At 69.5% G+C, this 57671-nt stretch carries 38 protein-coding genes and 15 pseudogenes (2 of these 53 cut by a window edge); 28 read left to right on the top strand and 25 right to left on the bottom strand.

Translation table 11 applies throughout. The features are described 5' to 3' along the window. From K6K41_RS18855 to K6K41_RS18835, 5 genes and pseudogenes are all read left to right on the top strand, one after another. On the top strand, window positions 1-1222 hold the 3' portion of the coding sequence (locus K6K41_RS18855) for a TonB-dependent receptor domain-containing protein (RefSeq protein WP_346433458.1). It extends 2 nt beyond the left edge of the window; 1222 of the gene's 1224 nt are visible here — the last part of the coding sequence; only part of the start codon is in view: it crosses the left edge, with 1 base visible at window position 1; its stop codon occupies window positions 1220-1222. Beyond that, entirely contained in the window at window positions 1219-2154 is a 936-nt protein-coding gene (locus tag K6K41_RS18850; RefSeq protein WP_428978607.1) for an iron-siderophore ABC transporter substrate-binding protein, read from the top strand. The genes K6K41_RS18855 and K6K41_RS18850 overlap by 4 nt, the downstream gene beginning before the upstream one ends. Continuing rightward, window positions 2147-3304: an iron chelate uptake ABC transporter family permease subunit gene (locus K6K41_RS18845; protein ID WP_261401774.1), complete on the top strand. Its 1158-nt coding sequence runs from the start codon at window positions 2147-2149 to the stop codon at window positions 3302-3304. Before K6K41_RS18850 ends, K6K41_RS18845 begins: the two co-directional genes overlap by 8 nt. Then, a complete protein-coding gene (locus tag K6K41_RS18840) occupies window positions 3247-4086 on the top strand; it encodes an iron chelate uptake ABC transporter family permease subunit (RefSeq protein ID WP_261401773.1) in 840 nt (279 codons plus the stop codon). The genes K6K41_RS18845 and K6K41_RS18840 overlap by 58 nt, the downstream gene beginning before the upstream one ends. 180 nt (window positions 4087-4266) lie before the next feature. Next, a pseudogene (locus tag K6K41_RS18835) lies at window positions 4267-5315 on the top strand (ketopantoate reductase family protein). 30 nt (window positions 5316-5345) lie between these two features. Here the strand turns inward: K6K41_RS18835 and K6K41_RS18830 are convergent. Continuing rightward, a complete protein-coding gene (locus tag K6K41_RS18830; RefSeq protein WP_315855234.1) occupies window positions 5346-5546 on the bottom strand; it encodes a DUF6665 family protein in 201 nt (66 codons plus the stop codon). A 285-nt stretch (window positions 5547-5831) separates the two neighbouring features. Here K6K41_RS18830 and K6K41_RS18825 point away from each other — a divergent pair. Beyond that, window positions 5832-7188: pseudogene (locus tag K6K41_RS18825) on the top strand (PQQ-dependent sugar dehydrogenase). 140 nt (window positions 7189-7328) lie between these two features. Here the strand turns inward: K6K41_RS18825 and hrcA are convergent. Then, a pseudogene (gene hrcA, locus K6K41_RS18820) lies at window positions 7329-8428 on the bottom strand (heat-inducible transcriptional repressor HrcA). A 183-nt stretch (window positions 8429-8611) separates the two neighbouring features. Here hrcA and rph point away from each other — a divergent pair. From rph to hemW, 3 genes and pseudogenes are all read left to right on the top strand, one after another. Then, window positions 8612-9325: a ribonuclease PH gene (gene rph, locus K6K41_RS18815; RefSeq protein ID WP_261405784.1), complete on the top strand. Its 714-nt coding sequence runs from the start codon at window positions 8612-8614 to the stop codon at window positions 9323-9325. A 28-nt stretch (window positions 9326-9353) separates the two neighbouring features. Then, a pseudogene (rdgB, locus tag K6K41_RS18810) lies at window positions 9354-10011 on the top strand (RdgB/HAM1 family non-canonical purine NTP pyrophosphatase). Next, window positions 10008-11156: a radical SAM family heme chaperone HemW gene (gene hemW, locus K6K41_RS18805; RefSeq protein ID WP_261401771.1), complete on the top strand. Its 1149-nt coding sequence runs from the start codon at window positions 10008-10010 to the stop codon at window positions 11154-11156. Before rdgB ends, hemW begins: the two are co-directional and overlap by 4 nt. A 136-nt stretch (window positions 11157-11292) precedes the next feature. On the opposite strand, the gene K6K41_RS18800 is transcribed toward hemW, so the two are convergent. Beyond that, window positions 11293-11523 (bottom strand): hypothetical protein, encoded by a 231-nt coding sequence (locus K6K41_RS18800; RefSeq protein ID WP_261401770.1) that lies wholly within the window; start codon window positions 11521-11523, stop codon window positions 11293-11295. 360 nt (window positions 11524-11883) lie between these two features. Between K6K41_RS18800 and mutS the strand changes: the two are divergent. The 5 genes and pseudogenes from mutS (at window position 11884) to lepA (ending at window position 22070) form a co-directional block, all read left to right on the top strand. Beyond that, window positions 11884-14553, top strand: a pseudogene (gene mutS, locus K6K41_RS18795) (DNA mismatch repair protein MutS). A 110-nt stretch (window positions 14554-14663) separates the two neighbouring features. Further along, window positions 14664-17483: a [protein-PII] uridylyltransferase gene (locus tag K6K41_RS18790; protein ID WP_261401769.1), complete on the top strand. Its 2820-nt coding sequence runs from the start codon at window positions 14664-14666 to the stop codon at window positions 17481-17483. Between the two features lie 379 nt (window positions 17484-17862). Then, on the top strand, window positions 17863-18729 hold the full coding sequence (locus tag K6K41_RS18785) for a trypsin-like serine peptidase (protein WP_261401768.1): 867 nt from the start codon (window positions 17863-17865) through the stop codon (window positions 18727-18729). A gap of 564 nt (window positions 18730-19293) precedes the next feature. Continuing rightward, window positions 19294-20037 (top strand): fatty acid desaturase, encoded by a 744-nt coding sequence (locus K6K41_RS18780; RefSeq protein WP_261401767.1) that lies wholly within the window; start codon window positions 19294-19296, stop codon window positions 20035-20037. 227 nt (window positions 20038-20264) lie between these two features. Continuing rightward, the gene (gene lepA / locus K6K41_RS18775; RefSeq protein ID WP_261401766.1) at window positions 20265-22070 is read left to right on the top strand and encodes a translation elongation factor 4; all 1806 of its coding nucleotides are present in this window, start codon (window positions 20265-20267) and stop codon (window positions 22068-22070) included. 13 nt (window positions 22071-22083) lie between these two features. Here lepA and K6K41_RS18770 read toward each other — a convergent pair whose 3' ends face one another. The 7 genes and pseudogenes from K6K41_RS18770 to K6K41_RS18740 form a co-directional block, all read right to left on the bottom strand. Continuing rightward, entirely contained in the window at window positions 22084-23133 is a 1050-nt protein-coding gene (locus tag K6K41_RS18770; RefSeq protein ID WP_261401765.1) for a sensor domain-containing diguanylate cyclase, read from the bottom strand. A gap of 51 nt (window positions 23134-23184) precedes the next feature. Beyond that, the gene (locus tag K6K41_RS18765) at window positions 23185-23616 is read right to left on the bottom strand and encodes a very short patch repair endonuclease (protein ID WP_261401764.1); all 432 of its coding nucleotides are present in this window, start codon (window positions 23614-23616) and stop codon (window positions 23185-23187) included. A gap of 5 nt (window positions 23617-23621) precedes the next feature. Next, a complete protein-coding gene (locus tag K6K41_RS18760; protein ID WP_261401763.1) occupies window positions 23622-24770 on the bottom strand; it encodes a DNA cytosine methyltransferase in 1149 nt (382 codons plus the stop codon). Between the two features lie 56 nt (window positions 24771-24826). Beyond that, window positions 24827-25015 carry a YegP family protein gene (locus K6K41_RS18755; protein ID WP_261401762.1) on the bottom strand — a complete coding sequence of 63 codons (189 nt, stop codon included), beginning with the start codon at window positions 25013-25015 and terminating at the stop codon, window positions 24827-24829. A gap of 113 nt (window positions 25016-25128) precedes the next feature. Then, a pseudogene (locus K6K41_RS18750) lies at window positions 25129-28439 on the bottom strand (error-prone DNA polymerase). Further along, window positions 28436-29797 (bottom strand): DNA polymerase Y family protein, encoded by a 1362-nt coding sequence (locus tag K6K41_RS18745; RefSeq protein WP_261401761.1) that lies wholly within the window; start codon window positions 29795-29797, stop codon window positions 28436-28438. Before K6K41_RS18745 ends, K6K41_RS18750 begins: the two are co-directional and overlap by 4 nt. 89 nt (window positions 29798-29886) lie before the next feature. After that, the gene (locus K6K41_RS18740) at window positions 29887-30636 is read right to left on the bottom strand and encodes a DNA repair protein (protein ID WP_261401760.1); all 750 of its coding nucleotides are present in this window, start codon (window positions 30634-30636) and stop codon (window positions 29887-29889) included. A gap of 3 nt (window positions 30637-30639) precedes the next feature. Between K6K41_RS18740 and K6K41_RS18735 the strand changes: the two genes are divergently transcribed. After that, on the top strand, window positions 30640-30984 hold the full coding sequence (locus K6K41_RS18735) for a hypothetical protein (protein WP_261401759.1): 345 nt from the start codon (window positions 30640-30642) through the stop codon (window positions 30982-30984). A gap of 460 nt (window positions 30985-31444) precedes the next feature. On the opposite strand, the gene K6K41_RS18730 is transcribed toward K6K41_RS18735, so the two are convergent. The 4 genes from K6K41_RS18730 to K6K41_RS18715 form a co-directional block, all read right to left on the bottom strand. Next, a complete protein-coding gene (locus tag K6K41_RS18730) occupies window positions 31445-31822 on the bottom strand; it encodes a hypothetical protein (RefSeq protein WP_261401758.1) in 378 nt (125 codons plus the stop codon). 331 nt (window positions 31823-32153) lie between these two features. Further along, the gene (locus K6K41_RS18725) at window positions 32154-32357 is read right to left on the bottom strand and encodes a hypothetical protein (protein WP_261401757.1); all 204 of its coding nucleotides are present in this window, start codon (window positions 32355-32357) and stop codon (window positions 32154-32156) included. Between the two features lie 306 nt (window positions 32358-32663). Continuing rightward, entirely contained in the window at window positions 32664-33149 is a 486-nt protein-coding gene (locus K6K41_RS18720) for a peroxiredoxin (RefSeq protein ID WP_261401756.1), read from the bottom strand. Between the two features lie 70 nt (window positions 33150-33219). Then, window positions 33220-34068 (bottom strand): protein-disulfide reductase DsbD domain-containing protein, encoded by an 849-nt coding sequence (locus tag K6K41_RS18715; RefSeq protein ID WP_261401755.1) that lies wholly within the window; start codon window positions 34066-34068, stop codon window positions 33220-33222. A gap of 125 nt (window positions 34069-34193) precedes the next feature. Here K6K41_RS18715 and K6K41_RS18710 point away from each other — a divergent pair, with 125 nt between their 5' ends. Further along, window positions 34194-34817 carry a YqgE/AlgH family protein gene (locus K6K41_RS18710; protein ID WP_261401754.1) on the top strand — a complete coding sequence of 208 codons (624 nt, stop codon included), beginning with the start codon at window positions 34194-34196 and terminating at the stop codon, window positions 34815-34817. Here the strand turns inward: K6K41_RS18710 and tcuC are convergent. Both tcuC and phaR read right to left on the bottom strand, forming a co-directional pair. Then, window positions 34814-36112 carry an MFS transporter gene (gene tcuC, locus K6K41_RS18705; RefSeq protein WP_261401753.1) on the bottom strand — a complete coding sequence of 433 codons (1299 nt, stop codon included), beginning with the start codon at window positions 36110-36112 and terminating at the stop codon, window positions 34814-34816. The genes K6K41_RS18710 and tcuC overlap by 4 nt on opposite strands. Window positions 36113-36334: 222 nt before the next feature. Further along, the gene (phaR, locus tag K6K41_RS18700; RefSeq protein WP_261401752.1) at window positions 36335-36925 is read right to left on the bottom strand and encodes a polyhydroxyalkanoate synthesis repressor PhaR; all 591 of its coding nucleotides are present in this window, start codon (window positions 36923-36925) and stop codon (window positions 36335-36337) included. 361 nt (window positions 36926-37286) lie between these two features. Here phaR and K6K41_RS18695 point away from each other — a divergent pair, with 361 nt between their 5' ends. From K6K41_RS18695 to K6K41_RS30010, 6 genes and pseudogenes are all read left to right on the top strand, one after another. Then, entirely contained in the window at window positions 37287-37628 is a 342-nt protein-coding gene (locus K6K41_RS18695; protein WP_261401751.1) for a hypothetical protein, read from the top strand. A gap of 138 nt (window positions 37629-37766) precedes the next feature. Further along, complete coding sequence (locus tag K6K41_RS18690) at window positions 37767-38948, top strand: acetyl-CoA C-acetyltransferase (protein WP_261401750.1); 1182 nt, start codon at window positions 37767-37769, stop codon at window positions 38946-38948. Window positions 38949-39052: 104 nt separating this feature from the next. Further along, window positions 39053-39774, top strand: a pseudogene (phbB, locus tag K6K41_RS18685) (acetoacetyl-CoA reductase). Between the two features lie 278 nt (window positions 39775-40052). Further along, entirely contained in the window at window positions 40053-40598 is a 546-nt protein-coding gene (locus K6K41_RS18680) for a chlorite dismutase family protein (protein ID WP_261401749.1), read from the top strand. A 93-nt stretch (window positions 40599-40691) separates the two neighbouring features. Next, complete coding sequence (locus K6K41_RS29640) at window positions 40692-40952, top strand: hypothetical protein (protein ID WP_315855062.1); 261 nt, start codon at window positions 40692-40694, stop codon at window positions 40950-40952. Window positions 40953-41009: 57 nt separating this feature from the next. Beyond that, window positions 41010-41480: pseudogene (locus tag K6K41_RS30010) on the top strand (EamA family transporter); the annotation flags it as partial. Window positions 41481-41584: 104 nt separating this feature from the next. Here the strand turns inward: K6K41_RS30010 and K6K41_RS18670 are convergent. Both K6K41_RS18670 and gloB read right to left on the bottom strand, forming a co-directional pair. Further along, window positions 41585-42039, bottom strand: a pseudogene (locus K6K41_RS18670) (cupin domain-containing protein). Then, window positions 42036-42796, bottom strand: a pseudogene (gene gloB, locus K6K41_RS18665) (hydroxyacylglutathione hydrolase). The pseudogenes K6K41_RS18670 and gloB overlap by 4 nt, the downstream one beginning before the upstream one ends. Window positions 42797-42927: 131 nt before the next feature. Between gloB and K6K41_RS18660 the strand changes: the two are divergent. Then, a pseudogene (locus K6K41_RS18660) lies at window positions 42928-44085 on the top strand (AAA family ATPase). 183 nt (window positions 44086-44268) lie between these two features. Next, entirely contained in the window at window positions 44269-45009 is a 741-nt protein-coding gene (locus tag K6K41_RS18655) for a class I SAM-dependent methyltransferase (RefSeq protein WP_261401748.1), read from the top strand. An 18-nt stretch (window positions 45010-45027) separates the two neighbouring features. Here the strand turns inward: K6K41_RS18655 and K6K41_RS18650 are convergent, their stop codons facing one another. Both K6K41_RS18650 and K6K41_RS18645 read right to left on the bottom strand, forming a co-directional pair. Beyond that, window positions 45028-45342, bottom strand: a complete 315-nt coding sequence (locus tag K6K41_RS18650) for a DUF1244 domain-containing protein (protein WP_261401747.1) — start codon at window positions 45340-45342, stop codon at window positions 45028-45030. Beyond that, a complete protein-coding gene (locus K6K41_RS18645) occupies window positions 45343-46164 on the bottom strand; it encodes an N-formylglutamate amidohydrolase (protein ID WP_261401746.1) in 822 nt (273 codons plus the stop codon). Window positions 46165-46277: 113 nt separating this feature from the next. On the opposite strand from K6K41_RS18645, the pseudogene K6K41_RS18640 reads away from it, so the two are divergent. The 3 genes and pseudogenes from K6K41_RS18640 (at window position 46278) to pyk (ending at window position 49610) form a co-directional block, all read left to right on the top strand. Further along, window positions 46278-47581 (top strand): annotated as a pseudogene (locus K6K41_RS18640) (glycerate kinase type-2 family protein). Between the two features lie 59 nt (window positions 47582-47640). Then, window positions 47641-48165, top strand: a complete 525-nt coding sequence (locus K6K41_RS18635; protein ID WP_261401745.1) for a DUF1036 domain-containing protein — start codon at window positions 47641-47643, stop codon at window positions 48163-48165. Then, window positions 48162-49610 (top strand): pyruvate kinase, encoded by a 1449-nt coding sequence (gene pyk / locus K6K41_RS18630; protein ID WP_261401744.1) that lies wholly within the window; start codon window positions 48162-48164, stop codon window positions 49608-49610. The genes K6K41_RS18635 and pyk overlap by 4 nt, the downstream gene beginning before the upstream one ends. 224 nt (window positions 49611-49834) lie before the next feature. On the opposite strand, the pseudogene K6K41_RS18625 reads toward pyk, so the two are convergent. The 4 genes and pseudogenes from K6K41_RS18625 to thrC all read right to left on the bottom strand — a co-directional run bounded on the left by K6K41_RS18625 (window position 49835) and on the right by thrC (window position 56089). Then, window positions 49835-52746, bottom strand: a pseudogene (locus tag K6K41_RS18625) (EAL domain-containing protein). A gap of 57 nt (window positions 52747-52803) precedes the next feature. Next, window positions 52804-53328, bottom strand: a complete 525-nt coding sequence (locus K6K41_RS18620; RefSeq protein WP_261401742.1) for a GNAT family N-acetyltransferase — start codon at window positions 53326-53328, stop codon at window positions 52804-52806. Window positions 53329-53401: 73 nt separating this feature from the next. Further along, window positions 53402-54676 (bottom strand): M16 family metallopeptidase, encoded by a 1275-nt coding sequence (locus tag K6K41_RS18615; protein ID WP_261401741.1) that lies wholly within the window; start codon window positions 54674-54676, stop codon window positions 53402-53404. Further along, a pseudogene (gene thrC / locus K6K41_RS18610) lies at window positions 54673-56089 on the bottom strand (threonine synthase). Before thrC ends, K6K41_RS18615 begins: the two are co-directional and overlap by 4 nt. 154 nt (window positions 56090-56243) lie before the next feature. On the opposite strand from thrC, the pseudogene K6K41_RS18605 reads away from it, so the two are divergent. Next, window positions 56244-57392 (top strand): annotated as a pseudogene (locus K6K41_RS18605) (YbdK family carboxylate-amine ligase); the annotation flags it as partial. 190 nt (window positions 57393-57582) lie between these two features. Here the strand turns inward: K6K41_RS18605 and K6K41_RS18600 are convergent. Further along, a protein-coding gene (locus tag K6K41_RS18600) for an SURF1 family protein (RefSeq protein ID WP_261401740.1) crosses the window boundary here: on the bottom strand, window positions 57583-57671 show its end. The gene runs 634 nt beyond the window's last position; 89 of the gene's 723 nt are visible here — the last part of the coding sequence; the start codon falls outside the window, past its right edge; its stop codon occupies window positions 57583-57585.

The raw sequence follows: 57671 nt of genomic DNA, 5'->3' as shown, positions 1-57671 counted from the left end.
GGACCGTCAACACCAAGGCGCGCTTCGCCTACAGCCACCTCAAGGAGCAGCTGCTCTACCCGTTCGGCTACGGCTTCGCGGCCCGTCCGAGCGCCGGCAACACCCAGCTCGCGCGCATCAACTTCGCGCACGACACCGAGACCTTCAGCTTCACGACCGACAACAACCTCGTGGGCAAGTTCTCCACCGGCGGGATCGACCACACCCTGCTGATGGGTCTCGACTACAAGATGTACTACATCATCGACGAAGTGCAGGCCTCGAGCATCGGCACGTCGGTGGACATCCACAATCCGGACCTCAACCAGCCGCAGCCGTCGTCCCCTATCTCGACCAGACCTCGAAGCTCCATCAGGCCGGCGCCTTCATCCAGGACCAGGCCCGCTTCGGCGACGGCTTCATCGCGACGCTGAACGGCCGCTATGACCGGATCTGGCTCGACGGCGACTCCCGCCTGAGCAACGACGTGAAGATGGAGAAGGGGCGCTTCAGCGGCCGCGCCGGCCTCGGCTACGAGTTCGAGAACGGCATCGTGCCTTACGTCAGCGTCGCCAGCACCTTCAACCCGCTGATCGGCTACAACAGCGTCGGCGGCGTGAACGAGCCGTTCAAGCCGGAGACGGGCATCCAGTACGAAGCCGGCATCAAGTGGTCGCCGACCGCCTTCCCGGCCATCTTCACCGCCTCGGTCTTCGACCTGACGAAGAAGAACGTGGTCTCGGGCCCGTTCAACGCCCAGAACCAGATCGGCGAAGTGCGCTCGCGCGGCTTCGAGCTCGAGGCTCAGGCGAACCTCACCGAGAACTGGAAGCTCCTCGCCGCCTTCACGGCCTATGATCTGGAGATCCAGAAGGGCGTCGGCGCCGATCCCGTCACCGGCGCGCCGGTCTCGCTCAAGGGCGAGCAGCCGTTCCTCGTCCCCGAGGTCATCGGTTCGGCGTTCCTCGACTACACCTTCACCGCCGGTCAGCTGAAGGGCCTCAGCCTCGGCGGCGGCGTGCGCTATATCGGCAAGTCCGAAGCCACGCAGCCGAACACCGTCAAGGTGCCGGACGCCACGCTGGTCGACGCCGCCGTGCGCTACCAGTGGGACAACTACAAGGTCAGCCTCAACGTGACGAACCTCTTCGACAAGCGCTTCGTCTCGGGCTGCCAGGGCATCAACGTCTGCTCCTTCGGCGAAGGCCGCCGGGCGCTCGTGAGGGCGAGCTACACGTGGTGATCGACGAGCGCGCGGCGGCGGAGACATCCGCCGCCCGCAAGACTGACGGAACGACCCGCCGCGGCCTCCTCCTCGCAGGAGCCGCGGCGTTTGCGTGCGTTCAGGCGGCGTCCGCCGCGCGATCCGCCGCGCCGCCCGCCCGCCTCGCCGCGATCGACTGGGCGATGCTCGAGACCGCGCTCGCGCTCCAGGCCCCGCTCGTCGGCGCCGCCGAACTCGTGCTGTTCCGCGAGGCCGCGATCGAGCCGCCCATGCCGGACGGCGTCGCCGATCTCGGGCTGCGCGGCACGCTGAGCTACGAGCGGCTGCTGTCGCTCAAGCCCGATCTCATCCTGATTTCGCCCTGGTACGAGGCCCGCGCCCCCATCCTGACCCGGATCGCGCCGGTCGCGAGCTACGCGATCTACCAGTCCGGCCGCTCACCCTACGAGGCCGCCGTCGAAGTCACGCGCGCGCTCGGCGCCCGGCTCGGGCGCGAGCGGGAGGCCGAACGCGCGATCTCCGAGGCCGAGGCCGAAATCGCCGCCTGCCGCGCCCGCCTCGCGCCCTTCGCCGGCCGCCCGGCGCTCGTCATCAATCTCGGCGACGCCCGGCATTTCAGAGCTTTCGGGGCCGACAGCATGTTCGGCGACGTGGCGATGCGGCTCGGCCTTGGCCTCGCCTGGGCCGCGCCGACCCGCTTCGGCGCCTATCCGACAGTCGGCGTCGAGGCGCTCGCGGACCTGCCCGACGCCATCGTCGCCAATGTCGGCCCGACGCCGCCTTCGGCGCTCGAGGAGGCGCGCACGAGCCCGCTCTGGCGCGCCATGCCGCCAATCAAGGCCGGGCGTTTCCTGAGCCTGCCGCCCGTGAACCCCTACGGCGCGCTGCCGGCCGCGCGCCGTTTCGCGCGCCTTCTCGCCGACGCCGTCTCGACGCTTCCCCATGCATGACGTCCGACGCCGGGCGGCGGTCGCCGCCTGCCTTCTCTGGGCGGCCCTCGCCGCGGTCGCGGCCGCGCTCTCGCTCGACGACGTCTTCGCGCGGCTCGGCGCCGGCGCGACCGACGCCGACCAGGCGCTCGTCGCCTACAGCCTCGCGCCGCGGATCGTGGTGGCGCTGCTGGCCGGAGCCGCGCTCGGCCTCGCCGGCGCGCTGATGCAGGCCGCCCTCGACAATCCGCTCGCCGAACCCTCGACGCTCGGCGTCTTCGCAGGCGCCCAGCTCGCGCTCGGCCTCCTCGCCGCCTTCGCGCCCGCCGTGGGCGCGCTCGGCCGGGAGGCGGCGGCCGTCGCGGGCGGCGGCGGCGCGGCCGCGCTCGTGCTCGCGCTCGGATGGCGGCGCAAGCTCGATCCGGCGACCGTCGTGCTGTGCGGCATGGTGGTGGCGATGGTGGCGAGTTCGCTCACCGCCGCGCTGATCCTGTCGCGCGGCGAATACCTGTTCGCGCTGCTGATCTGGGGCGGCGGAGCGCTCACCCAGGAAGGCTGGCGCGGCTCCGGCGCGATCGCGGCTGCGCTCGCGGTGGCGGGCGTCGGCGCGCTGCTCCTGGCGCGCCCGCTCGCGGCCCTCGTCGTCGGCGAAACCAGCGCCCGCGGCCTCGGCGTCTCGACGCCGGCGATCCGCATCTCGGCGCTCGCGCTCGGCGTCCTGCTCGCCACCACGGTCGCGGCCGAGGTCGGGCTCATCGCCTTCGTGGGGCTTGCGGCCCCGACCTTCGCGCGGCTCGCGGGCGCGCGCTCGTCCCAGACGCTGCTGGTCGCGCCGGCGATCGGCGCGGTCCTGCTCTGGCTCGCGGATTCGCTCGTGCGCCATGTCGGGTCGGACGAGATGATCCCGACCGGCGCGGCGACCGCGGTCCTCGGCGCGCCGCTGCTGTGTGGCTGCTGCCGCGCCTCGTCCTCGCCGATCGCCCGACCGTGGTCGGCGCGCCCAGGCGCCGCGATCCGGCGCGGACGCTCGCCGTCCTCGCGGCGCTTGGCGTCCTGGCGGTCCTGGCGGCGCTCTTCGTCGGCTCCGACGGCCATGGCTGGACGATTTCGTCCTTGCGCGAGACGCTCGACCTGCTGCCCTTCCGCGCTCCGCGAGCGGCGGCGGCGGTAGCCGCCGGCGCGACGCTCGCGGCCGCGGGCGTCATCCTCCAGCGCCTGACCGGAAATCCGCTCGCAGGCCCCGAAGCGTTGGGCGTGGGCGCAGGCGCCGGCGTCGGCCTCGCGATCGTGCTGGTCGCGTTCGGATCCGCCTCCTTGCCGATGCAGGCCGCGGGCTCGGCCGTCGGCGCGCTCGCGGCGCTCGGCGTGATGCTGTCGGTCGCGCGCGGCGGACGGCTCGGGCCGGAGCGCATGCTGCTCGCCGGCGCGGGCATCTCCGCGCTTTGCCTGGCGGGCCTCAACGCGGTGATCGCCACCGGCTCGCCGAGCGCCTTCGCGCTTCTGGCCTGGATGACCGGGGCGGCCGACGCGGTGGACGCGTCGCGCGCGGCGACGGGCCTCGCCGCGCTCATGGCGCTCGCGGTTCCGCTCGCCCTCGTTTTGCGCTGGCTCGACGTGCTTCCGCTCGGGGCGATGGGCGCGCGCGCGCTCGGCGTCAATGTCGGCGCGGCGCGGACGGCGCTGATCGCGATGGCGGCGGCCCTCACCGGCGCCGCCGCGCTGATCGTCGGGCCGCTCAGCTTCATCGGCCTCGTCGCGCCGCACGCAGCCCGGTCGATGGGGCTCGTGCGGCCGGCCGGACATCTCGTCGGCGCCATGCTGATCGGCGCGGCTCTCATGACGGCCGCGGACGCGCTCGCGCGCACGCTGATCTTCCCCTACCAGCTTCCGCTCGGCCTGTTCGCCTCGCTCATCGGCGGCGGCTATCTGCTGGCCTCGCTCGCCCGGCGATAAGCGAACGCGCGCCGCAGTCGCGCGACGTCCGCCGTCAGGTCATTGCGTTTTCTGATGATTATGTCGCGACGCGAAATATATACTCCAAAGTCTAATGTGACCGTACGTCTCTGCTTCATTGCACTGGCATTCCACGTGCGATAAAACCAGCGCAATTCATGTATAGATGTGGAATGTCGTATGGCCCGCAATATTCTAATTCTTGGCGCATCTTACGGTTCGTTGCTGGCGACGAAGCTTCTGATGGCCGGCCACAACGTAACGCTGGTGTGCCGACAGAAGACCGCGGACCTCATCAACAGCGCCGGTACGGAAGTCCGCATCAAGCTGCGCGACGAGGCCGAACATCGCTCGATCTTTTCGCGCGACCTGCCCGGAAAGCTTGACGCGACGCAGCCGCAGGACGTCGACGTCTCGCGCTACGACCTCGTCGGCCTGGCGATGCAGGAGCCGCAATACGCCAACCACACGATCCGCGTGCTCATGATCAAGATCGCGGAGGCCAAGCTGCCCTGCGTGTCGATCATGAACATGCCGCCGCTGCCCTATCTCAAGCGCATCCCGGCGCTCGCCGAGATGGACCTCGAAGCCGCCTACACCAACGCCCAGGTCTGGGAGCGTTTCACGCCGGCTTGGTGTCGCTGTGCTCGCCCGATCCGCAGGCCTTCCGGCCGCCGGAGGAAGGCGCGAACGTGCTGCATGTCGGGCTGCCCACGAACTTCAAGGCCGCGACTTTCGAGGACGAGGGGGCCAACGCCCTGCTGCGCGAGCTCGAGGCCGACATCGACGCCGTCACGCTCGACGGCAAGGACGTGCCGGTGAAGCTCAAGGTGTTCGACTCGCTGTTCGTGCCCTTCGCCAAGTGGTCGATGCTGATGACCGGCAACTACCGCTGCGTGACGCCGGCCGAGCCCCGCTCGATCCGCGACGCGGTGCATGGCGACGTCGAGCTCTCCCGCTCGATCTACGGCCATGTCGACGCGATCACGCGCAAGCTCGGCGCGGACGCCGAGGATCAGGTTCCGTTCGAGAAATACGCCAAGGCGGCCGAAAGCCTGCTGAAGCCGTCCTCGGCGGCGCGCGCGATCGCCGGCGGGGCGCCGTTCGTCGAGCGCGTCGACCTCCTGATCGCGCTGATCTCCCAGCAGCTCGGAATGCCGAACGAGGAGATCGACCGCACGGTGAAGACCGTCGACAGCCGCCTGAACGAAAGCATCGTCTCAGGCTAGAACGACAGGGCGCGGGCATCGTCCGCGCCCTCACTCCGGACGCGCGCCGATCTTGCCGAACACTTCGGGCGGGATCGCCAGCCGCCGCACGACATCGTCGTGGCTGCGGTGGCCCGACAGTTCGCGCTGGATGAAATGGGCGTGCGCAGCCTCCGCGGCCGCGAACGCCAAAGAGCGGCGCCGCGCCGGATCGTCGCCGGCCGCCCGATAGGCGTCGAGCGCCTTTTCCAGCCGCTCTCCCGACCGGCCGAGCGCCGCGGCCTTTCGGCCAGCAGCTCAACTTCCAGCGTGTCGGCGCCGCTGCGCAGCAGGTCGGGAAGCTGGGCGGGCCGGCGGCTGAAATGCATACCCGCCAGTCTAGACGATCCTTGGTCCGCGCGAGAACCGTCGGCCGAAAAAGCGGCCTTGCGCAAACGGTTCCGTGAGTTGCGGCCGCGCGCGGGAACGGAGCCGCGCCCCGTCCGTTGCGCCTTCCGTGCGGGCCTGCGCCCGCCGGACGATATGCAAGGACATGAAATGACGATCCCAGCTTTTCGCCTGACGCTCGTGGCCGCGCTCGGCCTCGGGCTCGCCTCCTGCAACGAGGAGGCCAAGGTTCCGATCGCACAGGGCCACGGGCCGAACCCGACCCTGCCCGAGCCGGTGAAGAGCTGGATCCCGACCATCAATCTGAGCAAGGCCGTGGGCTGGACGGGAGACGCCAAGCCGACGGCCGCGAGCGGCATGCAGGTCGCGGAGTTCGCCGGCGGGCTCGATCATCCGCGGCGCGTCTACACGCTCCCCAACGGCGACGTGCTCGTGGTGGAGACCGCCGAGCCGCCGAAGCCCGACGCCAAGAGCGGCCCGATGAGCTGGGTCAAGGGCTACTTCATGGACCGGGCCGGCGCGAAAGTGCCGAGCGCGAACCGCATCACCCTGCTGCGCGACGCCGACGGCGACGGCAAGGGCCGAGTTCCGCTCGACGCTGGTGAAGGATCTCTATTCGCCCTTCGGCGTCGTGCTGTCGAACGGAAGGCTCTGGATCGCCAACACCAACGCGATCGTGAGCGTGCCCTACAAGGACGGCGACACCGAGATCACGGCCAAGCCCGAGAAGCTTGTCGACCTGCCGGAGCGGCCGCTCAACCACCACTGGACCAAGGACCTGACGGCGTCCAAGGACGGGACCAAGCTCTACGCCACCTCCGGCTCCAACTCGAACGTCGCCGAGAACGGCATCGAGGCCGAGAAGGACCGCGCCGCGGTGCTCGAGGTCGACGTCGCGACGAAACAGACGCGGGTCTTCGCCTCTGGCCTGCGCAACCCCAACGGCGCGACCATCAATCCTGCGACCGGCGAGCTCTGGGTGGTGGTGAATGAGCGCGACGAGATCGGCTCCGACCTCGTGCCCGATTACATGACGTCGGTGAAGGACGGCGCGTTCTACGGCTGGCCCTACAGCTATTTCGGCCAGAACGTCGACGAGCGCGTGCAGCCGCCCCGGCCCGACCTCGTGGCCAAGGCCGTGAAGCCCGACTACGCGCTCGGGCCCCACACCGCCTCGCTCGGGCTGATCTTCAACGAGGGCCAGCTCTTCGGCGAGAAATACGCCGGCGGCGCGTTCGTCGGCCAGCACGGCTCGTGGAACCGCAATCCGGTGAGCGGCTACAAGGTGATCTTCGTGCCGTTCAAGGACGGCAAGCCGAACGGGGCGCCGGAGGACGTCCTGACCGGCTTCCTCAACAAGGACGGCGACGCGCAGGGGCGACCCGTCGGCGTCGCGATCGACAAGGCCGGCGCGCTGCTCGTGGCCGACGACACCGGCAACAAGATCTGGCGCGTGACGCCCGCACAGGCTGCGGCCGAAGCTGGCGCCGCGAAGCCGCAGGGCTGAACACGACGCTCTTGTCCCGGACTTGATACGGGACCCAGAAAACGTGGCGCGTTCCGGACAGAACCCGGAGCGCGCCAATTTTTCTTGAGGGCTCGTCGGTTCTGGGTCCCGGATCAAGTCCGGGACAAGGGCGTGGAGGCTCAGCCGCCTTGCGGCTGCCCCAGCATCCGGCCCACCACCCGCGCGGTGTAGTCCACCATCGGCACGATGCGGGCGTAGTTGAGCCGCGTCGGGCCGATGACGCCCAAAACGCCCACGATCTTCTTGTCGCCGTCGCGGAAGGGCGCTGCGATCATCGAGGAGCCGGAGAGCGAGAACAGCTTGTTCTCCGAGCCGATGAAGATCCGCACCCCGTCGGCGTCCTCGGCGCGGCCGAGGAGTTCGATGACGTCCTTCTTGCCCTCGAGGTCGTCGAGCAGCAGCCGCACGCGTTCGAGATCCTCAAGCGCCTTCAGATCCTCGAGCAGGTTCGCCTGTCCGCGCACGATGAGCTGGCGCGGATGGTCGCCGCCTCCTCCGCCCCAGCCGGCCAGACCCGCCTCGACGACGCGCGCGGACAGCTCGTTCAGCTCCGCTCGGCCGAGGCCAGCGCGTCCTGGATCGCGGCCCTGGCCTCGGCGAGCGTGCGCCCGCGCATCCGGCCGTTCAGGAAATTCGAGGCCTCGACCAGCGCCGAGGGCGGCAGGCCGGGAGGAAGCGGCAGCAGGCGGTTCTCCACCGAGCCGTCTTCGCCGACCAGCACCGCGAGCGCCCTGCCCGGCTCGAGCGGCACGAACTCGATGTGCTTAATCGCCGGATCCTGCTTGCTCGCCACCACGACGCCCGCGCCGCGCGACAACCCCGAGAGCATCGCGGAGGCGTCGGTGAGGATCTCCTCCATCGAGCGCTGATGGCTCGCGCCCGTCACCTGGCGCTCGATCGCGGTGCGGTCTTCCGGCGAGAGATCGCCGATCTCGAGCATGGCGTCGACGAAGAAGCGCAGTCCGAGCTCCGTCGGCAGGCGCCCGGCGCTGACATGCGGCGCGTAGATGAGGCCGAGCGCCTCGAGGTCCGCCATGACGTTGCGCACCGAGGCCGGCGACAGCGAAACCGAGAGCAGCCGCGAGATGTTGCGCGAGCCGAGCGGCTCGCCCGTCGAGAGATAGCCGTCGACGATGCGCCGGAAAATGTCGCGCGATCGCCGGTCGAGCTGCGAGAATCCCGCGGCCGTGGACTCGAGGAGCCGCCGTTCAATCGACATGGGGCACGGGCGAGACAAAGCGCTGCATGAATTGACCCTGTTCCGCCTGAGCCGCCGGATCAAGTGATCCCGAGGCCTTGGGTCGCTCCATCAACCACGAAGCTTGGCTTGCAGGCGCGGCCCTGGAAAGGCAGAAGAACGCATCCAGCGCAAGCGCCTGAAGAAGAGCCCGTCCTTATGTCGATCCGTCCGTCGAACCGCGCCCCCGAAGCCATGCGGCCCGTGTCGCTGGAGCGCGGGGTCGCGCGCTATGCGGAAGGCTCGTGCCTCGTAAAGTTCGGCGAGACCCACGTGCTGTGCGCCGCGTCCATCGAGGACAAGGCCCCAGGCTGGCTGCGGGGCCAAGGCCGCGGCTGGGTGACGGCCGAATACGCCATGCTGCCGCGCGCCACCCACCAGCGCACCCGGCGCGAGGTGACGAGCGGAAAGCCCTCGGGCCGCACGCAGGAGATCCAGCGGCTGATCGGCCGGAGCCTGCGCGCCGTCGTGGATCTCAAGGCGCTCGGCGAGCGCCAGATCACGGTGGACTGCGACGTTCTGCAGGCCGACGGCGGCACCCGCACCGCGTCCATCACCGGCGCCTGGGTCGCGCTCCACGACTGCCTCCAGTGGATGAAGGCCCGCGACATGCTGAAGGGCGAGGCGCTGAAGGACCACGTCGCGGCGATCTCATGCGGGATCTACAAGGGCGCGCCGGTGGCCGACCTCGACTACGCCGAGGATTCTTCCTGCGAGACCGACGCCAATTTCGTGCTGACGGGTTCCGGCGGCATCGTCGAGGTGCAGGGCACCGCCGAGGGCGCGCCGTTCTCGGAAGAGGAGCTGCTCGCGCTCCTCAAGCTCGCCAAGGACGGCTGCGCGAGCCTCGTCGAACTGCAGAAGCTGGCGGTCGCGTGAACGCGATGGGCTCCGACGGACTGATCTGATGACCCTTCCCCCGCTCGGCCCCCGCCTCGTCATCGCGACGCACAACGCCGGAAAGCTGCGCGAATTCCGCGAGCTGCTGTCGCCCTTCGGGCTCGAGCTCACCTCCGCGGGCGAGCTCGGGCTTCCAGAACCCGACGAGACCGGCACCACCTACGCCGAGAACGCCCGCATCAAGGCCGAGGCCGCAGCCGAGGCTTCCGGCCTTCCCGCTCGCCGACGATAGCGGGCTCTGCGTCCACGCGCTCTGGGGCGCGCCCGGCATCTTCTCGGCCCGATGGGCGGGCGAGACCAAGGACTTCGACGCCGCCATGCTGCGCGTCGAGGAGGATCTTCGCGACCGCGGCGCGGACTCGGCCGACGAGCGCGACGCGGCTTTCGTGGCGGCGCTCTCGCTCGCCTGGCCGAGCGGCGAGTCGGTCGACATCGAAGGGTCGGTCGCCGGAACGATCGTCTGGCCGCCGCGCGGCGATCTGGGCTTCGGCTATGATCCTATCTTCCTTCCCGAAGGTCATCACCGCACGTTCGGCGAGATGGACTCGGACGAAAAGCACGGCCTGGAATGGGACGATGCCGGCCGCGCCACGGGCCTTTCGCACCGCGCCCGCGCCTTCGGCGAGCTGATGGCGCTCCTGTTCCCGGAAGGCCCGCCGAGATGACCGAGCCCGGCTTCGGGGTCTATGTGCACTGGCCGTTCTGCGCCTCGAAGTGCCCCTATTGCGACTTCAACAGCCATGTCCGCCACCGCGGCTGGGACGAGCCGCGCTTCCTATCGGCCTTCCGGCGCGAGATCGCCCATATGGCCGCGCTGGCTCCCGGGCGCACCGTGTCCTCGATCTTCTTCGGCGGCGGCACGCCCTCGCTGATGCAGCCTGAGACCGTCGGGGGAATTCTCGACGCGATCGCGGAGAACTGGGAGGTCGACGACGCCGTCGAGGTGACGCTCGAGGCGAACCCGACCAGCGTCGAGGCCGACCGCTTCCGCGGCTACCGGGCGGCGGGCGTCGGGCGCGTCTCGCTGGGCGTGCAGTCGCTTGTGCAGGAGGACCTGACCCGGCTCGGGCGGCTCCACACCGTCGAGGAGGCGATGGCGGCGCTCGACGTGGCGACCGAGATCTTTCCCCGCGTCTCCTTCGACCTGATCTACGCCCGGCCCGACCAGACGCCGCAGATGTGGAAGAAGGAGCTGTCCGAGGCGCTCGCCCGCGGAACCGAGCACCTGTCGCTCTACCAGCTCACCATCGAGGAAGGCACGCCCTATTACGAGCTTCACAAGGCGGGCAAGCTGAAGACGCCCGACGAGGCGACCGGCCGCGCGCTCTGGGACGTGACGCAGGAGACGTGTGCGGAAGCAGGTCTGCCGGCCTACGAGATCTCGAACCACGCGCGGCCGGGCTCGGAGAGCCGCCACAACCTCGTCTACTGGCGCTACGGCGAGTATGCGGGCGTCGGGCCCGGCGCGCATGGCCGCCTCGTCGTCGACGGGACACGGCGGGAGCTTTCTACCGAGCGCAATCCGGAGCTCTGGGCGAGCGCCGTCGAGGCGGACGGCTCGGGGCTGGTGATGGACGCCGCGCTCAGCCTCGAGGCGCAGGGCGACGAGTTCCTGCTGATGGGCCTGCGGCTGACAGAAGGCATCGACCTCGCGCGCTTCATCGCGATTTCGGGCCGGCGCATCGACGACCGCCGCATCGACGACCTCATCATGGATGGCATGGTGGAGCGGGTAGGCAAGACGCGCCTGCGGGTGACGCCCGAGGGCCTGCCGGTGCTCGACGCCGTGGTGGCGGATCTCGCGAGCTAAGGTCGCTCCTGAACCACCGCCGTCATCCCGGCCGAAGAGCCGGGATCCAGAACCGAGGCGGCCCGTCCAGCGCGTCCAGCGGCGTCGGTTCTGGATCCCGGGTCAGGCCCATGATGACGGCCTAAGGGTCCGCGCCTCAGTTCGCGCTCTTCCGCCCGTCGGCCGGCTGTTCGCTCTCGGCGACGCACTTGTCGATGAACGCCTGTTTCTTGTCATCCTTAAGCTGAAGATTGCTGGCTTTCTGCATGCAGATGAACAGGTTGCGCTGCGCCTCCTGCACGGACTGCGCGGAGGCCGGCGCCAGCGCGGCTGTTGATAGGCCGGCGGCGACCAGCAGTCGGGCGGCGACGATGACGCGATGATCCATTATCGGTTCTCCCTTGGCGCGCTCTTGCGGCGGCGTTCTTAGGGACCGCTTAGCGCATTCGCGGAGCCTTTGGCGCGCAAAAGTGACCGTGGGATGGAGAGCCAGCCGGCATCGCCCATCGGGGGCTCAGAAGCTGAGGATGACGCGCGGCCAAGCCTTGCCCTTTGAGCTGCCCTCCTCGCATCTTGCGCCTCGACCTTGCGCGCGCCGACTGCGTGCTTCGAGACGCGTTCCTATCGGAACGCTCCTCAGCATGAGGACTGGTTTGGTTTTGGCATTCTCTCCGCGCCTCATGCTGAGGAGCCCGCGCCAGCGGGCGTCTCGAAGCACGCAGTCGACCGCTCCAATGCGTCGCCGCCGATGAGCGCGATCGAGCAGGAGACTGCCGCGGCCCCCGCCCCGACGCCGATGATGGCGCAGTATCTCGAGATCAAGTCCGCCAATCCCGACAGCCTGCTGTTCTACCGGATGGGCGACTTCTACGAGATGTTCTTCGCCGACGCGGAGGCCGCAAGCCGCGCGCTCGGCATCGCGCTGACCAAGCGCGGCAAGCATCTGGGCGAAGACATCCCGATGTGCGGCGTGCCGGTGGAGCGCGCCGACGACTATCTCCAGCGCCTCATCGCGCAGGGCTTCCGGGTCGCGGTCTGCGAGCAGACCGAGGACCCGAAGGAGGCCAAGAAGCGCGGCTCCAAGTCGGTCGTGCGGCGCGATGTCGTGCGGCTCGTCACCCCCGGAACGCTCACCGAAGACGCGCTGCTGGAGCCGCGCCGCGCCAATCTGCTGGCCGCGATCGCGCGCGGCCGCTCCGAGGACGGCGGCTTCGCCTTCGGCCTCGCCCATGTCGACGTCTCGACCGGCGCCTTCGGCGTCGGAAGTCGCGACCGCCGGGATCGGCGCCGCGCTCGCCCGGCTCGACGCGGCCGAGATCGTCGTGCCCGAACAGCTCGTCGAGGATCTTTCGACGGCGCTCGGCGAAGCCCGCGCCGCGATTACGCCCGCGGCCCGCGACCTTGTCGATCCGGCGCGCGCGGAGGCCCGGCTCGCGGCCCATTTCGGCGTCGCGACCGTCGACGCGTTCGGCGCGCTGTCGAAGCCCGAGGTCATGGCTGCGGCCATGATCGTCGGCTACATCGAGCGCACCCAGCTCCAGAGCCGCCCGCGTTTGCAGGCGCCGGCGCGCGAGGGTCGCGGCGTCGTGATGGAGATCGACGCCGCGACGCGCGCCAATCTCGAGCTCGTGCGGCGCCTGTCGGGCGAGCGCGAGGGCAGCCTGCTCGACGCCGTCGACCGCTGCGTCACCGCACGGCTCGCGGGCGCTCGGCGCGCGCATCGCCGGCCCGCTGCTCGACGTCGCGGCGATCCATCGCCGGCACGACGCGGTCGCGGCGCTGATCGACGCGCCGGAGCTTCGCCGGACGGTGCGGCAGGCCCTCGCGCGCGCCCCCGATCTCGCACGCGCCGCCCAGCGCATCGCGCTCGCGCGCGGCGGGCCCCGCGACCTCGCGGCGATCCGCGACGCTCTGAACGCCGCGCAGGGGCTTTCCGCCCGCCTCGCCTCTCTGGACGACGCGCCCGACGAACTCTCGGCGATCGCGGACGCGCTCGCAAACGCAGACCACGCTCTCGCGCTCGATCTCGCGCGCACTCTCGCCGACGAACTGCCGCTCCTGAAGCGCGACGGCGGCTTCGTGCGCCAGGGAAGCGACGCCGAGCTCGACGCCACAAGGAGCTTGCGCGACGAGAGCCGCAAGGTGATCGCGCAGTTGCAGGCGGCTTACGCCGAGGCGACCGACGTCCGCACGCTGCGGATCAAGCACAACAACGTGCTGGGCTATTTCATCGAGGCGCCGCAGCAGCACGGCGAACGGATCCTGAAGGACCACGGAGCGACCTTCGTGCACCGCCAGACCATGGCGGGCGCGATGCGCTTCACCACGACCGAGCTCGGCGATCTGGAGCGCCGCATCGGCGAGGCGGCCGACACCGCGCTCGGCATGGAGCTCGCGATCTTCGAAAGCCTGTCGCTACGCGTCACGGAAGGCTGGGAGACCTCCGCGCCTGCGCCGAGGCGCTCGCGGCGCTCGACGTCGCCGCGGGCCTCGCGGAAGTCGCGGTGGAGCTCGGGCACGTTCGCCCGCATGTCGACGACGGGCTCGACTTTCATCTCGAAGGCGCGCGCCACCCCGTGGTGGAGGCCGCGCTGAAGCGCGAGGGAAAGCCGTTCGTGCCGAACGACGTGGATCTTTCCGCGCCCGACGGCTCCGGCGGGCTGATCCAGCTCGTCACCGGCCCCAACATGGGCGGCAAGTCAACCTATCTCCGCCAGGCGGCGCTCTGCGCGGTGCTGGCGCAGGCGGGCGCATATGTGCCCGCCAAGGCCGCGCGGATCGGCGTGGTGGACCGGCTCTACAGCCGCGTCGGCGCCGCCGACGACCTCGCCCGCGGCCGCTCGACCTTCATGGTCGAGATGGTGGAGACCGCCGCGATCCTGAACACGGCCGGACCGCGCTCGCTCGTGGTGCTGGACGAGATCGGCCGCGGCACCGCAACCTTCGACGGCCTCTCGATCGCCTGGGCGGCGATCGAGCATCTCCACGAGGCAAACCGCTGCCGCGCGCTGTTCGCGACGCATTCCATGAGCTGACAGCGCTCGCCCGGAGGCTGCCGCGCCTGCGCAACGCCACCGTGCGGGTGGCCGAATGGAAGGGCGAGGTCGTGTTCCTGCACGAGGTCGCGGCGGGCGTGGCGGACCGCTCCTACGGCATCCAGGTGGCGAAGCTCGCGGGGCTTCCCGCCGCGGTGACGCGCCGCGCCAAGGCGGTCCTGGACGAACTCGAGGCCGCCGACCGCGCCTCGCCGATCGAGCGCATGATCGACGACCTGCCGCTCTTCGCCGCCACGCGCGCCAAGCCCGAGGCGGAGGCCGATCCGGTGGCCGAGGCGCTCGACGCGCTGGACCCCGACGCCCTCACCCCCCGCGAGGCGCTGGAGGCGCTGTATCGGCTGAAGGGGCTGCGGAAGGGTTAGGGCCCCGTTTGCGCCCGGCCCCCTCCCGCCATAGATAGCGCCTTCACTTTTGGCGCTCATAGTCGCGCCGAACGCGCGCAAGCCACGCGCCCGGAGCCTTGTTTCGTTCGATGTCCAACGTCCGCCAACGCCTTCGCGCCGCGCGCAACGTGCGGGCGCTCGTCGACCAGGAGGCGCTGACCCGCGAGCTGTCGGAGATCACCGTCAAGCATCGCGGCCAGTCGCTCGAGCGGCACACCGCTGTCGTCGCCCGGCTCAAGCTCGCGCTCGCCGAGGGACGCGAACAGGCGCGCGAATGGCTGAACGAGGACGGCGCCGGCACGGCTTGCGCCGAGCGCCTGTCGCGGCTGATGGACGGCTGCATCCGCGCGCTTTACGCCCATGTGACCACCGACCTCTATCCGCTCGCCAATCCCTCTTCGGGCGAGCGGCTCGCGGTGGTGGCTGTCGGCGGCTACGGCCGCGGCGCGATGGCGCCGGGCTCCGACGTCGATCTGCTGTTCCTCATGCCCTACAAGGCCACCGCCTGGGCCGAGAGCGTCGTCGAGGCGATGCTTTACGTGCTGTGGGACGTCGGGCTGAAGGTCGGCCACGCCCGCCGCTCGATCGACGAATGCGTGCGCCTGTCGCGGGCCGACATGACGATCCGCACCGCGGTGCTCGAATCTCGCTTCATCGTCGGCGACGAAGGGCTGTTCGAGGAGAAGGTCACGCGCTTCGACGCCGAAGTGATGGAGGGCACGGCGGCCGAATTCGCCACCGCCAAGCTCGCCGAGCGTGACGAGCGCCTGCAGAAGGGCGGCGGCGGCTCGCGCTATCTCGTCGAACCCAACGTCAAGGAGGGCAAGGGCGCGCTGCGCGACCTCAACACGCTCTTCTGGATCGGCAAATACGTCTACCGCGTCCGCGAGGTCTCGGACCTCGTCGAGGCAGGACTGTTCTCGGCCGCGGAGCTGCGCCTGTTCAAGAAGTGCGAGGATTTCCTCTGGGCGGTGCGCTGCCACCTGCACTTCATCACGGGCCGCGCAGAGGACCGGCTCTCCTTCGACCTGCAGCGCCAGATCGCGATCGCGCTCGGCTACACCGAGCATCCGGGCCTGCAGGACGTCGAGCGCTTCATGAAGCACTACTTCCTCGTGGCCAAGGACGTCGGCGACCTCACCGCGATCGTCTGCCATGCGCTCGAGGCGCGGCACCAGAAGAAGAAGCCGAAGCTCGACCGTTTCCTCACGCGCTTCCGCAAGTCGAACCGCCGGGCGGCCCCCGAGAGCGGCTCCTTCGTGATCGACGGCGACCGCCTGAACGTCCATGACGATCAGGTGTTCGTCCGCGATCCGGTCAACCTGATCCGCTTCTTCAAGATCATGGACGCGCACGAGATCCCGGGCCATCCGGCGGCCGCGCGCCTCATCACCAAGTCGCTGAAGCTGATCGACGCGAAGCTGCGCGAGGACAAGGAGGCCAACGAACTCTTCCTCGAGATCGTCAGCTCGCGCCGCTCTCCGGAAAAGATCCTGCGCCGCATGAACGAGACCGGCGTGCTCGGCCGCTTCATTCCGGACTTCGGCCGCATCGTCGCGATGATGCAGTTCAACATGTACCACCACTACACGGTGGACGAGCATCTCCTGCGCTCGATCGGCATCCTGTCGGAGATCGAGGCGGGCCGGGCCAGCGAAGAGCATCCGCTCGCCAACGAGCTGATGCCGACGGTCCGCGACCGCGTGGCGCTCTATGTCGCGCTGTTCCTGCACGACGTCGCCAAGGGCCGGCCCGAGGACCATTCGATCGCCGGCGCCAAGATCGCCCGCAAGCTCTGCCCGCGGCTCGGCCTGACGCCGGCGCAGACCGACACGGTCGCGTGGCTCATCGAGCAGCATCTCACCATGTCGATCGTCGCGCAGTCGCGCGACCTCTCGGACCGCCGCACCATCGAGGACTTCGCCAAGATCGTGCAGAGCCCCGAGCGGCTGAAGATGCTGCTCATCCTCACCATCGCCGACATCAAGGCCGTCGGTCCGGGCGTGTGGAACGGCTGGAAGGGCCAGCTGCTGCGCACGCTCTACTGGGAGACGGAGCTTGTGCTCACCGGCGGCCATTCGGCCGGCGACCGCCGCAACCTCGTCGAGCGCGTGAAGAGCGAACTTCGCGAGCGGCTCCGCGACTGGAGCGACGCCGAGTTCGCGACCTACGCCGAGCGCCACTACTCGCCCTATTGGCTCAAGACCGACCTCGACCGCGCCGAACGCCATGCGCGCTTCGCCGCCGCCGCCGTCGCGGAAGGCCGGACGCTGGCCACCGACATCTCGACCGACACCTTCCGCGGCGTGACGGAGGTCACGGTGCTCGCGCCCGACCACCCGAAGCTGCTGTCGATCATCGCAGGAGCCTGCGTCGCGGCCGGCTCCAACATCGTCGACGCCCACATCTCGACCACGACCGACGGTTTCGCGCTCGACACGATCTTCGTCGGCCGCGCCTTCACGGACGACGAGGACGAGCTGCGCCGCGCCCGTCGCGTCGCAGAGGCGATCGAGCAGTCGCTGAGGGGCGAGATCCGGCTGTTCGACATGGTGGCGAAGCGCCAGGAACAGGCGATCTCCAAGTCGAAATCGCGCGCCTTCGAGATCGAGCCCGAGGTCACGATCACCAACGCCTGGTCGGACCGCCATACGGTGATCGAAGTGGTCGGCCTCGACCGGCCGGGCCTGCTCTACGAGCTCACCGACGCGCTTTCGAAGCTCAACCTCAACATCGCCTCGGCGCATGTCGCGACCTTCGGCGAGCGCGCCGTCGACGTGTTCTACGTGACCGACCTCACGGGCGCGAAGATCTCCAACGCGAACCGCCAGACGGCGATCCGGGCGCGCATGACCGCGGCTTTCGAGACCGAAACGCGGAAAGCCAGGGATCGTGTCGCAAGTCGTTAACCGCCCCCCCTGATACCCTTACGCGCGCCGCTAGGTAGTAGTACTTAAAACGTCGAAGTGACTGGACTTGGGGGCTTTCCGGAAACACAACGCTTCCGGAAGCGGTCATGAGACTTTGGGGGGAATCCATGTCTTTCCGTATCATGTGCGCGGCGGCGGTCTTGACCCTCGTCGCGGCGCCTCTTGCGCATGCGCAGTCGGGCGAGACCACGTCGCTCAAGAACCGCGACGGCAAGTCCAAGGTCGACTACGCCAAGCCGCTGCCTCTGCCGACGAGCCCGACGGCGGCCGCGCGCCGCTCCTCGACCTGCTGCGTCAGGCCGAGAAGTCGCCAATCGTCGAGGAGGCCCACGCCGAAGACGGCCAGGCAGGCGACGGCGTGCGCTCGCTCGTCAAGCTTCCGAAGTCCAAGGTCAAGGCGGCCGCCGACGGCGCCCCGCCCGCGCCGGAGTTCGGCACGAGCGGCATGGTGTACAACACGGCTTACGAGCCCAACCCTGAGCGCGACCCGTCGCGGCGCGCCGGCAAGCTGTTCTTCAAGGACAACGGCGACCAGTTCGTCTGCTCCGCTTCGATGGTTCGCCGAGGCGTGCTTGTGACCGCGGCCCACTGCGTGAGCCAGTTCGGCGAGAACCGCTTCTTCTCCAACTTCAAATACGTGCCGGCCTATTCCGACGGCGCGGCGCCGTTCGGCGAGTGGGACTGGCACACGGTTATCGCGCCGACGAAGTACCTCAAGGGCACCGACCGCTGCGCCGTGCGCGGCATCGTCTGCGAGAGCGACGTCGCCGTGATCATTCTCGCGCCGCAGGGCTCGCGCTACGCGGGCGACGCGACCGGCTACTTCGGCTTCGCCGTCGGCGGCTTCAGCTACAACAACGCGGGCCAGGCGCAGATCACCCAGCTCGGCTATCCGGTCTCGCTCAACGGCGGCGAGGAGATGATCCGCACCGACGCCCAGGGCGTCATCGACCAGAGCCTCGCCAACAACACCGTCATGGGCTCCGGCCAGACCGGCGGCTCGAGCGGCGGCCCGTGGCTGGTGAACTTCGGACTTGGCGTGACGCCCGACAACACCAACCCGTTCGGCCGCGACCCGCAGCGCAACCGCGTGGTCGGCGTGACGAGCTGGGGCTACAACGACAACGGCCAGATGAAGCAGCAGGGCGCGTCGTTCTTCACCAAGAAGAACATCACCACGCTGGTCAAGGACGCCTGCAAGAAGGTCAAAGCCGCCTGCAAGTGACGCTTTGGCCGCTCGCCGGCCTGAAACGACCGCGCCCCGGACGCCCAAGCGTCCGGGGCGTTTTCGTTTCAGGGGCGCTGCTTCGGCATGCGGGCGTTGCGCCGGCGCCGCTGTCGCAGGTCCTCGGACGATGGTATAGAGGCGCGGCTTGAGCCGGTCCTGCGGGGACGCCGGCCGCCGGGCGGTCGCTCCGCTCGCTTTGCGCCCGCGCCGCGGGTTCGCCGAGGAAAGTCCGAAGCTCGATGACCACGCACGCCGCTCCCGACCGCAATCTCGTCGCCCAGGCGCACAAGCTGTGCTCGGACCTGCTGACCGCGCGGCCGGCAATCTACTGGACCGACCTGATCCTCACCGCGCTCGTCGCCTATGCGGGCTTCGCCGGCGCCGTGCTGTTTCCCGAGCTCTGGATGCGGGCGATCGCCTTCGTGGTCTCGGCGCTCGCCTTCTATCGCGGGGTCTCGTTCATCCACGAGGTCAGTCACCTGCGCGCGCAGGACGTGCCGGGCTTCAAGGCCGGCTACAACGCCCTCATCGGCGTGCCGTTCCTCACCCCCTCGCTGATGTATGAGGGCGTCCACAACCTGCACCGCCAAGACGCGCTACGGCACGGTGCAGGACCCCGAATACATGCCGCTCGGCCATGGGCGGATCTGGCAGGTGCCGCTGTTCGTGCTCGTGGCGGGACTCGCGCCGTTCGGCCTGCTGATCCGCTTCGGGATCCTGTCGCCGATCGCCGCAATCTTTCCGCCGTTCCGCCGCACGGTGGTGGAGCGGTTCTCCGCGCTCGCCATCAACCCGCTGTTCCGCCGCGAGATGCCGACAGGCTCGCAGCTGAAGCTCTGGCTCTGGCTCGAAAGCCTCTGCGCGCTCTGGGCCATGACGTTTCTGGCGCTCGTCTTCGCCGGCGTGATCACCGAGACCGTGTTCTGGACCGGGATCGGGCTCGGGGCCGCGGTCGGGCTCGTCAACCAGCTCCGCACGCTCGTCGCCCACCACTGGGAGAACGAGGGCGAGGAGATGACCCCGACCGAGCAGTTTCTCGACACCGTCAACGTGCCGCCGCCCGCCACGCTCCCGATGCTCTGGGCCCCGGTCGGCCTGCGCTACCACGCGCTGCATCACCTTCTGCCGCGCCTGCCCTACCACAATCTCGGGGCGGCCCACGCCCGCCTGATGGCCGAGTTGCCCGAGAGCGCCCGCTACGGCGAAGGCAGCGCCCGCGGCTTCTGGGAGGTGGTGGCGCGCCTCATCGGCTTCATCCGCAACCGCCGCTCCGCCAGCGAGACCAAGATCGCGCCGGCGGAGTAAGGCGACCCCAAACGAACCAATTGCGTGCTTCGAGACGCCTGCTACGCAGGCTCCTCAGCATGAGGGAGGTTTGTAGCTCCAGATAACTCCCCATCCCTCATGCTGAGGAGCGGCCGGCAGGCCGCGTCTCGAAGCACGCAGTTTTTCCGCGGCTTTTTCGATCAAGGACTTCGCCGTCCTCCCCGCGCTCCTTGCCGCGGCGCAAAACCCCTGATACTCGCGGCGGCATGGCCGCTTCTCCCCAGAACAACATCCGCAACTTCTCGATCGTCGCCCACATCGACCACGGGAAGTCGACGCTCGCCGACCGGCTGATCCAGCTCACCGGCGGATTGCAGGCGCGCGAGATGACCGAGCAGGTGCTCGACTCGATGGACATCGAGAAGGAGCGCGGCATCACCATCAAGGCGCAGACCGTGCGCCTCACCTATCCGGCGCAGGACGGCAAGACCTACATCCTCAACCTGATGGATACGCCCGGCCACGTGGACTTCGCCTACGAGGTCTCGCGGAGCCTCGCGGCCTGCGAGGGCTCGCTGCTCGTCGTCGACGCCTCACAGGGCGTCGAGGCCCAGACGCTCGCCAACGTCTACCAGGCGCTCGATAACAACCACGATATCGTCCCGGTCCTCAACAAGATCGACCTGCCCGCGGCCGAGCCCGACCGCGTCAAGGAGCAGATCGAGGAGGTGATCGGCCTCGACGCCTCCGACGCCGTGCCGGTCTCGGCCAAGACCGGCATCGGCATCGACCTCGTTCTGGAAGCCATCGTCAACCGCCTGCCGCCGCCCAAGGGCGACCGCGAGGCGCCGCTGAAGGCGATGCTGGTCGACAGCTGGTACGACGTCTATCTCGGCGTCGTGGTGCTGGTGCGGATCGTCGACGGCGTCCTGAAGAAGGGCCAGCGCATCCGCCTGATGGGCACCAACGCCTCCTACGACGTCGACAAGGTGGGCGTGTTCACGCCGAAGATGACTGACGTCGAGAGCCTCGGGCCGGGCGAGATCGGCTTCCTCACCGGCTCGATCAAGGAGGTGGCCGACACCCGCGTCGGCGACACCATCACGGAAGAGAAGCGCCAGACCGCCGACATGCTGCCGGGCTTCAAGCCGGCGCAGCCGGTGGTGTTCTGCGGCCTCTTCCCGGTCGACGCCGCCGACTTCGAGGACCTGCGCTCGGCGATGGGGAAGCTGCGCCTCAACGACGCGAGCTTCACATTCGAGATGGAGACCTCGGCCGCTCTCGGCTTCGGCTTCCGCTGCGGCTTCCTCGGCCTTCTCCACCTCGAGATCATCCAGGAGCGGCTCGAGCGCGAGTTCAACCTCGATCTCATCGCGACCGCGCCGTCGGTCATCTACAAGATCCAGATGACCAACGGAGATGAGATCGAGCTCCACAATCCGGCCGACATGCCGGACGTGGTGAAGATTGAGGAGATCTCCGAGCCCTGGATCCGCGCCACGATCCTGACGCCCGACGAATATCTCGGCGCTGTTCTGAAGCTTTGCCAGGACCGGCGCGGCCTCCAGATCGACCTCAACTATGTCGGCAAGCGCGCCATGGTCGTCTATGACCTGCCGCTCAACGAGGTCGTGTTCGACTTCTACGACCGGCTGAAGTCGATCTCGAAGGGCTACGCTTCGTTCGACTACGCCATCACCGACTATCGAGTCGGCGACCTCGTGAAGATGTCGATCCTGGTCAACGCCGAACCCGTCGACGCGCTCTCGATGCTCGTCCACCGCACCCGCGCGGAAGCCCGCGGCCGGGCGATGTGCGAGAAGCTGAAAGAGTTGATCCCGCCGCACCTCTTCGTCATCCCGGTGCAGGCGGCGCTCGGCGGCAAGATCATCGCGCGCGAGACCATCCGGGCGCTCCGCAAGGACGTGACGGCGAAGTGCTACGGCGGCGACGCCAGCCGCAAGCGCAAGCTGCTCGACAAGCAGAAGGCGGGCAAGAAGAAGCTCCGCCAGTTCGGCCGCGTGGAGATCCCCCAGGAGGCGTTCATCGCCGCCCTGAAGATGGACGAGTGAGGCCCGGCGCCCGTCAGGCCGCCTTGCCCCGCTTCTGGAGACGCGACGCCTCGGCGACGACGCAGCGGTCGCGGCCCATCGCCTTGGCGAGGTAGAGCGCCCCGTCGGCGGCCTTCAGCATGTCGTCGAGATCCATTCCGGTCCGGAACGTCGCGAGGCCGAAGCTCGCGGTGACGCCGAACGTCGTCGTCTCGGTCTCGAACGTCTCGGCGGCGATCGAGCGCCGCAACGCGTTGGCGACCTTGAGGGCCGCGGGCTCGTCGACATGGGGAAGCAGAACCGCGAACTCCTCGCCGCCGAGCCGGCCAACGGCGTCGGACCGCCGAAGCCGCCGCATGCTGGCGGAGACCGAGCGCTGCAGCACCGCGTCGCCGACGGCGTGCCCGTGGGTGTCGTTGACGGACTTGAAGCGGTCGAGGTCGAAGGTGAGCACAGAGAGCGGATGGCCGTGCCGCGCCGCAAGCCCCATGGCCCGCTCAGCCTCCTCTCGGAACGCCCGCCGCGACAGCGCGCCCGTCAGCGCGTCGACATTGGCGATCTGGCGCAGGTTCATCTCGGCGACGACGAGCTCGGCGAGGTCGACGAGAATCTCGCGCTCCTGAGGATTGAACCGGCGCGGCGTGCGGTCGAGCACGCAGAACGCGCCGAGCGCATGCCCCTCGGGCGTGATCAGCGGCGCGCCGGCGTAGAAGCGCAGATAGGGCTCGCCCGTCACGAAGGCGTTGTTGGCGAACATCGGGTCTTTGGCCGCGTCCTCGACCACGAGCGGCTCGGCGCGCTGGATCGTGACGTTGCAGAAGGCCGGTTCGCGCGGCGTCTCCTCGACGGCGACGCCGATGCGCGACTTGAACCACTGCCGGCGCGCGTCCAGCAGGCTGATGGTGACCATCGAGGTCCGGAAGATCTTCTGGGCGAGCCGCGTGATGCGGTCGAAGCGCTCTTCGGGTGGCGTGTCGATGATGTCGTAGCGCATCAGCGCGGCCAGGCGCTGCAACTCCGCCACGCCCGGCGCCGGCGCGTCGCAAACCGCTCCTGTCGGATGGTCCGGCAGTTTCGGGTTCATTCGCAGTCCTCGGCCTTTCCTTCGACGAGACGGACGGTCCCATACCGGCCTTTACGAAGGCTTTCGGCGCGCCTTCAAATCGCCGGGCGCGCCGAGGCCGAGGGTCAGGCGGTCGCGGAGCGCCTGCGCGTCCTTCAGCTCGCATTCCCAGATCGTCATGACGGTCCAGCCGAGGTCCCCGAGCTCGCCGCGCACGCGGGCGTCGCGCGCGACGTTGCGGGCGATCTTGGCGCGCCAGTAGTCGGCGTTGGTCTTGGGAGCCCGCGCCCCGCGCGGACAGTCATGGCCGTGCCAGAAGCAGCCATGGACGAAGACTGCGGTCTTGAAGCGCGGAAAGACGAGGTCGGGGCTGCCCGGCAGGTCCTTGCGATAGAGGCGGAAGCGATAGCCGAGCGCGTGGGCGGCGCGGCGCACCTTCATCTCGGGCTTGGTGTCGCGGCCCTTGACCGCGCGCATCACGGCCGAGCGCGCGGGATCGGTCACGCCCGTCAGCCGGCGAGCCGCGCGGCCGCCGCGCGCCCGAGCAGCGGCTCGAACAGTTCCTTGGCGAGGAACCGCACCACCGGGACCGCGACGCCGTCGCCGGCGAGCCGGTAGGCCTCGTTGTAGCGGGCGGGGAGCTCGTAGGCGTCGTCGAGGCCCATCAGCCGGGCGGCCTCGCGCCCTGACAAGAGGCGCGAGCGGATGCGACCGCCCTCGACCTCGACGATCTCCTGCCGGCTGGAGCCGCCGGCGGGCGTGCGCAGGCACCCGGCGAGTCCGTCGAACCGGACCTCGGCGCGCTGGACCTTGCCGCCCTGCCCGTCCGGCCGGATGCGGCGGTAGACTGCGCCGACATGGCGGCGGCCGGTGGCGGCGAAAGCCTCAAGCCGCGCCCGGTGCAGCGGGGCCATCAGCGAGACCAGCCGCTCGGTCTCGGCGTCGGCGCGCCAGGCGACGTCGGCCGGCTCGCGCTCGATGACGGCATCGAGCGGGGGAACGTTCACGCGGGGGGCTGGAAGGCTCCACCAGAGAGCGTCGTCGCGCGCGGGGCCGTCGAGCGCCTCATGGGCTGCGAGAAGCGCGCGGGGGCTCCATCGCGGCTGCGGGTGGGAGGCGAGCAAGGTCGCGGGGATCTCGACGTCCCGGTCCACCGCCACGATGAAGAGACGCGGCCGGGACTGCGGCACGAACAGCGCCGCGTCGACCACCAGCGCGCCGAAGCGGTAGCCGGCCTCCGACAGCGCGTCGCAGATCGCGGAGAAATCGCGCCCGCCGCGTGAGGTGAGCGCGCCGCAGACGTTCTCGAGCGCAAGCAGTCTTGGAGCCCGCCCCTCTGTTCGGAGCGCTCGGACCGCGCCCATAAAACCCCAGAACGCGCCGGAGCGCCGGGCCGAGAGGCCGGCCTTGGCGCCGGCGAGCGACAGGTCCTGGCAGGGAAACGAGCCCCAGGCGAGGTCGGCGCGGCCGGGAAGCTGCGCGGCCGCGACCTCGTGGACGTCGCCGACCCAAAGCTCTTCGCCGCCGAAATTGGCGCGATAGGCGCGGGCCTTCGCCGGCGATATGTCATTGGCGAAGGCGCAGGTCCATGAGGACCCGAGCCCCGCCCGCACCATGCCGCCGCCGGCGAAGAACTCGTAGAAGGAGAACCGCGTCATGGGTTTCTCTGGGGAGCGTCGGGGTCGTTCGCCCAAGAGGCGCCGGCGCGCAGATCTCAGCTTTCCTTGGTGTCGTCCTCGACGGTCGCCTCGGGGGCGTTCTTCTTGATCGACTCGATCGCCTTCATGGCGGAGGCCTTGGCCTTGTAGCCTTCCGAGCCGAACATCTTCTCGCCGTTGGAGGCGATGAAACGGAAACGGAATTCGCCGGCCTTGTCCTTGTAGACTTCGAACTTGTACGCCATCGCCTCGTCCTCGCCTTCCTGACCGATCTTGGCCTCGCGGGTCTGTCCGCGAGGCGTCGCGTCGGCAGGCTAAGTCGAATGACATGCAAGCGCCAAGCGGAACGGCGTCAGGATCAGTGGAAATCGCGCGATTTCGGCAGAATGCGCACGTCGCGCGGATGCACGCGCGGCGAATGAGCCCGATCGGACAGCGTGGAGTCGGGCAGCGGGTGCTTCACATGGTCTGCGCGAGCGATCGGCGGCTTGAGCTCGCGCTCGGACAGCCGCGACAGCTCAATCGTGCGGTCGACCAGCCTCTCCGCGACGAGATGCACGATGCCCTCGGGGCTCCGCTGGACGCGACCGGAGATCTCGATCAGCCGCGCGCCCATCACCTCCTTGCGGAACGCCTTGGTCACAGAGGGCCACATCACGGCGTTGGCGATCCCGGTCTCGTCGGCGATCGTCATGAACACCACGCCCTTGGCGCTGCCGGGCTTCTGGCGCACGAGCACGACGCCCGCGGCCTTGAGGCGCCGCCCGTCGCGGGCCTGGCCGAGCTCGCTGCAGGACACGGCGCCCTCGGCCGCAAACATCGCGCGCAGGAACTGCATCGGGTGGCCTTTGAGCGAGAGCCGCGTGGTCTGGTAGTCGGCGACGACGTGCTCGGAGAGCGGCATCTCGGGCAGCGGCGCGGCGCTTTCGCGTCCGAGATCGCGCGCGTCCGCGGCCGCAAACAGCGGCAGCGCGACGTCGTCGGGCAGCCGCCGCACCTCCCAGAGCGCGGCGCGCCGGTCCAGCCCGATGGAGCGGAACGCGTCGGCGTCCGCGAGCTTTACGAACGCGGCCTTGGGCAGTCGCGCGCGGCGGCGGAGGTCTTCGATGAAGGTGGAGATTTGGCTACCGTCTCCCACAAGGGCAGAGGGTATCGAAGACATTGCGCCGTCTTCGTCTTCCCTCCCCTCCGCCAAAGCCTCGGCCCACTCCTCCCGAAATCCCTCGATCTGGCGAAAGCCGAGCCGAAGCGCGAGGCCACGCTCGCCGTGCTCCAGCACATTGTCCCAGCAACTCGCCGTGACGTCCGCGCCGAAAACCTCGACGCCGTGCTCGCGGGCGTCGCGGACGATCTCCGCGGAGGAGTAGAAGCCCATCGGCTGGGAGTTCAGCAGCGCGCAGGCGAAGGCGGCCGGATGGAAGCATTTGAGCCACGAGGAGACATAGACGAGCTTGGCGAAGCTCGCCGCATGGCTCTCGGGAAACCCATAGGAGCCGAAGCCCTCGATCTGCTTGAAGCAGCGCCGGGCGAAGTCCGGATCGTAGCCGCGCTCCACCATGCGCCCGACCAGTTTGTCGAAGAATTTCTCAACCCCGCCGACATGCCTGAAGGTCGCCATCGAGCGTCGGAGCGCATTGGCTTCTTCGCCTGAAAATTTCGCCGCCACCATGGCGACCCTCATTGCCTGCTCCTGGAACAGCGGCACCCCGAGAGTCTTCTCCAGAACCTTTTTAAGCTCGTCAGGATCATGAGGGGACCCAGGCTGCGGATAGACGACCGCTCCCGGGTTCTTCCGAGCCTTCAGATAGGGGTGCACCATGTCGCCCTGGATCGGGCCCGGCCGCACGATCGCGACCTCGATGACGAGGTCATAGAACTCCTTCGGCCGAAGCCGCGGCAGCATGTTCATCTGCGCCCGGCTCTCGACCTGGAACACGCCGAGCGAGTCTCCTCGCGAGAGCATCTCGTAGACCTGCGGCTGATCCTTCGGCACGTCGGCGAGCTCCAGCCGCTTCCCGCCGTGCAGCGCGATGAGGTCGAAGGCCTTGCGGATGCAGGTCAGCATGCCGAGCGCGAGCACGTCGACCTTCATCATGTTGAGCCTGTCGAGATCGTCCTTGTCCCATTCGATGAAGTGCCGCTCCCCCATCGCCGCAGGGCCGATCGGCACGCTTTCGTCGAGCCGGTCATCTGTCAGCACGAAGCCGCCGACGTGCTGGGAGAGGTGGCGCGGGAAGCCGACGAGCTCCGTGGCGATCGCCACCACTCGGGCAAGGTCCGGATTGTCCGGGTCGAGGCCGGCCTGGCGCACCTGATCGCGGGTGAGGCCAGAGCCCCATGAGCCCCAGACGGTGTTGGCGAGCGCCGCGGTGACGTCCTCGGTCAGCCCGAAGACCTTGCCGACCTCGCGGATCGCGCTGCGCGGCTTATAGTGGATGACGGTCGCGGCGAGCGCCGCGCGGTGGCGGCCGTAGCGGCCATAAATGTGCTGGATCACCTCTTCGCGCCGCTCGTGCTCGAAGTCGACGTCGATGTCGGGCGGCTCATCGCGCTCTTCCGACAGGAAGCGCTCGAACAGCACGTCTGTCTCGGCCGGATCGACCGCGGTGACGCCGAGCACGTAGCAGACCGCAGAATTCGCAGCCGAACCGCGCCCCTGACAGAGGATGCCTTCGCCTCTTGCGAAGAAGACGATGTCATGGACAGTCAGGAAGTAGTGCGCGATCTCCTTTTTCTTGATGAAGGCCAGTTCCTTGGCGATCGTGTCCAGAACCTTGCGCGGCGCGCCGTCCGGATAATGCTTGGCGATGCCGGCCCGCACGAGATCGCGCAGATGGCCGTGAGCCGTCTTGCCGGCAGGCACTGGCTCGTGCGGATAGTTGTAACGAAGGTCTTCGAGACTGAAGACGACCCGCTCCGAAAACCGCAGCGTCTCGGCGAGCGCCTCGGGCGCGTCGCGGAACAGCCGCGCCATCTCGACCGCGCCCTTCAGGTGCCGCTCGGCGTTCACTTCCAGCAGCGGCCCGCGGCCTCGATCGAGAGGCCCTGGCGGATACAGGTGACGACATCCTGCAGCGGGCGACGGTCCGGTGCGTGATAAAGCGGCTGGTTGGTGGCGAGCAGCGGAGCGCCGATGCGGGCGGCGAGGCTCTTCAGCGCGCCGAGGCGGCGGGCGTCGTCGCCGCGGCGGGGCATGTCGGCGCCAAGCCAGACAGAGCCCTGGCGCGCCTCGTGCAGCGCCTCCAGCGCCTTGCGCGTTTCCGCGCCCGGCCGAGCGGGAGGCATGACGACCGCGAGCAGGCCCTCGCTCCACTGAAGCAGATCCTCAAAATTTAGCCGGCAATCTCCCTTCTCCGTCCGGTTCTTGCCAAGCGTGATCAGCCGGCAGAGCCGCCCCCAGGCGTCGCGGTCGCGCGGATGGACCACGACGTCGGGCGCCCCGTCCTCGAACACGAGCCTGGCGCCGGCGAGCAGCTTCGGAACATTGGGCAGCTCCGGGTTCTTCAGCGTCGCATAGGCCCGCACCACGCCCGCCACCGAGTTGCGGTCCGCGATCCCAAGCGCCGACAGCCCCATGAAAGACGCGGCCACGACATAGTCTTCCGGCCGCGAGCCTGAACGCAGGAACGAGAAGGCGGTCGCAGCCGCGACCTCGGCGAAGGCGTTCACGCGAACAGCCCGTGCAAGAACCAGCGCGGATGCTCGATCTCGCGGCCGAACAGGCCGTCGCGAAAAATCCAGAAGCGCGCGCCGGCCTCGTCCTCGACGCGAAAATAGTCGCGCGTGGGCTTGGCGCCGCCGGGCCGCCACCACTCGAGCGCGATGCGCTCCGGCCCTTCGGCGCGCAGCACGGAGTGGGATGCGCGCCGCCAGACGAAGCGCGCCGGCGGGCCGTCCGGGGCCTCGGCCACCACCTCGATAGGCTCCGGCGCAGGAAACAGGCGCAGCGGGCGGCGCGGCGGGCCATCGTCGCGCTCAAAAGCTTGCGCGGCTTCCGAGAAGCCGCCGGTCTGCGCAGGCTCGAACCGCGCCTGCCGTTCCGGCCGGTGCGCGTCGACGGCCCGAATTCCGACGACGCGCGCGCGGCCATGGCGGGCGGCGAGCCGGTCGACGAGTTCAGCGAGTTCGGCCCGCGCGGCCGCGCCTTCGTCGAAGCTGCGAACGGTCTCGACGAGCGGTTCGGCGGTCTGCGCGGAGAGGCGCAGAAGATCATAGCCGAAGCCCGGATCGAGCGGATCGGCGAGCGCGTCGAGCCGCTCGCGGAAGAGACGCAGCAGCAGGCGCGGATCGCGGCTCGGGGCGCCGACGCCAAGCGCGACGCGCGTCACCCTTCCGTCTGCGCGGAAGAACGCGGCCTCGGCGCCCATGAGCCCAAGCCCCGCGGCCTCGAGCCTGCCGCACAGCGCGTCCGCCAACGCGGCGAGGGCCGCAAGCGCCGCCTCGACGGTCGCGATCGGCTCGGCGAAACGCCGCTCGACCATCAGCCGCGGGGCCGGCCGCAAGGGCGAGACCGGCGGGTCGTCATGGCCGAGCGTCCGGTCGAGCGTCGCGACCATCTTCGCGCCGAACCGCGCCGCAAGCTCGCCCCGCCCGCGCGCCGCCGTCGCGCCGATCGTCTTCAGCCCCGCGCGCAGCAGCGCGGTCCTTTGCGCCTCGTCGAGGCCGAGCGCGACCACCGGCAGCCGCGCCACGAGATCGCGGCTCGAGCCTGCGGGCGCGACGCCGCCTTGCGTGAACCAGGCGAGCGCGCGGGCCGGCCCCGCCGCGTCCGCCACCGCGACGCGGCAGGCGAAGCCGTGGGAGCCCAGCGCCTCGACCAGGCCTTCTACGAGGCTCTCCTCGCCGCCGAACAGCGCCCCGCAGCCCGAGACGTCGAGCAGCAGGCCGCGCGGCGGATCGAGCGCGACAAGCGGGGTGTAGCGGTCGCACCAGTCCGCGAGGGCCTTGAGGAGACGTTCGTCCTCGTGGACGTCGGCGGGCGCGGCGCGCAAGGTCGGACAGACCGCGCGCGCCTCGGCGAACGCCATGCCGGCGCGCAGCCGCGCTTGCGCGCAGCCGCGTCGACGGCGAGCAGCCGCAGCGCCGCCCCGACCGCTCGACCACCGCGAAGGGCCGCTCATCCGGCTCTGCGCAGGCCGCCCGCTCCTGGCGCCGCAGCCGGTCGATCGGCAGGTCCGGCAGCGCGATCGCGAGGATCCGCCGCCGCTGCGGCGTCGCGCCGGACGTCCGGGTCGAGGGCGCCGAGGCGCCGCTCGGCAAGGCGGAAGAGCCCGTCATCGAACCCCCAGGCGAGCGGCCAGCGCCCGACCCCGCCGAACCGGTTGCGCGTAAGCTCGGCGCGCGCGAGCGGGCGCCCCCAGCCCTCCAGCGCCTCCGCCCAAGCCTCCGTCCGCGCGGCGGCCGCGCGGGCTCCAGCCGCCCCCCAGGCGGAGGAGAGCGGGGAAAGGCGCCAGCGCGTCTCGGCGGCCGAAAGCCCGGCTGGCGCCCCCGGCTGCGGCGCAAGGCGCAGCATGACCCCGAGCGCGCCCGACCGTCCCGCCGCAAGCGCGAGCCTGCGGCCCGCGATCCGGTCGAAGCCCTGGATCGCGCCGAAGGGCTCGATCACCACGGCCGCGACCGCGGCGGAGGAAAGCCCGGCCTCCGCCGCCTTCAGCGCCGCGGCGACGTCCGGCGCCCTCAGCAGGACGAGCCGTGCGGGATCGAGGCCGAGCGTCGCGAAACCTGGAGCCCAGATCTCGCCGCTCTCGCGCGCCGCCATGTCCTGCCTGATCCACAGCACCGCTCCCTTTGTCCCCGCGGCCAGAGCCGCAAGCGCGCCCACGAACCCGGTGGCGGCCCCCGCGGCGGCCGGCGAGGCGGCCGCCACCACATGCAGCGCGCCGCGCCTCAGCCCGCCTCCGAGCGCGGCGTCGATCTCGCCGACGCCGAGCGCGACCCGCGGGCCGCGCGCGTCCGCCTCGCGCCCCTCGACGCGGGCGACCGCCTCCCGCAGGGCCGCAAGCGTCTCCGCCGCCTCGCCATGGGCGCCGCCTCGCTGCTGTCTGTTGACCTTAAGTTCCTGTTTTGTTCTTTTACGAAGCGACGGAAAGGTGAGTCAAGCCGCCGCAGGCAGGGGACGCCCCTGGGCATAAAGCCGGCCCCTGAAAATCGCTCAGGACTCAGCCTCCTGGGATTTTCGGAAATTTACGCCGCCACCGTGACGAGCAGTGCATAGCCTGTGCACAAGCCGGTTGCGCACAGGAAGACATGGCCTGACCGTTCCCGATGGCAGGGCGGCCTGTTTCGTCCGTTACTTAGGAAAAAACTGCACGGTCATCGCGCCGCCGTTGACATTGCAGCTGGCGCTGGACTCCCACGCTCGGAAATCCGCTTTCCCGAACGTTTTGTACAAAACCGTCTTGGCGCGATCGATACGTAGGCTTGGCGGCCTGCGATTGCTGAGGGAGCAAACCACTCCCCGCCGACAGCCCCAACGCAACCACGACAGCAATCGCCCATCTTACCCCTCCCCATCACCCTCATGGCTCCACGGGCCGAGCGTATGGCGACTTCGCGCTTAGGGCGAGCGACATCGACCTCAAAGCCAAGGCCGAACAGCGGCTGCAACGGCAAGATGTCTCCCAGCGCCGCTTGGAATGGACAGAATAAGGGCGCGTCTCAAACGAACGCCAAACTCAACCTGAGATTATATTTATGAGATTTTCGCTCGGCGCGCTTCGATCGCACGTCCGGGAACATTCCAGAACGTTCTGGTCCACTGGCGCACAAGGCTTTAGCCCGAACGTCGAACGGATATCATCGGACGAATAGCCGTCGCCTCGCCGATTTTCCGATCCTTCAGGCCACGCCGATCCGCTCCACGACCCCCTGCGGTGATCGACGAGGATGCGAAGCGTCTCCTCGGCCTCCAGGCCGGTTTCGTAGCTTGCGACGAGAATCCCGGCGGCCTTTCGTTCGAGAAGCTCCCGCAGAACCGGCAAGGCCTCATCGGCCGTTTCGCACGCCAGTTCGACGTCGCCCCGGGCGCCGATGTATGTGATCACGTATGCCATGGCGCGAGATACGACCAAAGTCGTAGCGTTTACCATGACGATTGCATCATGGCTGACATTCAATTTGCGGTATACGCAAAAACGCGTATCCGCGGCTTCGCCGGACGCGCGCTCCCTTCGACATGGGAATCGCGAAAGCAAAAGCCCGACGCGTCGGGGGAGCGCGCCGGGCTTGCCGTTAGGCGAAACGCATCGGGGAGGTACGTTTCAGACGCTAGACGCGCGAGCGAGCGTTTGGTTCCGCGATTGATCCAGAAAGCGCTCTCGAACTCAGCGCGATCATCATACGCGTGAGCGATCGGCCGTTCGGAACAGGCTCGCCGAAGGCGTCCTAACGCTCGTCTGGCGACCGTTCCCTGGCCGCAAGGACCCGCAAAGCATCCATTGCCTCGGCTTCGGTCTGGAAGCTCGAGACCATCACGCCCGGCTCGCCCTTCTGGGCAAGCTCCGTCAGCGTCTCCAGCGCCTCCACGGCCGTCTCGCACGAGACTTCCCTGGCCATGCCTAGCGGGCCGTAGGTGATGACATAGGTCATGCGCTATCAGGTGGCGCGCCATTTGTCGCCGTCCACCATAGCGAGCATACAGTAAGTACTACTACTTAGTATGTCGTCCGCAACCCGCGCAGACGTGGGGCGGAGCCGTCCCGTCGCGCCAGCCGGCTGGCGGCGCGACGGGATCAGCCGGAAATGACCGCGCCGCCCCTCTCGCTTCCAAGGAAGCGCACTGCGGAGAGCCATTCCCGCCCAGTAGCCTAGGGCGTCGGCCCCGGGGATAAAACCCTCTCCGGGGAATCCTTTTGAAGGGGCTCGGCTGTTCCGAAGGACGAGCCGAGCCCGCGATCAGAGCGCCTCGAGGGTCTTTTCCGCGGTCGAGAGATCGGCCTTGCCAGGCGAGTCCTCGATCGCGAGATGCGTCACCACCATGTCGTCCAGCACCATGGCGTAGCGCTTGGAGCGCAGGCCCAGACCGCCGCCCGAAGCGTCGAGGTCGAGCCCGATCGCCTTGGCGAAGTCGCCGTTGCCGTCCGACAGGAAGGTGAGCTTGCCCTTGGCCCCGGTCGCTTCGGCCCAGGCGTTCATCACGAAGGGGTCGTTCACGGCGGTGACCGCCACGACCTCGACGCCCTTGGCCGCGAGCGCGTCGAGATTGTTCAGATAGCCCGGCAGGTGGTTGCGGTGGCAGGTGGGCGTGAAGGCGCCGGGAACCGCGAACAGCACGGCTTTCTTGCCGGCGAATACGTCCTCGGTCATCACGGTCTCGGGACCGTTGTCGCCAAGGCGACGGAAGGTGGTGTTGGGAAGGCGCGCGCCGACCTCGATCGTCATGAGGCTTGTGTCTCCGGAAACTGCGACGGGCGGGATGCTCCTGCCCATGCAAGGCGTTGCGCCGCGAGACTTAAGGCGTCCTGGCGATGTCGTCGAGGGCGACCGGGGTCTCGATCGCGCGCCCGCCGGCCGAAAGCGTGAGGCGCAGGCCGCTCTTCGGCAGTTCAGGCTCGTCGAACGCCATGCGGAACGTCGCCCGTCCGCTCTTCGGCGCGGCGAGCAGTTCGGGAGCCGGCGCGAAGTCGCCGTCGCCGGTTTCCGCGAAAAGCTCAGGCCGCGCGCCTTCGGGCGACGCCACCGCGATCTCGAGCGCCGCGCCGCCGCTCGCGGAGGCGCGGGCAACGGAGGCGACGGCGAGCGGCTCCGGCGCGCCGAGCGCAAGCGGCTTGGGCGTCGCGGCCTGGGCGGCGCGGACCGGCTCGGTCTCCGCGCCGGTCGTGGCGGCGGTGAGCTCGAGCTCCGCCTCGGCCCTCACTGGCACGCAGACCATCTCGCAGACGCCGTAGTCGGCGACGAGCCTGAGCTCCACGGGCGCAGCAGGATCCTTGGGCCGCACCGTCACGGGGAACGTCACCTCGCCATGATAGACGTTGGTGACGCCGTCGCCGTCGTCGGCCCGCTCGGGCGCGGGAAACGCGACCCTGGCCTCGGCGACGTTTTTCGACCCCGAGAAATCGAACCGCGGAGGAACGCCGCTCGCGCCGGGCTGGCGCCAGTAGGTCTTCCAGCCGGGGTCAAGCGCGATGGAGATCGCCGCGAGACGCTCTCCGGGGGCGGCGTCCGCGCGTTCCGCCTCCAGCGGCCCGGCGTCGATCAGGCGCAGCGCCGCCGCGCCTTCGCGCGCCCAGGGCGACGCGTTCTCGGCGACGGCCGGCAGGGGCGAAAGCGCGACGAGCGCGGCGGCCAGGAAACGGATCATGGTCGTGCGAGGATAGCGGCGACGGACCGTTCGCCAAAGCAAAGCGACGTGAGCGGCGCCCCGCAGCGTCTGATTGCGCGCGATACGACTTTCAAAAACCGCCGGCCGCCCATAATCTTCAGCCCATGGCTCCGGTGATCCGCAAACATCTGACCGAAAAGAAGGACCGCTCGGGATATCTCGACGGTCAGGTGCTGGTGGCGATGCCGACCATGGAGGACGACCGCTTCGCGCGGACGGTCATCTATGTGTGCGCGCATTCCTCCGAAGGCGCGATGGGCATCGTGGTCAACAAGCCCGCGCCGCACATCAGCTTTCCGGACCTTCTGGTGCAGCTTGACGTGATCACGGAGGGCGAGGAGATCCGCCTGCCGGACGGCGCCGAGGCGATCCAGGTGCTGCGCGGCGGGCCGGTCGAAAGCGGGCGCGGCTTCGTGCTGCACTCTGCCGACTTCATGATCGAGGACTCGACGCTGCCGATCGACGACGGCATCTGCCTTACGGCGACGCTCGACATCCTGAAGGCGATCGCGCGCGGCGACGGGCCGCAGAGCGCGATCCTCGCGCTCGGCTACGCCGGCTGGGCGCCAGGTCAGCTCGAGACCGAGATCCAGGCGAACGGCTGGCTCAACGTGCCCGCCGACCGCAGCCTCGTCTTCGACGGCGAGCCGGATTCGAAATACGAGCGGGCGCTCGCCAAGATCGGCATCGACCTCGGCAAACTGTCGACCGAGGCGGGGCACTCCTAGGCCCGCGCAGCCGCCCCTTCGGGTTCGGCCTCCGGCTTCCGCCGGAACAGAAACAGCGTCGACACGAAGCCGCAAAGCGCGGCGAACGACATCCAGATCCCCGGCGCCGCTTTGTCGCCCGTCGCCTCGATCATCCAAGTGGAGATCGCGAGCGAGAAGCCCCCGAGCGTCGTCGCGAGGCTGTAGGCGAGCGAGAAGCCCGAGGCGCGCACATGGGCGGGGACGAGCTCCGTCAGCGCCACCACCATCGCGCCGTTGTAGGAGGCGTAGAGGAACGACAGCCACAGCTCGACCTCGAGCAGGCGCAGAAAGCTCGGCTCGGCCACGAGCCAGCGCAGCGCCGGATAGGCGGTGAGCATGGTGAGCGCCGTGAAGGCGAGAAGGATCGGCTTGCGGCCGACACGATCAGAGACAGCGCCCCAGATCGGCAGCCAGACGAAATTCGAGACGCCGACGCAGATCGTCACGATCAGCACCGCCGAGCGGTCGAGCTTCAGCTCCCGCTCGCCGAACGTCGGGGTGTAGGCGGTGATGAGATAGAACGAGACGGTCGTCATCATCACCATGGCCATGCCGGCGAGCACGATCCGCCAATTCGCCGCGAGCGTGCGGTAGATCTCGCCGGCGCTCGGACGATGGCTGCGGCGGGCGAATTCTTCGGTCTCCTCCAGCGAGCGGCGCAGGACGAACAGGAACGGCACGATCGCGCAGCCGATTACGAAGGGGATGCGCCAGCCCCAGGACGCGAGGTCGTCGGGCGCGAGCAGCTTCCCGAGACCAAAGCCGAGGGCGGCCGCCGCGACGGTCGCGACCTGCTGGCTGGCGGACTGCCACGAGACGTAAAACCCCTTGTTGCCGGGCGTCGACATCTCGGCGAGATAGACCGACACGCCGCCGAGTTCCACGCCGGCCGAAAATCCCTGCAGCAGACGGCCGACGAGCACGAGGATCGGGGCCGCGAGGCCGATGGTCTGGTAGCCCGGCACGAAGGCGATCAGCACCGTGCCGGCCGCCATGATGGCGAGCGTGACGATCAGGCCCTTTCGCCGCCCGACCCGATCGACATAGGCGCCGAGAAAGATCGCGCCGAGCGGACGCATCAGGAAGCCGGCGCCGAAGATCACCAGCGTCAGCATCAGCGAGGCGAACTCGCTGTCGGCGGGAAAAAAGGCGCCGGCGATGTACTTCGCGTAGAAGCCGTAGAGAAAGAAATCGAACATCTCGAGGAAGTTGCCGCTCGTGACGCGAAGCACGGTGGCGGCCCGAGACTTCGGGCTGGCGTCGCTTGCCGACATGGACGACCTCTTGCGTGGCCCGCCGGGCACGGGTCAACGCCTTGCGCAGGCTCGTCGGCCCATGATCATGCGAGCGCCGATCACAGAGGCGTGACTTAGGGGATGGTCGACGCGCGTCCAGAAAAACCGCGTCCGAGAAAAGCGTTCCGAGGCCGCATGCTCTCAGCCGTGCAGCGGCGAAGAGCCGGGATGCCAGGCGCTTCGGAAATCAGCCCCGGCGGTTCAGCCCTTCGCGCCGCCGATCTTGTCGAGCCTCGCGCGCATCTCGGCCATCTCGCGGCGGAGATCGTCGAGGTCGTCCGGATCCTTGGCCTTGGGCGTCGGCGCTGTGGCGGCGGCCTCGCCGGCCGCGCCCTCCTGGACCGGGAACACGGTGAACATGCGGAAGGCGCGCTCCATCATCGCCATGTTGGCGCGCACCTGCTCCTCCATCGCGTTCTGGAACGGCGCCGCGCCCGGCAGGCCGCCCATCGCGTCGCGCATCTTCTGCTGATCGCGGGTCAGCGCGCCCATCGAAAGCTCGAGATACTTGGGCACGAAGCTCTGGACCTGGTCGCCGTAGAACCGGATGAGCTGTCGCAGGAAGGTAATGGGCAACAGGTTCTGCCCCTTGTTCTCCTGCTCGAAGATGATCTGGGTCAGCACCTGATGGGTGATGTCGTCGCCGGTCTTGGCGTCGACCACCTGGAAGTCCTCGCCCTTCTTGACCATGGAGGCGAGGTCTTCGAGCGTGACGTAGGTGCTCGTGCCCGTATTGTAGAGCCGACGGTTCGCGTATTTCTTGATGGTGATCGGATCGGTCGTGCTCGCCATACGCGCCAGTCTCCGTCACTTCCCGCAATGCGATAGCCGACCGGCGCGCGGCGCCGCGAAAGGCATCGAAACATCGGAACGATAGGGCGAAATTTCTGTGACGGCCACTTTTTTGTGCAGTGCGGAGATAAGTCTTTGGACGATGAAGCGACTTTCGCGCGCCGCCTGATCGGAGCGCGCCGGACGGCCTTGGGCGGGCGCGGCGCTTTCCGCCGCGACGGCCCTCATCCTCGCGACGCCGGCCGCCGCGGCGCCCGACAGCCTCTACACACGCCACGACTTCGAGCGCTGTCCGGAGGCGAAATCGCCCGAACCCGGCGTGGTCTCTGTGCGGGTGTGCACCGGCACATCCACAATACGGGTGACGTGGACCGCGGACTCCGACTCCTCCGCGCTCTCCTTCGGACGCGCGCCCGCCGACGAGGACCTCGACATCGGTTCGTTTTTCGAGGCTCAGCCCACGATCGAGTGGCGCCTCGGCGCGGACGGCCGTCCCGCCGCCGCGATCGTGCGCTACCGGGTCGGCAGGTCGGTGGGCAAACTCACCGAGAGCCGGCTGGTGGTCTACCGGCTTGAACCCGGCGGCCGGTCCTGCATCATGGGCGACGTCGTCGAGCCGCAGGCCAACGTGAAGGCGCGGGCGCTCTCCGACGGGCTCGCGGGAGACTTCCGCTGCGGCTCGAGCAAGCGTGTGGCGCGCTGACGAACGCCAGCATCAGACCTTCGGTCAATGACCTAAGGCTGTCTTGACGCTCTTCGGGCGCGCCACCATTAACCCAACGACCCTCTCGTCCGGACGGGCCCGTTTGGACGTCAGAAATCCTCGCGAAGGAGAAGCTTCATGGCCGAGACCGACGTCGTCATCGTCAGCGCCGCGCGCACCCCGGTGGGCTCGTTCTCGGGCGGGCTGTCGTCGCTCCCCGCGCATGAACTCGGCAAGGTCGCGATCAAGGCCGCGCTGGAGCGCGCCGGCCTCGACCCGAAGGAAGTGTCGGAGGTCATCCTCGGCCAGGTCCTGACCGCGGCTCAGGGGCAGAACCCGGCCCGTCAGGCCTCCATCGGCGCCGGCGTGCCGATCGAGGCCTCGGCCTGGGGCATCAACCAGGTGTGCGGCTCGGGGCTGCGCGCCGTCGCGCTCGCCAGCCAGGCGATCAAGAACGGCGACAGCTCGATCGTGGTCGCGGGCGGCCAGGAGTCCATGAGCCAGTCGGCCCATGCGGCCCTCATGCGCCCGGGCCAGAAAATGGGCGACATGAAGTTCATCGACACGATGATCAAGGACGGCCTCTGGGACGCCTTCAACGGCTACCACATGGGCACCACCGCCGAGAACGTCGCGACCCAGTGGCAGATCACCCGCGAGCAGCAGGACGAGTTCGCGGTCGCGAGCCAGAACAAGGCCGAAGCCGCCCAGAAGGCCGGCAAGTTCAAGGACGAGATCGCGCCCGTCACGGTGTCGAGCCGCAAGGGCGACGTCGTCGTGGATCAGGATGAGTACATCCGCCACGGCGCGACGCTCGACGCCATGACGAAGCTGAAGCCCGCCTTCTCGAAGGACGGCACGGTGACGGCCGGCAACGCCTCCGGCATCAATGACGGCGCCGCGGCCCTCATCGTGATGTCGGCCAAACTCGCCCAGGAGAAGGGCCTGACGCCGCTCGCCCGCATCGCGAGTTGGGCGCAGGCGGGCGTCGACCCGTCGGTGATGGGCTCGGGCCCCATCCCGGCCTCGCGCAAGGCGCTCGAAAAGGCCGGCTGGTCGGCCTCCGACCTCGATCTGATCGAGGCCAACGAGGCCTTCGCGGCGCAGGCCTGCGCGGTCAACAAGGACCTCGGCTGGGACGTCTCGAAGGTGAACGTCAACGGCGGCGCGATCGCGATCGGGCATCCGATCGGCGCGTCGGGCGCGCGCGTGCTCGTCACCCTGCTGCATGAGATGGGCAAGCGCGACGCCAAGAAGGGCCTCACCACGCTCTGCATCGGCGGCGGCATGGGCATCGCCATGTGCCTCGAGCGCGACTGAGCTTTTTGCAGGACGACGCGCGGAGCGCCCATGCACTCCGCGCGCACTGAGCCGGGCGGCCACAAGCCCGACCGATCGAACTGGTTTTTCAGGGAGGAATCGCAATGGCGCGCGTCGCGCTCGTGACTGGCGGAACCCGCGGCATCGGTGAGGCGATCTCGATCGCGCTCAAGAACGCCGGCTACAAGGTGGCCGCGACCTATGCCGGCAACGACGAGAAGGCGAACGCCTTCAAGGACCAGCACGGCATCGCCGTGTTCAAGTGGGACGTGGGCGATCCGCAGTCCTGCGCGGACGGCATCGCCAAGGTCGAGGCCGAGGTCGGCCCGGTCGACGTGCTGGTGAACAACGCCGGCATCACCCGCGACGGCATGTTCCACAAGGCGACGTTCGAGCAATGGCGCGAGGTGATGTCCACCAACCTCGACTCCATGTTCACGATGACCCGTCCCGTCATCGACGGCATGCGTGAGCGCGGCTTCGGGCGCATCATCAACATCACCTCCATCAACGGCCAGAAGGGCCAGATGGGCCAGGCTAACTATTCCGCGGCCAAGGCGGGCGTCATCGGCTTCACCAAGGCGCTCGCTCAGGAGAACGCCAAGAAGGGCGTCACCGTGAACGCGATCGCCCCGGGCTACATCGCGACCGAAATGGTGATGGCGGTGCCTGAGAAGGTGCGCGAGTCGATCATCGCCACCATCCCGGTCGGCCGTCTCGGCGAAAGCGACGAGATCGCCGAGGCCGTGGTCTATCTCGCGAGCGAGAAGGCCGGCTTCGTCACCGGCTCGACGCTGACCATCAAGGCGGCCAGTACATCACCTGAGCCGTCGACGAGGCGTCGTCCCGGCCGAGCGCGAGCGAGAGCCGGGATTGCGCTTCGGACGGAACAAAGCTCTTTCATGTCCCGGACTTGATCCGGGACCCAGAACCGACCCGCATCTTGCTAGAGCGCCACGCCCGCCACGTCTTCCGGGAACCGCATCGGTTCTGGGTCCCAGATCAAGTCCGGGACAACGGCTGCGGCGGCTCCGTCGCCCTTCCGGAATGACCGTTCGCAGAAAGCTCTTGTAACAAGGGCGCGGCCTGCTCCGTAATCGGGGCATGCCGCGCCCTTCGATTTTCAGCTTCTGCTTCGGCGACGCCGGCGAGTGGCGGATCGCCTCGATGCGCGCCGTCGTCGGATCCGCGCCGCCGCCGGCCGAACGGCTCGCGGTGCGCGAAGGCGTCCTCGCCGATCAGGCCGGCTTCGTGCTGCGCGGCACGACCAGCAACGCCCGCTATTCGAAACGCGCGGAGCTCGACGCTCTTGCGGCCAGGCAGGAGGAGCTCGGCCGCCCCACGGCGACCCGCGCGGCGCTGATCCCGATCCGCAAGTCCGAGGCCTGGTGGGCGCTCGCGCAGGACGAGCGCCGCGCCGTCATGGAGGAGCGCTCGCGCCACATCGCGATCGGGCTCGACTATCTGCCCGCGGTCGCGCGACGCCTGCATCACGGCCGCGACCTCGGCGAGCCGTTCGATTTCCTCACCTGGTTCGAATATGCGCCGGAACACGAGGACGCGTTCGAGACGCTGGTGACGCGCCTGCGCGAGACCGAGGAATGGCGCTTCGTCGAGCATGAGGTCGACGTTCGGCTGGTCCGGGACTGAAACGCCGTCTCATCCCGGCCCCAATCCCGGACAAGGCGGCTGCGGCTCCATCGCTCTTCCGGGCGCCGCGCGGCGCGGCTATGACCGCGCGGCATGACCCCCGCCCGCGCCACCCTCATCGGCCTCACCGCCATCGCCCTCTGGTCGACGCTCGCGCTGCTGACGGCCGCGACCGGCGCCACGCCGCCGTTCCTGCTTACGGCGCTGACCTTCGCGATCGCAGGGGTCGCCGGCTGCGCGGTGGCGGCGTTGCGGCCCGGCGGGCTTGCAACTGCGCTTCGCCAGCCGCCGGCCGTCTGGGCCCATGGGGTCGGGGCCTGTTCGGCTTCCACTTCTTCTATTTCACGGCCCTGAAGCTCTCGCCGCCGCGCGGAAGCGAGCCTCGTCGCCTATCTGTGGCCGCTGCTCATCGTGTTGTTCTCCGCGGCGCTGCCGGGCGAGCGATTGACGGTCCGCCATCTTTTTGGGGCGGCCGCGGGGCTGTGCGGCACCGCGCTGCTCATCGGCGCGGGCCGGCGACGGGCTGTCGTTCGAGGGCGCGCATCTGCTCGGCTATCTGTCGGCGGTCGCGTGCGCGGTGTGTGGGCCGCCTATTCGGTCTCGAGCCGCTTCTTCGCCAAGACGCCGACCGAGGCGGTGGCGGGCTTCTGCCTCGCCACCGCCGCGCTTGCGGCGCTCTGCCATGTCGCGCTCGAGACGACCGTCTGGCCGGGGACCACCGGCGAATGGCTCGCCGTGCTCGGGCTCGGGCTCGGGCCCGTCGGCCTCGCCTTCTTCGTCTGGGACGTCGGCATGAAGCGCGGCGACGTGCGCCTCTTGGGCGTCGCGGCCTATGCGGCGCCGCTGATCTCGACACTGCTGCTCGTCGCCTTCGGCTACGCGCAGGCTTCGCCGGCGCTCCTCGCCGCCTGCGCGCTCATCGTCGGCGGCGCGCTGGTCGCGACGCTCGGCGGGCGGGTGAAAAAACTAGAAGGACGCAGTTCCTCTCAGTCGCCAGTCTTGCGCGGCGTCGGACGCCAGTCCGGCGGGGCCATCTCGAAGCCCGAGAACTCGAAGCCCGGCGCGACCGTGCAGCCGACCAGCGTCCACTCCCCAAGCGACTCCGCCGCCTGCCACCAGCCGGCCGGAACCACCACCTGCGGCCGGTCGCCGGCGGAAGGTTCGGCCCGAGCCGGTGGGCCTCGGCGTCGTGGCCGTTCGGCGAGCGTCAGCGCAAGCGGCGCGCCGGCGTAGTGGTGCCAGATCTCGACGGCGTCGACCTTATGCCAGGCCGACACTTCCCCTGCGGCCAGCAGAAAGTAGATCGCGGTCGAGCGCGCCGGCCATTCGCGTCGGTCGCAGGATCGCGGAACACCTCGCGAAACCGCCCGCCTTCCGGGTGCGGCTCGAGATCGAGCAGGCTAGCGACGGTGTCGGCGGAAAGCCCTTCGAGCCCGGTCATCCGCGGTTCTTTCGGTCGCGAAGCTCGGCGAACACCGCCGCCGCGTCGCCGTCGAGCCCGACCGCCGCCGCGACCTTGTCTTCGGCCGCGCGCAGAAAGACGTTGGTGGCCTTCTCCGCGCCGATGGTGGACGGCACGGTCGGCTCGCCCTTCGCCCGCGCGGCCTCGATCTTCTTCAGGCGCTCTGCGATCGCGACGTCGCCGGGCAGGATCGAGGCGCAGAACTTGGCGTTCGAGAGCGTGTATTCGTGCCCGCACCAGACGCGCGTCTCGTTCGGCAGCTTGGCGAGCTTCGAGAGCGAGCGCCACATCGCCTCCGGCGTGTCCTCGAACAGCCGCCCGCAGCCCATCGCGAACAGCGTGTCGCCAGCGAACAGCCATTTTTCGCGCGGCTCGAAGAACACCACATGGCCCTTGGTGTGGCCCGGCGTCGCGATGGTCTCGAAGCTCCAGGGCCCGATCTTGGCGACGTCTCCCTCGGAGAGCGGGACGTCGAGGCCGGGGATGTGCTGGGCCTCGTCCTTCGGGCCGTAGACGGTCGCCCTGTAGTCGTTCCAGAGCTCCGGCAGGCCTCCCACATGGTCCGCGTGCTTGTGGGGGTGATGAGGATGTCGGTCAGTCGCCAGTTCCTCTCCCGCAGCGCATCGAGGATCGGCTTCGCCTCCGGCGCGTCGACGAGGACCGTCGTGTCGCCTTCGTGCAGGAGCACCGCGTAATTGTCGCTGAGGCAGGGAACGAGGACGATTTCGGCTGGCATGGGAGCTCCCGGGAGATTCGGACCGGAAGGCTAGCGGCGGCGCCCTCGGGGTCAAGGAGCCGAGGCGCCGATCACGCGTCCGTATGCGCCCGGCGGTGCCCGAGCGCGCGCCGCCGCGCTAGACTGGCGCCATGATCACTCGTCTCGCCGTCTCCGGCTATCGCTCCCTCAGAGATCTCCGTCTCGTCCTGTCGCGGCTCAATGTCGTGACAGGCGCGAACGGCTCCGGAAAATCGAGCCTTTACCGCTCGCTGCGGCTCCTCGCCGACGTCGCGCAGGCCGCGTGATCCAGTCGCTCGCGGGCGAAGGCGGCGTGCAGTCGACGCTCTGGGCAGGGCCGAAGACGATCGCGGCGTCGGTCCGGCGCGGCGAACACGAGGTCGAGGGCCTAGCGCCGAAGGGCCCGGTCGGGCTGAAGCTCGGCTTTGCGGGCGAGGACTATGGATACGCGATCGATCTCGGCTTTCCGCCGCCGATACCGCCAAGCATGTTCAGTCTCGATCCGCAGATCAAAGCTGAGGCGCTGTGGACCGGCGAATGTCTCGGCCGTTCCAACCTGTTCGCCGAGCGCCGCGGACCGGGGCGTGCGCATCCGCGGCGAGGACGGCGCGTGGCGGCAGGCCTCCACGCAGCTCGCGACCTTCGACAGCATGATGACGCACTGCGCCGACCCGCGCGACGGCGTCGAGCTTCTGACGCTGCGCGAGCACATGCGCGATTGGCGCTTCTACGATCTGCTGCGCACCGACCGCGACGCGCCCGCCCGACGGCCGCAGATCGGCACCTACACGCCCGTGCTCGACGGAGACGGCGCGAACCTTGCGGCCGCGCTGCAGACCGTTCGCGAGATCGGCGACGCCGAGGGCCTGCGAGTCGCGATCGACGACGCGTTTCCGGGGGCGTCCGTCGAGGTCGTCTCGAATGACGGCTGGTTCGAGGTCGAGATGCGCCAGCACGGCCTGTTGCGCCCCTTGCGCACCGCCGAGCTCTCGGACGGCACGCTGCGCTATCTGCTGCTCGTCGCCGCGCTGACCTCGCCGCGGCCGCCCGCGCTCATGGTGCTGAACGAGCCCGAGACCAGCCTCCACCCCGACCTTCTCGGTCCGCTCGGCAGGCTCATCGCGCTGGCGTCCGAGCGGTCGCAGGTCGTGGTGGTGTCGCACGCCATGCCGCTGGTCGAGGCGCTCGCCGACGCCGGCGCGCGGCGGATCGAGCTCGAAAAGTCCTTCGGAGAGACGGCTCTGGCGAGCGACGACGACCGTCCGCGCTGGGACTGGCCGAAACGGTGAGCGCAATCGCATTCGACAAACGCCGCCGTCATGCCCGGCGGCGGCCAGGCATCCACGACTTTCTGAGATCGCAGAACTCTACGCCGAAGTCGTGGATGCCCGCGCGAAGGCGCAGGCATGACGACCGCGCCTCTCATCCGCGTGAGTCGTCGTTTGTGACGCGCCCCGCTACATAAGGGCGCCATGGCTCTCGACGTCGTCGATCTCCGCGAGTTCTACGCCCGCCCGCTCGGCGAGATCGCGCGGCGCGTGCTGCGCGCCAAACTCCGCGCCCGCTGGCCGGACCTGCGCGGTCAGCGCGTGCTCGGGATCGGCTACGCCGCGCCCTATCTCGGCGTCTTTCGGGACGACGCGGAGCGGCTGCTCGCCTTCTGCCCGGCCCAGACCGGCGTCGCGGCCTGGCCCGAGGGCCGCCCGAACGCCGCGGCGCTCGTCGACGACGGCATGTGGCCGCTGCCGGACGCCGCCGCCGACCGGATCGTGGCCGCGCACGCGCTCGAGACGTCCGAAAGCGCCGTCGAGGTGCTGCGGGAGGCCTGGCGCTGCCTTGCGCCCGGCGGCCGGCTGATCGTGATCGCGCCGAACCGCCGCGGCGCCTGGGCGCAATCGGACGCGACCCCTTTCGGCCATGGACGTCCGTTCAGCCGCAGCCAGCTCAACGAGTTGCTTCGCGAGGCGCTGTTTGCGCCGGAGGGCTGGGGCGAGGCGCTGTTCATGCCGCCGCTCGAGGGCCGGCTCGCCTTGCGCTCGGCGCTCGCTTTCGAGCGGATCGGCGCCCGACTCTGGGGCCCGTTCGCGGGCGTCCATGTGGTCGAGGCCTCGAAGCAGGCGATGCGCGCCATCCCGGCGCGCCCGTCCCGCAAGGCGCGCGTCGCGCCGGCGCTGAGGCCGGCCCCCGTCGGCGCGCCCGCGCCCCAGATCTGACGGCGGCGAAGCGGCCCTTCAGTGGCCGCCGCCGGATTTTCCGAAGGCGGCCTTCTGGTCGGGCGTCGCCTCGCTCTGGTGCTTCGCCTTCCACTCGTCATAGGGCATGCCGTAGACGGCCTCGCGCGCCTGCTCCTTGCTCACGGACAAGCCCTGCGCGTCGGCTGCGTCCTTCAGCCAGTTCGACAGGCAGTTCCGGCAGAAGCCCGCGAGGTTCATGAGGTCGATGTTCTGCACGTCGGTGCGTCCGCGCAGATGCTCGACGAGCCGGCGGAACGCCGCGGCCTCGAGTTCGGTCGTGGTCTTGGCGTCGACGCCCGGAAGCTCGGTCATCTAGCGTCTCCTTGTTCCTGCGCGGGTTCCGTAATGGACGATGCGGCGCGTCTCGGACAGGTCGAGCAGCGGCGGAACGAGGCGCGCGAAGCGCTCGGCCCATTCGGCCTGCCCCTCCTCGCCGCCCACGAGATCCTGCCGGATCTCGACCAGCACGTGCGGAAAGCCGCGATTGGTGCCGTGGCGGTTCATGCCGTCGCCGATGAGGGCGCCGTCGTAAGGCTCGTTGTCCCCGACCACGATCCCGTCCTCGGCCGCGAGCGCGGCGAGCAGCGGCTTGGCCACGCGGTCGTCGAGGTCCCAAAGCAGGCCGACATGCCAGGGCCGCGGCACGCTCTTCCAGGCTGGCGTGAATGAGTGCATCGCCAGGATCAGAGGCGTCTCCCCGGCGTCGACGATCGCGTCGAGCGTCGCCGTGACGGCGCCGTGATAGGGCCGGTGGAGCCGGTTCAGGCGGCGGGTCCGCTCGTCCTCCCCGACCCTCGCATTGCCGGGGATGAGGTCGCCGTCAGAGAGCCGCATCAGCAGCGTCGGGTCGTCCTCGCCGCGGTTCGGATCGATGACGAGGCGCGAAAACGTCGACAGCACCGCATGCGCGCCGAGCAGCTCTGCGAGCCGCAGCGTCACGCCGCGCATGCCGATGTCGTAGGCGATGTGGCGCCGAAACGTCTCTTCGCCGAGACCGAGGTCGCCGAGTTCGGGCGGAACGCGGTTCGAGGCGTGGTCGCAGGTGAGCACGAGCCGCGAGCCGGCGCGGCCCTCCACGACCTCGAAGGGCGGGGCTTCGTCTTTCGTCTCGGGCGAAAATGGGTCGCAGCGCATGGGGTTGCCTGAGTAGTGATGGCCGTGGGCCTATGCCATAGGAAGGGCGGCGGCGCGACTGCGCGCGGCCGAAGACCCGCGCGTCAAGCGGGCCAGACACGGGGGATCCGCCGATGACGCCAGACGAGCGCCGTTCGCTGTTGCGCCGCGCCTTCGAGGCGGCGGTCGCGGCCGCCCATCCCTCGATCTGCATGCCGCCCCACTTCCCGGCCCCGCCGAAGGGCAAGGTGATCGTGCTTGCGGCCGGCAAGGGCGCGGGCGCCTGCGCCGAGGTCGCCGAAAAGTTCTACCGCGAGACCCACGGGCTCGGCCCGGACCGGTTGACGGGCCTTGCGGTCACGCGCCACGGCCACGCCCGGCCGACCGAGTTCGTGAAGGTCGTGGAGGCCGGCCACCCGGTGCCGGACGCCGCCGGCCTGCAAGGCGCCGCCGACACCATCGCGATCGCCAAGGAGGCGGGTCCCGACGACCTCGTGCTCGCGCTCATCACCGGCGGCGGATCGGCCAACTGGGTGTCGCCCGCCGACGGCTCGACCTCTCGGCGAAGCAAGCCACCACCAAGGCGCTGCTGCGCTCGGGCGCGCCGATCGACGCGATCAACACCGTCCGCAAGCACCTGTCGAAGATCAAGGGCGGGCGCCTCGCCGCGGCTGCGCATCCGGCCAAGCTCGTCGCGCTCGCGATCTCGGACGTGCCGCGCGACGACCCGTCGGTCATCGCTTCCGGCCCCACGGTCCCCGATCCCTCGACGCTCGCCGACGCCCGCGCGGCGTTGGAGCGCTTCAAGGTGACCCCGCATCCCGACGTCGCCGCGGCGCTGTCGAATCCGGCGAACGAGAGCCCGAAGCCCGGCGACGCCGCCTTCGACAGCGCGAGCTTCGTCGTCGTCTCGCGCCCGGCCGACGCGCTGCAGGCGGCGATCCAGACGCTCGAACAGGCGGGCGTCGAAGTCCGCGTGGTCGGGGCCGATCTCGAGGGCGAGGCCCGCGAGGTCGCCGCCGAACACGCCGCGATCGCCCGCGATCTGACAGGGCTCGCGAAGCCCGTCGCGCTGATCTCGGCCGGCGAGCTCACCGTCACGATTCGCGGCGAAGGCGGTCGCGGCGGGCCCAACCAGGAGTATGCGCTCGCGCTCGTCGGCGCGCTCGAGGGACTGGCGAACTGGGCGGCGCTCGCCGGCGACACCGACGGCGCGGACGGCGGCGGCGGCGCGCCGACCGACCCGGCCGGCGCGGTGGTCGATCCCGGCACGGCGGCGCGAGGATTTTCGGAAGGCGCGGACCACCGGGCGTTCCTCGAGAACAACGATTCGACCGGCTATTTCGAGAAGACCGGCGACCTGCTCCAGACCGGCCCGACCTGCACCAACGTCAACGACATCCGCATCGTGCTCGTTGACATCCCCGACCCGGCCTAGCGATAAGTCGTGCCGACGAGGCCCCGAGGCGGCCGCATCCGTCGGAAGAACAAACTCGAATGCTTGACTTTGTCCGCCTCGCCTTCGGGCTTGGAATCTGCCTTTCGGCGACGGCCTTCGTCACATCTCCTGCGTTCGCCGACTTTAGGCTCTGCAACAAGACCTCGAGTCGGGTTGGGGTCTCGGTGGGCTACAAGGACCACGAGACCTGGTCGACCGAAGGTTGGTGGAACGTCGGGGCCAATTCGTGCGAGACGCTGCTGCGCGGACCGCTCTCGGCGCGCTTCTACTACGTCTACGCGATCGACTACGACCGCGGCGGGGAATGGAACGGCAAGGCCTACATGTGCACCCGCGACAAGGAATTCACCATCAAGGGGATCGAGGACTGCCTGGCGCGCGGCTATGACCGGTCAGGCTTTTTCGAGATCGACACCGGCGAACAGAAGAGCTGGACAGTGCAATTGACCGAGCCGACCGGGCGCGGCCAGGGCGTGAAGCCCTCGGCCGCCGGCGCCCTCACTCCTCCGCCTGCCCCCGACCGTCGCGTCGACCTCGCGCCAGCATCCGGCGACGCGCGATGAGGCGGCTTCGCAGAACCAAGATCGTCGCGACGCTCGGACCGTCGTCGTCGACGCAGGAGATGGTCGGCAAGCTGTTCGCGGCCGGCGCGGACGTCTTCCGCATCAACATGAGCCACACGAGCCACGACCGGCTGCGCGAGCTCGTCGGAATCATCCGCTCCACGGAAAAGAGGGTCGGGCGCCCGATCGGCATCCTGGTCGACCTACAGGGCCCGAAGCTGCGTCTCGGCAAGTTCGCGGACGGCGCGGTGATGCTCGAGAAGGGCCAGACCTTCACGCTCGACTCCAATCCCGAGCCCGGCGACAAGACCCGCGTCCAGCTGCCCCATCCCGAGATCCTCGAGGCGCTGGAGCCCGGCCACAACCTGCTGCTCGACGACGGCAAGGTGCGGCTCGTGGCCGAAAGCTCGACCGCGACCGAGACCGTGACCCGCGTGGTCGTGGGCGGGCGCATGTCGGACCGCAAGGGCGTCAGCCTGCCGGACACCACCATCAAGACTTCGGCCATGACGCCGAAGGACCACGCCGACCTCGACGCGGCGCTGGAGACCGGCTGCGAGTGGATCGCGCTCTCCTTCGTGCAGCGTCCGGAGGACATCACCGAGGCCAAGGACATCATCCAGGGCCGCTGCGCGGTGATGACCAAGGTCGAGAAGCCCCAGGCCATGACGCGGCTCTCCGAGATCATCGAGCTCTCGGACGCCATCATGGTGGCGCGCGGCGACCTCGGCGTGGAGATGCCGATCGAGAAGGTGCCGGGGCTGCAGAAGCAGATGACCCGCGCCTGCCGGCGCGCCGGCAAGCCGGTGATCGTCGCGACCCAGATGCTGGAGTCGATGATAACCCAGCCGACCCCGACCCGCGCCGAGACCTCGGACGTCGCAACCGCGGTGTTCGAGGGCGCGGACGCCATCATGCTCTCGGCCGAGAGCGCCGCCGGCTCCTACCCGATCGAGGCGGTGTCGATGATGGACTCGATCGCCCGCAACGTCGAAAGCGACCCCTACTACCGCTCGATCATCGACGCCCAGCACGCGGTTCCCGAGCCCACCGGCGCCGACGCGATCTCGGCGGCCGCCCGCCAGATCGCCGAGACGCTCGATCTTTCGGTCATCATGTGCTGGACGGCGGGCGGCACCACCGCGCGCCGCGCGGCGCGCGAGCGGCCCAAGACCCCGATCATCGCGCTGACGCCGAACCTCGACACCAGCCGGCGCCTGACGCTGACCTGGGGCATCCACTCGCTGCTGACGAGCGACGCCTACGACCTTGACGACATGGTGGACCGCGCCTGCGACTTCGCCCGCGCGGAAGGCTTCGCCAACAGCGGCGACCGGGTGATCGTCTCGGCGGGCGTGCCGCTCAGGACGCCGGGCGCCACCAACATGCTGCGCATCGCCTACATCTCGGCCGACGGCAAGGGCGCGGACAACGAGCGTCGCTGAGGCGTTTATCGTTCCGGATCGAAATGAAAACGCCGCCCTCGGGGCGGCGTTTTTCGTTCGGCGCGCCGCCCTTGTCCCGGACTTGATCCGGGACCCAGACCCGATGCGCTTTCAACACGAAACAGGACGGCCGCAGCTTTTCTTGAGAGCCGTCTCGGCTCTGGGTCCCGGCTCAAGGCCGGGACAAGAGGGCGACGCGTCTCGATCGCCCCTCCGGGCAGCGCTCACCCGCGCCTCAGCGCGCCCTGCATCACGCGGCGGGCGACCCCCTGCGGCGCGAGGCCGAGAAGGCGGTCGCACTGGGCGGCCGGCTGAGGCTCGCCGAAGGCGAAGCCCTGACCGTAGGTCGCCCCGAGATGGTAGAACTCGACGGCGTCGGAGTCCGTGTCGACGCCGTCGGCCGCGACCTCGATGCCGAGCTCCTGCGACAGGCGCACGATCGCGCGGATCATCGGCGAGCGGTCGCCGCCGGCCTGCGGGCGCATCAGCGACCGGTCGATCTTCAGGACGTCGAAGGGCAGCCGCTCGAGCAGCGGGAGGTTCGAGAAGCCGGCGCCGAATTCGTCGAGCGCGAGACCCGCGCCGACGTCGCGCAGACGCTCGAGGATGTGGGCCGAATGCTCGGGGCTATCGAGCACGAGGCTCTCGGCCAGCCCGATCTTGAGGGAGCCTGGCGCGAGGCTGTGGCGCGAGAGCGCCTGCGCGACGTCGTGGACGAGCTCCTGCCGCAGGAACTGCGCGCCCGAGGCCGCGACCGTCATGAACAGCGGCGGCTCGCCGGGCACCTGATCCTGCCAGACGCCGAGCTGGCGCGCCGCCTCCTCGAGGGCGAACAGGCCGAAATCGACGATGAGGCCGGTCTCCTCGGCGATGGCGAGAAACTCCTGCGGCGGCCTGCGGCCGTAGCGCGGATGCTCCCAGCGCAGCGCCGCCTCGAAGCCGGCGATCGAGCGGTCGTCGAGACGCACGACCGGCCGGTAGTGGACCCTCAGCTCGTCGCGTTCGAGCGCGCGCGCGAGCTCGCCCGACACCAGAAGGCGGTCCGTGGTCGCCGCGCGCATGTTCGGGCGGAAGGTCTCGACATGATCTCCGCCGAAGCGCTTGGCATGGTACATCGCGACTTCGGCGTTCTTCAGGACGCCCTCGGCCTCCTGGGCGCTGTCGCCCGGCGCGAGGCCGATGGAGGCGGTGAGCCGCAGTTCGCGTCCGCCGAACGAGATCGGCGCGCCGATCGCCCGCTTCAGGGCTTCGGCGAAGGCGCCGGCGCTCTCGGCGTCGCGGGCCGAGACGAGCAGCAGACCGAACTGGTCGCCGCCAAGCCGCGCCAGCGTGTCCTGCGGGCGCATCAGCCGGGTCAGGCGGCGCGCGACCGTGATGAGGATCGTGTCGCCGGTGCCGACGCCGACCGCGTCGTTGAGCTTCTTGTAGCGATCGATGTCGAGCACCATCACGGACGGTCGGGCGCCCGCCTCGCCCTCGACGAAGGCGAGCGCGGCCTCGATGCGGTCGAGGAACAGGCGGCGGTTCGGCAGGCCCGTGAGATTGTCCTCAACGGCGTTCTGAAGCAGGCGCTCCTCGGTCGTCTTGGAGGCGTTGACGTCGAGCAGCGTGCCGACGCAGCGCACCACCTCGCCGTCGGCCCCGACCACGGGGCGCGCGCGCAGCATGTACCAGAGATGGTGCCCGTCGGCGCCGCGCAGGCGGAACGTCTCGACCAGGCGGCCCCGGCGCTCGTCGACGAGCGCGTCGAGCGCGGCGCGGAAACGGTCGCGATCGGCCGGGTGCACGATTTCGGCCCAGTCCGCGGCCGGGCCCTGAAGGGCGCCGCGACGGAGGCCGAGCGCCGCCTCGAGCTCGGGCGCGGCGTGGACCTGGTCGACGACCACGTCCCAGTCCCAGACGACGTCGCCCGCGCCCATCACCGCGAGCGCCCGGCGCTCGATGTCGGAGGCGCCGCCCTGGTCCACCACGCCGCCCGCGAAGGCGTGCTGCATCACCGTGAAGCCGATGAGCAGCGTCAGAAGCACGAGCCCGCCGAAGAGCGCGGGGGCGACGAGCTCGTTCGCCAGCGGCCCGCTGACGGCCGCGCCTGCGGCGCACACCCAGACCAGCAGCAGCAGCCAGGTGGGCGCGAGCGTCACCGCGCGGTCGTAGCCCTGAAGCGCGAGCCAGACCACGACGCCGAAGCCCACCGCCGCGATCGCGGCCAGCGACAGGCGCGCGAGGCCCGCGGCGATCGACGGGTCGTAGGCCGAGAGCCCGATCGTGACGAACAGGAAGACGAGCCAGACGCCGACCACGTGGCTGTAGCGGACGTGCCAGCGGCCGAGATTGAGATAGGCGAACAGGAACACGAGCAGCGTCGCGGCGAAGCCCGCCTCGCCGCCCGCCCTCAGGATCCGGTCGGCCGCGGGATCGAGATCGAGAATGTTGCGCCAGAAGGCGAAGTCGACGCCGAGATAGAACAGCACCGACCAGGCGAGCGCGGCGGCCGCCGGGAACATCATCGAGCCCTTCACCACGAAGAGGATGGTGAGGATCAGCGCCAGCAGGCCCGCGATCCCGAGCATGATGCCGCGGAACAGGGTGAAGGAGTTCACCTTGTCCTTGTAGGCGTCGGGCTCCCAGAGGGTGAGTTGCAGAAGCGTCGGCGAGGCGAGCTCGGCCACGTAGGTGACGGTCGCGCCCGGATCGAGCGTCAACCGAAACACGTCGGCGTCGTCGGCGCCCTGCCGCTCGGGCTTGAGGCCCTGGCTCGCCGTCAGCGCCCGGATGCGCTCCGAGCCGAGGTCGGGCCACACCGCGCCCGAGCCCGAAAACCGGAAATATGGCGAGACCAGCAGGCGATCGATCTGCTCGTCGCCCTCGTTCTTCAACGAGAACACCACCCACTGGCGGCCGTCGCCGGGGGTCTCGGCGCGCACCTCGATGCGCCGCACGATGCCGTCCGGCCCCGGCTGGGTCGCAACCTGGATGCGGTCGGCCTGTCCCACAGGACGTTCGATCGCGGGGTGAGGTCGACGGCCTCGTCGTCGGGCTGGACGGAGAGCGGTGGGGCGGCGCCTGCGGATCCTGCGAAGCCGAGCGCCGCGACCAGCAGCGCGATCGCGAGAAGGGGCAGGCGGAGGATACGCAAGCCTCGGCACTCCTGGTAAGTTTCGCCCGGAACGCAGGGCGACGCAGCGTCGGCACGTTAGCTCACGCCGTCGCTGCGCAGAAGCGCATAGAGCAGGTGATCCTGCCAGCGTCCGTCGATGCACAGATATTCGCGCGCATAGCCTTCGCGCTTGAACCCCGACTTTTCGAGCAGGCGGATCGAGGCCTGGTTGTGCGGCAGGCAGGCGGCCTCGACCCGGCGCAGCTTCAGCGTCTGGAATACGAAGGGCGCGAGCGCCTTGACGGCGGCGCTCATATGGCCGCGCCCCGCATGGCCCGCGCCCATCCAGTAGCCGAGCGAGCAGGTCTGCGACACGCCGCGGCGGATCTGGCTGACCGTCACCCCGCCGACCAGCGCGCCATCGGCGCGGAACACGAAAAACGGATAGGCCTGGTCGCTCTCGAGTTCCCGGACATAGCGCTTCAGCCGCTTGCGGAAGGCCAGGCGCGAGACGTCGTCGGCCGGCCAGGTCGGCTCCCATGGCTGTAGAAAGGCGCGGCTCTCCTCGCGAAGCTGGCTCCAGGCCGGATAGTCGGCCATCTGGGGCGTGCGCAGCTTCACGCCGTCGCCGGTCAGCGTCGGGACGGTCTCGGCTGCGGCGAGAGAGCGGAAAAAACGCCATCCCGGTCCCGCCTCAGGCCGCGGAGGCGCGGCGGCCGAGCCGCTCGGCGAGGCGTTCGGGAGGCGTGAGGCGCCGGATCGGGCCGACGGCCGCAAGCGTCGGGGCCGAGGTCATCAGCGCGCGGCCGCTTTCGCGCACGGCCGCGACCGTGACCGCCTCGATCTTCTGGACCGTCTCGGCGACGTCGAGCGGGCGGCCGAAGGCGAGCTGGTGGCGGGCGTGATGATCGGCGCGCGAGGCCGGCTGCTCGAGCGACATCAGCAGCCCGGCCTTCATTTGCGCCTTGGCGCGCTCGACCTCGCGCTCGTCGGCGGTCTCGGCCGCCTGCAGCAGCACGTCGATCATGACGGGCAGGATGTCGGCTGCGTCCTCCGGGCCGAGCGCCGCATAGGCCCCAAAGAGGCCTGAGTCGGCGTAGGACCAGTGGAACGCATTGACCGAATAGGCGAGCCCGCGCTCCTCGCGCACCTCCTGGAACAGGCGCGAGGACATGCCGCCGCCTGCGAGATTGGCGAAGACCTGCGCGGCATAGACGTCCTCGGCGTCGAAGGCCCGGCCCTCGAACGCGATCGTGACGTGGAGCTGCTCGTAGTCGCGCTTCGCGCGGCGGTCGCCGCCGACGTAAGCCGCGAGCGCGGGCTTCGGGGCCTCGCCCGCTGGAAGTCCGGCGAAGCGCTTCTCGGCTTCGGCCACCACCGCCTCGTGGTCGACCGCGCCTGCGGCCGTCACCACCGTGTCCTTGGCGCGGTAGCAGCGATCGCGGAAGCCGCTGAGCAGGTCTCGGTCGAGCCCGCGCACTGATTTCGGCGTGCCGAGGATCGACCGGCCGAGCGTCTGGTTCGGGAATGCGGTCTCTTGCAGCCAGTCGAAGACGAGGTCGTCGGGCGTGTCCTCCACCCCGCCGATCTCCTGCACCACGACGTTCTGCTCGCGCTTGATCTCGGTCGGATCGAACGACGGCTCGATCACGATGTCGGCCAGCATGTCGAGCGCGAGGCCGACGTCGGCGGCGAGCACACGGGCCGAGTAGCCGGTCTGCTCGACGCCCGTCGCTGCGTTGAGGTCGCCGCCGACCTGCTCGATCTCCTCGGCGATCTGGCGCGCGGAGCGGCGGGCCGTGCCCTTGAACGCCATGTGCTCGAGGAAATGCGCGAGACCGTGCTCTTTTTCGGTCTCCGAGCGCGCCCCCGCCCCGAAGGTGACGCCGACAGCCGCGGTGCCGAGCTCCGGCATCGCGTCGGTGATCACCGCGACGCCCGAGGGCAGCACGGTGAGACGCGGGCTCACGCTGCGGCCTCGCGGGCGACGCGGGCGCGCTTTTCGACGAAGGCTTCGAGCTCGTCGAGATCGTTCGGCAACTGGTTGACGCGTTCCGGCGCGTCCATGAGCTCGGACAAATGGACGGGCAGGTCCGGACGAACGCCCGAGGCGGCCTCGACGGCGTCCGGGAACTTGGCGGGATGGGCGGTGGCGAGCACGACGGTCGGCGTCGCAGGATCGAGCCCGGCGCGCTCGGCGACCGAGACGCCGACCGCGGTGTGCGGGTCGAGCAGATAGTCGGTCTCGCGCTTCACCCGGCCGATGACCTCGGCGACCGCGGCCTCGTCGGCGCGGCCGGCGTCGAACTCGGCGCGGATGTTCGCAAGCGTCGTCTCATCGAGCGTGAAGGAGCCGGACTGCGACAGCGAGGCCATGGCGCGGCGGACCGCGGAGGCGTCGCGGCCGCCGGCGTCGAACAGCAGGCGCTCGAAGTTCGACGAGACCTGGATGTCCATCGAGGGCGAGCTGGTGGGCTCGACGCCCTTCACCTCGTAGCGCCCGGTCTCCAGCGTGCGCGCCAGGATGTCGTTGACGTTGGTGGCGATGACGAGCCGGCCGATCGGAAGCCCCATGCGCTTGGCCACGTAGCCCGCGAAGATGTCGCCGAAATTGCCCGTCGGCACCACGAAGTCGACCTTGCGCGCCGGGCTTCCGAGCGCGACCGCTGCGGTGAAATAGTAGACCACCTGCGCCAGCACGCGCGCCCAGTTGATCGAGTTCACCCCGCCAAGCGCCATCCGGTCGCGGAAGGCGTGGTGGTTGAACGCGGCCTTCACCAGCGCCTGGCAGTCGTCGAACGAGCCGTCGACCGCGATGGCGTGGACGTTGTCGTCGGGCGCAGTCGTCATCTGCCGGCGCTGGACGTCCGACACCTTGCCGTGCGGCATCAGAATGAAGACGTCGGCGCGCTCGCGCCCACGGAAGGCCTCGATCGCCGCGCCGCCGGTGTCGCCCGACGTCGCGCCGACGATCGTGGTGCGAAGGCCCCGCTCGGCCAGCACGTGGTCCATCAGCCGCGCGAGCAGCTGCATGGCGACGTCTTTGAACGCGATGGTGGGCCCGTGGAACAGCTCGAGCACGAAGCGGTTGTCGCCGATCTGCACCAGCGGCGCGACGGCCGGATGCCGGAAAGCCGCGTAGGCCTCGCGGATCATGGCGCGCAGCTTCTCGGGCGCGACGGCGTCGCCGACGTAAGGCGCGATGACGGCTTCCGCCACTTCGGCGTAGGGGCGGCCTGCGAAGCCCGCGATGGTCTCAGGAGAGAGCGTCGGCCAGGTCGGGAACATAGAGCCCGCCGTCGCGGGCGAGGCCCGCGAGCATCGCGTCGGCGAAGCCGAGCGCAGGCGCTTCGCGCGGGGTCGAGACATAGGCGAGTGACATCGGAGGCGGAGACTTTCATGCACGCGTCGGGGGCCCGCCAAACTAGGCGCGCGGGGCCTCGCTCGCAAGCGAGGGGGCCTCGCCCATTCTTCCCCCGATTGGCGGACGCGAGCTGCGGGCTTCGAGACGCTTGGCTCTCGCCAAGCTCCTCAGCATGAGAAAGCGGGGGAGGTTCCGAGAACCGAGACCGTCCTCATGCCGAGGGGGCGTTCGTAGAACGCCGCCTCGAAGCGCACAGCCGCTCCCATGGCTGCGGGCGGAAATCGCGCCACATATCCCCCATGCGCAGCCGGACCGACGCCTGATGGCCATGGACGAACGCTTCCGCTTCGGGATCGAGGAGGAATACTTCCTCGCGGACGCCAAGACCTGCGAGAGCCCCAAGGGCGAGACCGCCGACGCCTTCCACGAGGCGGCCAAGGAGATCGTCGAGCCGCTCTCCCACGAGTTCCTGAAGGGTCAGGCCGAGGTCCAGACCGAGCCGCAGCTTTCCTTCGACCGCGCCTGCGACGATCTGGAGCGCATGCGACGCGACCTGTCGCGGGTCGCGAGCGAGCACGGGCTGATCCTGTTCGCGGCCGGAACCCATCCGCTCGCCCGCCAGCGAGATCAGGAGGCGAACCCGGATCCGCGCTACGACCGGCTGGTGGCCGAGCTCGGCGTCATCGCCAAGCGCGCGATGATCTGCGCCATGCACATCCATTGCGAGGCGCCCGAACCCGCGCGCCGGCTCGACGTCATGAACCGGCTGCTTCCCTTCCTGCCGCTGTTCTACGCGCTCTCGGTCTCCTCGCCGTTCTGGCAGGGCCGCGAGGCGGGGCTGAAGGGCATCCGGCTCTCGACCTTCGCCGAATGGCCGCGCATGGGGCTGCCCGAGATCTTCGAGAGCGACGCCGAGTATCGCCGCTTCGTCGACCTGCTGGTGGCGGCCGACGTGGTGACCGACGCGAGCTTCATCTGGTGGCACATCCGCCCCTCGACGCGGTTTCCGACCGTCGAGCTCAGGATCTGCGACAGCTGCACGCGGGTCGACGACGCGGTGGCGATCGCGGCTCTCTACCAGGCGCTCTCGCGCTGCGCGACGCGGCGCCCGGAGCTCAATCGCGGCGTCGGCGCGGTGGAGCGCGGGGTCTGCGCGTCGAACATCTGGCAAATCCAGCAGCATGGCGGCGAAGCGCGGCTGATCGACGTCGCGCGCGGGCAGGCCACGACCGTGTCGGCCCTGCTCGAAGAGGCGCTGAAGCTCGTGGAGGACGACGCGCGCGAGCTCGGCTCGCTCGACTGGGTTTTGCGCACGCGCGACGTGCTGGCGCGCGGCTCGAGCGCCGACCGCCAGCTCGCTACGTTTCGCGAGCGGGGTGGCGGAAGGCGCCGGCGAGGAGGAGGCGCTGCGCGAGGTGGTGCGGATGCTGGGGCGCGAGACGGTCGGGGGATAGCGCGACGACGCCTCACCCTCGTCCATGAACGGAAGGGGGGCCGGCCAGTGTGGCGCCCTACTCCGCTTCTCTCACCGTCCGCCAGGCGAAAGCGCCGAACACGGCTGCAAGCGTCGCCGCGAGGCCGTACCAGGTCAGCGCGTATT

This window comes from Chenggangzhangella methanolivorans, from assembly GCF_019797865.1.
Classification (GTDB): Bacteria; Pseudomonadota; Alphaproteobacteria; order Rhizobiales; family Methylopilaceae; genus Methylopila; species Methylopila methanolivorans.
Note: the sequence above shows the minus strand (reverse complement) of the source record. Positions and strands in the feature narration are given on the sequence as shown.

What these genes read in the sequence shown, in the direction of transcription:
- K6K41_RS18845 (WP_261401774.1), top strand. Translation starts at nt 2,147, where the DNA reads ATGCATGACGTCCGACGCCGGGCGGCGGTCGCCGCCTGCCTTCTCTGG.
- hemW (WP_261401771.1), top strand. Translation starts at nt 10,008, where the DNA reads ATGACCGAGCCCGGCTTCGGGGTCTATGTGCACTGGCCGTTCTGCGCC.
- K6K41_RS18800 (WP_261401770.1), bottom strand. Translation starts at nt 11,523, where the DNA reads ATGGATCATCGCGTCATCGTCGCCGCCCGACTGCTGGTCGCCGCCGGC.
- K6K41_RS18790 (WP_261401769.1), top strand. Translation starts at nt 14,664, where the DNA reads ATGTCCAACGTCCGCCAACGCCTTCGCGCCGCGCGCAACGTGCGGGCG.
- K6K41_RS18780 (WP_261401767.1), top strand. Translation starts at nt 19,294, where the DNA reads ATGAGGGCGTCCACAACCTGCACCGCCAAGACGCGCTACGGCACGGTG.
- lepA (WP_261401766.1), top strand. Translation starts at nt 20,265, where the DNA reads ATGGCCGCTTCTCCCCAGAACAACATCCGCAACTTCTCGATCGTCGCC.
- K6K41_RS18770 (WP_261401765.1), bottom strand. Translation starts at nt 23,133, where the DNA reads ATGAACCCGAAACTGCCGGACCATCCGACAGGAGCGGTTTGCGACGCG.
- K6K41_RS18760 (WP_261401763.1), bottom strand. Translation starts at nt 24,770, where the DNA reads ATGACGCGGTTCTCCTTCTACGAGTTCTTCGCCGGCGGCGGCATGGTG.
- K6K41_RS18755 (WP_261401762.1), bottom strand. Translation starts at nt 25,015, where the DNA reads ATGGCGTACAAGTTCGAAGTCTACAAGGACAAGGCCGGCGAATTCCGT.
- K6K41_RS18745 (WP_261401761.1), bottom strand. Translation starts at nt 29,797, where the DNA reads ATGGCGTTCGCCGAGGCGCGCGCGGTCTGTCCGACCTTGCGCGCCGCG.
- K6K41_RS18735 (WP_261401759.1), top strand. Translation starts at nt 30,640, where the DNA reads ATGCAGCGCGCCGCGCCTCAGCCCGCCTCCGAGCGCGGCGTCGATCTC.
- K6K41_RS18730 (WP_261401758.1), bottom strand. Translation starts at nt 31,822, where the DNA reads ATGGCATACGTGATCACATACATCGGCGCCCGGGGCGACGTCGAACTG.
- K6K41_RS18725 (WP_261401757.1), bottom strand. Translation starts at nt 32,357, where the DNA reads ATGACCTATGTCATCACCTACGGCCCGCTAGGCATGGCCAGGGAAGTC.
- K6K41_RS18720 (WP_261401756.1), bottom strand. Translation starts at nt 33,149, where the DNA reads ATGACGATCGAGGTCGGCGCGCGCCTTCCCAACACCACCTTCCGTCGC.
- K6K41_RS18715 (WP_261401755.1), bottom strand. Translation starts at nt 34,068, where the DNA reads ATGATCCGTTTCCTGGCCGCCGCGCTCGTCGCGCTTTCGCCCCTGCCG.
- K6K41_RS18710 (WP_261401754.1), top strand. Translation starts at nt 34,194, where the DNA reads ATGGCTCCGGTGATCCGCAAACATCTGACCGAAAAGAAGGACCGCTCG.
- tcuC (WP_261401753.1), bottom strand. Translation starts at nt 36,112, where the DNA reads ATGTCGGCAAGCGACGCCAGCCCGAAGTCTCGGGCCGCCACCGTGCTT.
- phaR (WP_261401752.1), bottom strand. Translation starts at nt 36,925, where the DNA reads ATGGCGAGCACGACCGATCCGATCACCATCAAGAAATACGCGAACCGT.
- K6K41_RS18690 (WP_261401750.1), top strand. Translation starts at nt 37,767, where the DNA reads ATGGCCGAGACCGACGTCGTCATCGTCAGCGCCGCGCGCACCCCGGTG.
- K6K41_RS18680 (WP_261401749.1), top strand. Translation starts at nt 40,053, where the DNA reads ATGCCGCGCCCTTCGATTTTCAGCTTCTGCTTCGGCGACGCCGGCGAG.
- K6K41_RS29640 (WP_315855062.1), top strand. Translation starts at nt 40,692, where the DNA reads ATGACCCCCGCCCGCGCCACCCTCATCGGCCTCACCGCCATCGCCCTC.
- K6K41_RS18655 (WP_261401748.1), top strand. Translation starts at nt 44,269, where the DNA reads ATGGCTCTCGACGTCGTCGATCTCCGCGAGTTCTACGCCCGCCCGCTC.
- K6K41_RS18650 (WP_261401747.1), bottom strand. Translation starts at nt 45,342, where the DNA reads ATGACCGAGCTTCCGGGCGTCGACGCCAAGACCACGACCGAACTCGAG.
- K6K41_RS18645 (WP_261401746.1), bottom strand. Translation starts at nt 46,164, where the DNA reads ATGCGCTGCGACCCATTTTCGCCCGAGACGAAAGACGAAGCCCCGCCC.
- K6K41_RS18635 (WP_261401745.1), top strand. Translation starts at nt 47,641, where the DNA reads ATGCTTGACTTTGTCCGCCTCGCCTTCGGGCTTGGAATCTGCCTTTCG.
- pyk (WP_261401744.1), top strand. Translation starts at nt 48,162, where the DNA reads ATGAGGCGGCTTCGCAGAACCAAGATCGTCGCGACGCTCGGACCGTCG.